We start from the raw sequence: 55583 nt of genomic DNA, 5'->3' as shown, positions 1-55583 counted from the left end.
TCGCCTTCATCGTCGAACAACCAGATCGCCGCGACCGTGGGCCTGCGCCACCGCTTCTAACCGGCGGCTTTCAACGCGGTTCGTTTGGGCTGGCAATGCGGCGCGATCCGCCGCACCGCCGGAGCGCTGCCATTCCCGATGAAGTTTCCATCGGGAAATCGAGAAAACGCTGGGGCGTCACGAGCGCCCCTGCGTTTTTTCTTTTTATCCGATGGGAAACGCGCGGGGAGCCACGGCCCTGTTGCATCTTTTTACGTCTCCAGGCGACGCGCGCGCTGACAGCGTGCGTATACTCGTCGGCACGTTTTTCTCTCGATGGTCTCGTTCCGCCGCTCATGAAAATGCTCTCGTCACGTCTTCTCGCCTTCGCTTCCCTCGCGCCGCTCGCACTCGTTGCCGCTTGCGGATCGTCGCCGCCTTCCGCATCGAATGGCGAGACGATGATTTACGCGTCGTCGGCACGCACGGCTTCGTCGGTGGCAAGCTGTCTCGAAGACCGGCTCTCGCGTGTGCGTACCGCGCGCGACGGCAACACGACGCGCATGAGCGTGGGTTCGAGTTCGAACGCGTCGTACTTCGTCACGCTCACGCCGAGCGGCAGCGGCTCGGTCATTCGCGTCGTGCACGGCACGGCCGAGTCGAGCGATCCGCCCGAAGAAGAAATGCGCTTCGCCGTGGCGCGTTGCACGACCTGATCGCGACGTGCCGTGGCGCGACGCAAGCGCTGTCACAGGCACGTCGCGCGAGCCGCACAGGTAGCACGCTCAGATAAACGCACATCGCCCCTGTCATAAAGGCGACACATCTGCGAAGATTGCGCCCCTTTGTCTTCGTCTTCGCATCACTCGCTTCATGGCTTCAGGCACCGCACATCACGCCACCGGCTGGGCGGCCGGCGTCATCGCCACGGCGATCGTCACGCATCAAGGCGCCGACGGCCCATGGCATGTCTACGCGGCGCTGGCCTTCGTGGCGGGCGTGGCCGGCGGCTCGGCGCCCGACTGGCTCGAAGTCGCATGGTGGCGCAAGAAGCGGCGCCTCTGGATCACGCATCGCACGCTCACGCATTGGGGTATCGGCTGGCTCGCACTGCTCTGGTGGTCGTATCACCAGCTCGGACATCTGCCCGTTGCCGCGCCCGCGTTCGGCTTCGCGTGCGGCGGCGTGATTCATCTGCTCGCCGACTGGCCGAATCCGCTCGGCGTGCCGTGGGTCTTGCAACGGCATTCGCTCAACTGGTGGCGCAGCGGACGTTGCGATCTGATCGTCGTGGCGGCGTCCTGGGCCGCGGCATGGTTTTTCGCCGTACATGGCGTGCCGCACGACTGGTCCTTCGGGTCGTTGTGCCGCTTCGTCTGAACGACAACGCGAGCGGCACGGCGTGGCGCCTCACGTCATCGAATTAATCAGGCATCCAAAGTAATTGCGTGAAAAGCAAACGATGGAATGTCGCGCTCGACACTCCATCGCCGTATAACCGGATGCGGATTGGGCGCGACCGGCGCGCATGGCCTCAGTGCACGCTGCTGTCGACCTGCCGACGCGGCACGCTATAGCCGCGACCGCCGTTGTCCGGCCGACCTTGCGCATTACCGCCGCCGCCACCACCGCCACCACCGTTACCGCCGCCGTGCCAGTTCGGATCGCGTGCGCCGTTGGCCGGCCCGGGCGGCTGCGCCGCCTGCGGGCGCCCGCCGTTGCCGCCATAGCCGCCCTGCGGCGGCGGACGACCGCGGCCGTCGTCGCGTTGCCAGCGACCGTCCGGGCGGCGGCCGGTCGCGCGACAGATCGCGGCGACCGCCACCCACGCCAATCCCGATGACGCCATAGGCGGGCGCGTAACCATACGCCGGCGGCGGCGCGCCGTAGGCACCGTACGCGGGCTGCACGGCGTAACCCGGCGCTTCGTAGCCCTGATCGTAATAGCCCTGGCTGTAGTAGCCGCCGCCGTAAGTCCCGCCTTGTCCCGGAGCGACCACGCATCCCGCGATCGAGCCGAGCGCGGCGATGGCCAGCAATCGTTTCAGCATATTGATTTCCCGTTTCCCACGCGTATCGCCGGACGAACCCGGCGAGCGGCGCCGCGCACTGAGGCGACACCGCGCCGGCATCTTACCGGCAGTGCCGGACCCCGTGGTGATGTTTCAGAACCTTGTGGCACTCGTGGTGCGTGCCGGCCTGGGCCGACGTCATGGCAGCAAAGACCACGCCCGGCGCGGCTGGCATAGCCAGACAATTTTTCATGGAAGACTCCCGGGAGGATTGATTGAAGGGAGCCGAATCCTCGCACTCTCGCCGGTTGCGCGCGAGCAATGCAAAATCGCCATTTAACGAAACCCGGCCGATTTGAAAATCGGACGAACTCGAAAAATAACCGATGTTTTAAATCGTGTTAATCCCCGCAAATAAAAAGGGCGGCTTCCATCGAAGTCGCCCTGATTGATCGGCGCGAGGGAATCACCAGTCGTGGGCGCACTCCGCGCGGCCCATTTGATGACCGACCTGCAGACCCGCGTCGTACGCCGACTCCAGCGCGCGGCCGACTTCGTCGGCGCTCACGAGGTGGAGATCGAGGGCCGCTTTGCCCGTCAAATCGAAACTCCCGATGTCGAGAGTGGTTCGAGAGATCGCCAACAACAACTCAAGTCGCTCGTCATGCATTTTGTTCTCCCAGCTTGATCCACATCATTCGAGAACAATGATAAATATCAAATGCCACTGCGCGGCGTGACGCACCGACGCATATCGAGGCTCTACTCAAATTTCATCCGCAAAGGGAAACTAAAACCAACAAAGCGGGATCACGATCGCAATTTAAATATCTTTAAATCTAATCGCTTGATTATCATCAAGCAAGCTGCCAGACGAAAAACGCACGTCCGATCGGGTTTCCTGTTGCCGACTACGTCTTTCGGCCAGGGTTTCGTAAGCGCAACGCTTTGATATGATCGGAAACAAAATTGGCGATGCAAGCTGCGTTCTTGCCTCGCCGTATTTCGCCTGGGGCCGCCGCCAGTTGCATGTCGCCGTTGCACGTCGCCGTTTCCCGCTATTGCCCGCCTTTGCCGCTTTCCTACGCTGCCCATGGACACCACGCTCTCCGCCTCCGCCAGCCCCGCGACCGCCGAACTCGGGCGCCGTGTCCGCGCCGCGCGCGTCGCGCAGGACCTGACGCTCGACACGGCCAGCCGCCTGTGCGGCGTGTCGCGTTCCACGCTCTCGAAGGTCGAAAACGGCTTGATGTCGCCCACCTTCGACGTGCTGCAGAAGATCGTGGGCGGTTTGCGCATCGATCTGGCGGAATTGTTCGGCACGCCGCCCAAGCTCAATGCGGGCGGCCGGCGCGCGCTCACGCGCAGCGGTTCGGGCCAGCGCCACGCGTATCGCGGCTACCAGATGGAACTGCTCGCCACCGACCTCGCGCACAAGGCCATGCTGCCGTTTCGCATCCGCATCACGGCGCATTCGCTCGACGCGTTCGACGACTGGGGGCGCCACGAAGGCGAGGAGTTCCTGTACGTGATCAGCGGCAGCGTGTGCCTGTATTCGGAGCTGTACGCGCCCACGCATCTCGAGCCTGGCGACAGCCTCTATTTCGACAGCCGCACGGGCCACGCGGCCATTTCCACGAGCGAAGCCGACGCTGAAGTGCTGTGGATGGCCACCGGCGGCAACGTGCTGCCCAATCACGGCGGCGCGGAAGTCCCCGCCGTGGCCAAACCGCCGCGCGGCGCGAAGCCGAAACTCCCGGCGGGATAAGCGCGGCGCGCTTCGAAGCGGCGCATCCCGCGCCGGGTTGTCAGCGAAAATTCCGGTCGGAAACTCCGGTCGACAGCTTTACGCCGACAACTTCAGGCCGCTCATTCAGGCCAGCGCATTCCGCTCGCCCGCCTGACTCAAGGTTTTTTCCCGGCGGCGGCAGTCGACTTCGCACCGCCCGCGCCCACGCCGCGCCCCCGCTTCGACCGCGAACCCGCCGCAGTTTCCGGCACGCTGTCGCGCTCGCGGGCCGCGCGCCGCAGCGCCTCGATCAACGCGCGTCCGGCGGGCGCGGGCTGCGTGTCGGTGCGCTGGATCAGGCCGACGGGCTCCTCGCCGCCCGCCGCCGGCAAGGGCAGGCGCACCAGCGTGCCGCGCCGCAGGTCGTACTCGACCGCGCCGGCGGGCACGAACCACACCGCGTCGTTTTCCAGCGCGAGCGCGCGTCCCACGGAAACCGACAGCAACTCGACGAACCCCGACAACGGCGGCGCGTCCCACGCGGCCAGCAGACTGTCGGCGGCCTGGCGGATCAGCGTGCCAAACGGCGGCAGCACGAGCGGATAGGTCGCGAGCTGCGCCGGCAAGCCCGCGCCGTGCGCGAGCGGATGCCCCGCACGCACGACCACGGCCAGCGGCTCGTTGTACAACTGCTCGAAACTCAGCCCCACCATGCGCTCAGGATCCGCGACCCGGCCCACGGCGAAACTGATCGCACCCGTCTTCAGGCGTTCGAGCAATTCCATATTGGCCGCCGTCGTGAGCCGCACGCTCACGCGCGGCCATTCCTGCGCGAAGTGGCGCAGCGCGGCGGGCAATAACGCGGTCGCGACCGTGGGCAGCACGCCCACGTCGAGCGTCGCGGTCACGGCGCCCTCGTCGCGCGCGAGCAAGGCCACGCCCTGGCGCAACGCGCTCACGCATGCGCTCGCGTGCGGCATGAACAACTGCCCTTCGCGCGTGGGCACGGCGCCGTGGCGGCCGCGCTCGAACAGCCGCACGCCCAGCACCTGTTCCAGCTCGGCGATGGTTTTCGACACGGCGGGCTGCGTCACCGCGAGACTGTCGGCGGCCTGCTGCACGCTGCCGAGTTGCGCGACGGCCAGAAAACACTGCAGATGGCGGAACTTGACGCGTCCGTCGGCGAGCCGGTTTTGCATAACGATTCGTTATACGAGATGCGAAAAAACATCATTTTGCATAACTTTTCGCATTGGATAAAGTGGATTCCGTCGGCTCGCGTCGGCTTCACGCTCCGCGCCGCGCCTTTCCCCCACAATCATCAGGAGACAACCCCCATGGACGAGTCCATCCTGTCGCCGCGCGACTTCGACTCGCATCCGGCGTACGTGCATCCGCCGTATCGGTCGTCGGTCAAACGCGGCCCCACGCTGCCGCTCATTCCGCTCAAGGAAAAGCTGCGCAACCAGCACGTGCCGGTCTACGGCACCGACGATCTCGGCAAGCTCGACAACGATCTCACGCGCAACGCGGCCGTCAACGGCGAACCGCTCGGCGAACGCATCATCGTGACGGGCCGCGTGCTCGACGAAGGCGGCAAGCCCGTGCGCAACACGCTCGTCGAAATCTGGCAGGCCAACGCCGCCGGCCGCTACGTCCACAAGGTGGACCAGCACGACGCGCCGCTCGACCCGAACTTCCTCGGCGCGGGCCGCACGATCACGGACGACGAAGGCCGCTATCGTTTCCTGACGATCAAGCCGGGCGCGTACCCATGGGGCAATCACCCGAACGCCTGGCGTCCGAATCACATCCACTTCTCGCTGTTCGGCGATTATTTCGGCTCGCGCCTCGTCACGCAGATGTACTTCCCCGGCGACCCGCTGCTCGCGTTCGACCCGATCTTCCAGGGCACGCCCGAGCACGCGCGCGACCGCATGATCTCGCGCTTCTCGCTCGACATCACCGAAGACAGCTACGCACTCGGATTCGAATTCGACATCGTGCTGCGCGGCCCGAACCAGACCCCCACGGAGCGTTGAGCCATGGCACTCAAGGAAACGCCCTCGCAAACCGTCGGCCCGTACTTCGCCTACGGTCTTTGCCCGCAGCAATACAACTTCGATTTCAAGAGCCTGTTCACGCCGGACGTGGTCGAGCCGGAAGCCGCGGGCGAGCACATCACGCTGATGGGCCGCGTGTTCGACGGCGACGGCAAGCCGGTGTTCGACGCGATGCTCGAGTTCTCGCAAGTCGACGCCAACGGCCGCTACCCGGCCTCGCGCGAGGAGATCGCCCAAAGCGGTTTTCGCGGTTTCGCGCGCGTGGGCACCGGCACGGACCCGCATGAGCGCTTCGTTGTGCGCACGGTCAAGCCGGGCCGCGAGAACGCCGGCGAGGCGCCGCACATCAACGTGATCGTGCTGATGCGCGGCCTGCTCACGCACACGTTCACGCGCATTTACTTCGACGACGAAGCCGCCGCGAACGCCGAAGATCCGGTGTTTTCCGCCGTGCCCGCCGAGCGCCGCGAGACGCTCGTCGCGCGCCGCAGCGAGAACAACGGCAACGTGATCTACACGTTCGACATCCACATGCAAGGCGCGCGCGAGACGGTGTTCTTCGACCTCTGACCCACCGGGAGCGCACCAGCACGCAAGCGCCGCGGCCAGAGCCGGTTCATTCCTCTGCAGTTTTCACGCAGCTTTCATGAACAGGCCCTAAGATCATGGCGCTGCGATCTGATCGCGGAACTCCGAGCTGTACCTTGTGAAGCCTGCCGTTGCGCAGGCTTTTTTTTCGCGCCGATTTGCGCGGATTCGAACCGGTTCGCGCCGCTTCAACCCAGCGGCCGCACGCCGATCAGCAGGCCGTGCAGCCAGAACGCGAACACGGCCCACGCCACCAGCCCGACCACGACGACGATCGCGTCGCGCGACGGCCGCCCCTGCGGATGAACGACGCCAGCCGCACGATCGCGCCGGTTCTCGCCGCGCAATTCCGCGAGCGCCCAGACCAGAAACACGAGGAACAGCACGACGGCGTTGAGCGTGCCGTTGGCGAGCAGATGCGCGAACGCCCAGAGCGCCACGCCGCTGACGAACGGCTGGCCGAGCGCGCGCTTGAAGTGATTGCCGGGCACGTAGGCGGCCACGATCAGGATGAAGGCGATGGCGGTGAGCAGCGCGGTGACGTGCGCCATCCAGAACGGCGGCGCCCAGAGCGGCACCGGATAGCGCCGCGACACGCCGTAACCGTAGACGATGAGCACGAAGCCAATGATCGACGAGAGCGCGAAGAAGCCGCGCCACGCCTGCGGCCCGAAGCGCTTGATCTGCGCCGCGCGCCATTGCGGCGCGGCGATCCGGATCGAATGGACGCCGATGAAAATCACGAGGCCCAGCACGAGCAAACCCATCGCAACCTCCTGCCGCAGCAAGCATTGGATGGGCGAGATTGTCGCCCAGCTTGTGCGCGAGGCCAACCGGTGAATTCAAAAAAGCCAGACTAATTCGCGTATTTATGCCGATGTGCAGCGGCGAATGCCCGCGCCATTAGCACGCAACTCGCACGCCAATCACACGATGCGATTCGGCGTCAAAAACGCTGCGAAAAGAGGGGAGTTATTTCCCGGCACCGAAGCGGTGCGCATTAAAGAAGCGCATTTAATACCGCTTTAACTTCGAAAGCCAATGTAAATCGATGCTGAAAAATCCGGCACACCGCGCAATGGCGAAGACGAATACGAAGTCGCGCGGCGAATGCCGCGGCACGGTCGAAGCACGACCGGGGAAACGCTCGAAACGCCCTGCTGGCGCGGCCAGACGGGGCTTGGCGCCGCACAACCTAGCAGCGAAAATGCTCGATATCCTGGCCTGCATGCTTATAACGCAGTAGCCAGGTGGGCATGTCGCCTTCGCCATTCCAGCTATTGCCGTATGCGTCGCGGTACTTCGGTAGTTTTTCGCTTTCGGCGATGAACGCTTCAAGCTCTTCGAGCGTAATGGCGTACTCTTCCATGCGGCGTTTAATCCACACGATGAGCCGTTCGCGCGCCTCTCCGTCGAGGTCGAACATCGGTTAATTCCTCTCGCTTCGTCAAGGGCAAGCCGCCGATGCTGCGTGTGGCATCGAATCGACTTTCCTGAAAAGACACCGGCTCCGCGGCCAGATTGGCGAAGCCTTGCTACTCTGATGAGGTGAAACCCGGGCGTGAAACGCTGGGCTGGATCGGAGGGGATGATGGTCCGCTGCTCCGCTCGCCAGACTCGGACGCTACGTGAGCGGTCCTTCGCTGCAAGCGGAGCCAATCTTACCTTGCGCCTGGCGGCGAGATCAAGCGGTTTCAAGGCGGCGCGGGGCTTGTGCGGGCCGTCGGCTGGCATCCATCCCACCGCCGGCGAACCCGCCAATCCCGCCGCCGCCTCAACCCGCGGCGCGGCGCCCCGAAGGTTTCCGTTCCGCCACGTCCGCCTCGACGGCGACGCCTTCGGGCGTGTCCTCGGCGTAGGGAGCCGGCACCGCCCCGGGCTGACGCGACAGCACCGGCGCGAGCGCCGCGCCCGTGTGGCTCGCGGCCACCTTCACGAGCGCTTCGGGTTCGGCCGCCGCGACGATCGTGCCGCCGCCCACGCCGCCTTCGGGACCGAGATCGATGATCCAGTCGGCTTCGGCGATCACGTCGAGATCGTGCTCGATCACAACCACGCTATGGCCGCCATCCGCGAGCCGGTGCAGCACGCGTATCAGCCGCGCGACGTCGGCCATGTGCAGACCGACCGTGGGCTCGTCGAGCACGTAGAGCGTGTGCGGCGCCTTCTGCCCGCGGCGCGTGATGTCGTCGCGCACCTTGGACAGCTCGGTGACGAGCTTGATGCGCTGCGCCTCGCCGCCCGAAAGCGTCGGCGAAGGCTGGCCGAGCGTCAGATAGCCGAGGCCCACGTCTTTCATCAGTTGCAGCGGATGCGAGATGCTCGTGAGCGAGGCGAAAAACTCCACTGCCTCGTCGATTTCCATCGTCAGCACTTCGCCGATATTGCGGCCGCGCCACGTCACCGCGAGCGTTTCCGGATTGAAGCGCTGCCCGTGGCAGACATCGCACGGCACCTTCACGTCCGGCAAAAAGCTCATGCCGATAGTGCGCACGCCCTGGCCTTCGCATGCGGGGCAGCGGCCGTCGCCCGTGTTGAACGAGAAACGCGACGCGCTATATCCGCGCGCGCGCGCTTCGAGCGTGTCGGCGAACAGGCGGCGGATCGAATCCCACACGCCGATATAGGTGGCGGGACACGAGCGCGGCGTCTTGCCGATCGGGGTCTGGTCGACCTCGAGCACGCGGTCGATGGTTTCCCAGCCGGTGATCGAATCGCAACCTTGCCACGTATGCGTGACGTCGAGCTTCGGCTTCGCGCTGCTGCGCGCGAGCACGCTCGAACGGCGTTCGGCCGCGCTCGGCGCGCTTTCCTTCGACGCCTTGCGCGCGCGCCGCACCGCGGGCGAGGACAGCACCGAGCGCCCCACCGCGTCGAGCAGATTCGAGAGCAGCACGTCGCGCGCGAGCGTCGACTTGCCCGACCCGCTCACGCCCGTGATCGCGACGAGACGGCCGAGCGGAATCTGCGCCGTGACGTTGCGCAGGTTGTGCAGCTTGCCGCCGTGCACCGTGAGCCATTGCGGCGGCACGGCTTCGCGGTTCGCGCGCGCCGGTTTCACCTCGCGGCGCGGTTGCAGCGGATGCACGATCGGATGCGCGAGATAGCGGCCCGTGAGCGAATCCGGCTGCGCCGCGAGATCGGCGACCTTGCCCTGCGCGACCACGCGGCCGCCGCGCTTGCCCGCGCTCGGCCCGATGTCGATGATGTGATCGGCGCGGCGGATGGTGTCTTCGTCGTGCTCCACGACCACGAGCGTATTGCCCTTGTCGTTGAGGCTGCGCAGCGCGTTCAGCAGGATCTGGTTGTCGCGCGGATGCAAACCGATGGTCGGTTCGTCGAGCACGTAACACACGCCCTGCAAGTTGCTGCCCAGTTGCGCCGCGAGACGAATGCGCTGCGCCTCGCCGCCCGACAAACTGGGCGCCGCGCGATCGAGACTCAAATAGCCGAGCCCGACTTCTTCGAGGAATTGCAAACGACTGCGAATTTCGCTCACCACGTCGCGGGCGATCTGCGCGTCGCGGCCGCTGAGTTCGAGCGCGTCGACCCAGCCGCGCGTCTCGGCAACCGTCCACTGCGCGACGTCGGTGATGGCCTGGGCGTCGAACGTGACCGCGCGCGCCACCGGATTCAGGCGCGTGCCGCCGCAGTCGTGGCACGGCTCGTCGACCATGCCTTCGGGTTCCTGCTCCTCGGAAGGCAGCGTCTGCTCGCGGCCGCGATTGTCGTCGGCGACCACGGTGTCGTCGTAGGCCGCACGCTGTTCGCGCGTGAGCGCGAGGCCCGTGCCCACGCAGCTCGTGCACCAGCCGTGCTTGCTGTTGTACGAGAACATGCGCGGGTCGAGTTCGGGATAGCTCGTGCCGCACACCGGGCAGGCGCGGCGCGTGGAAAGCACCTTCACTGCGCCGATACGCGAGGTCGACACGCCGTTGTCGATTGCATGGTCGAGCCCGTCGAGCGGCGCGAGCAGGTGCACGATGCCCTTGCCCGCTTCGAGTGTCGCGTCGAGCATCGTGCGCAATTGCGCCTCGTTTTCCGGCTCGATCACGAGATCGCCCACCGGCAGTTCGATGGTGTGCTCGCGGAAGCGATCGAGCTTCGGCCACGGCGCGACCGGCACGAATTCGCCATCGACGCGCAAATGCGTGTTGCCGCGCGCCTTCGCCCACTTCGCGAGATCCGTGTACACGCCCTTGCGATTGACGACGAGCGGCGCGAGCAGGCCCACGTGCTGGCCGCGGTGCTCGCGCAGCAACTGCGCGACGATCGCGTCGGCGCTTTGCGAGGTGACCGGCGTGCCGTCGTGCACGCAGTGTTGCAGGCCGAGCTTCACGTACAACAGGCGCAGGAAGTGCCACACCTCCGAGGTGGTCGCGACCGTGCTCTTGCGGCCGCCGCGCGACAGACGCTGCTCGATGGCAACCGTAGGCGGAATGCCGTACACGGCGTCCACTTCGGGGCGCCCCGCCGGTTGCACGATCGAGCGCGCGTACGCGTTGAGCGATTCGAGGTAACGGCGCTGGCCTTCATGGAACAGGATGTCGAACGCGAGCGTGGACTTGCCCGAGCCCGAGACGCCCGTGATGACGTTGAAGCGGCCGTGCGGAATGTCCACGTCGAGCGCCTTGAGGTTGTGCTCGCGCGCATTGACGATCCGCACCACGTCCTCGCCCTGCACCTCGCGGCGCGCCTGCGCCGCACGCAACGCGCTTTGCAGCGCGACGCCCTCGTCTTCGGCGATCAACTCCACGCCGCGGCCGAGCGCCGCTTCGTAGCGTTCGAGCGCGGCGCCCGTGTGCGAGCGCTCGCAGGCGATCACGTCGTCGGGCGTGCCCACGCACACCACTTCGCCGCCCGCGTCGCCGCCTTCGGGCCCGAGGTCGACGAGCCAGTCGGCCGCGCGGATCACGTCGAGATTGTGCTCGATCACGAGCAGCGAATTGCCGCCTGCCAGCAGCTTGCCGAACGCGCGCATGAGCTTGGCGATGTCGTCGAAATGCAGGCCCGTGGTGGGCTCGTCGAACATGAAGAGACGTCCGCCCACAGGCGCGTTCTTGCCGCGCGACTGCGCCGTTTCGGCGAGATAGCCCGCGAGCTTCAACCGCTGCGCCTCGCCGCCCGAAAGCGTGGGCACCGGCTGGCCGAGCTTCACGTATTCGAGGCCCACGTCGACGATCGGCTGCAGCACGCGCAATACTTCGGCATCCTCAGCGAAGCATTGCACCGCTTCGCTCACCGTGAGGTCGAGCACGTCCGCGACCGAGAGCGTACGGCCCGCGCGCTCGATTTTCACTTCGAGCACTTCGGGGCGATAGCGGCTGCCGTCGCAATCCGGGCAACGCAGGTACACGTCGCTCAGGAACTGCATTTCGATGTGTTCGAAACCCGAGCCGCCGCAAGTCGGACAACGGCCTTCGCCCGAGTTGAAGCTGAACATGCCCGCCGTGTAGCCGCGCTGCTTCGCGAGCGTGGCCTTGGCGAACAGCTTGCGGATTTCGTCGAACGCGCCCACGTAACTCGCGGGATTCGAGCGCGCCGTTTTGCCGATCGGCGATTGATCGACGAACACGGCGTCGCTGATCTGCTCAGCGCCCGTGAGCTTGCGGAACGTGCCGGGCGCTTCCGTGGCCTTGCCGAGATGGCGCGCGAGCGCCGGATAGAGCACGTCCTGCACGAGCGTCGATTTGCCCGAACCCGAAACGCCGGTGATGCACACGAGGCGTTGCAGCGGAAACTGCACGGTCACGTCGCGCAGGTTATGTTCGCTCGCGCCTTCGAGCAGGAGATGCGGCGTGGCCGCGTCAACCGGACGGCGCTCCCAGTGCGACGCATCGGCCACGGCGCGATGGCCGCCGAGATACTCGCCCGTGAGCGTGCCCGAGGAGCGGATGTCGTCGGGCGTGCCGTCATAGACGATCGTGCCGCCGCGCTCGCCCGGCCCCGGTCCCATGTCGATGAGACGATCCGCCGCCAGCATGACCGAGGGATCGTGCTCGACGACCACGAGCGTGTTGCCCGCGTCGCGCAAACGCTGCATCGCCTCGACGATGCGGTTCAAATCGCGCGGATGCAGCCCGATGCTCGGCTCGTCGAGCACGAACAGGGTCTTGGTGAGCGAGGTGCCGAGCGCGGTCGTGAGGTTGATCCGCTGTACTTCGCCGCCCGAGAGCGTGCGGCTCTGGCGGTCGAGCGTGAGATAACCGAGGCCCACGTCGCAGAGATATTTCAGGCGCGTGCGCACTTCGGCGAGCAGCAGTTTCAGCGCGTCGTCGAGCAAGGTGGAGGACAGCGAGAGATCGTCGAAGAAGCGCCGAATGCGCTCGATCGGCAGCAGCATCACGTCGTGCACGGTCAGGCCGGGCAGCGCTTCGAGCTGCGGGCGCGACCAGTCCACGCCGTGCGGCAGGAAGCGGCCGGCCGGTGCGAGCACGTCATCGGCGTTCTTCCGCGTGCCGAGACGCCACAGCAGCGACTCGGTCTTGAGGCGCGCGCCGCCGCAGGTTTCGCACGGCGTGTAGCTGCGGTATTTCGACAGCAGCACGCGAATGTGCATCTTGTACGCCTTCGACTCCAGATACTGGAAGAAGCGCTTCACGCCGTACCACTGCGACTGCCAGCTGCCTTCCTTCCAGTCCGGCGTGCCTTCGATCACCCACGTGCGCTGCGCCTCCGTGAGTTCGGACCACGGCGTGTCGCGCGGAATATCGGCCTTCGCGGCATAGCGCATCAGGTCGTCCTGACACTCTTTCCACGCGGGCGTTTGCAGCGGCTTGATCGCGCCGCCGCGCAGCGACTTGCGCTCGTCGGGAATCACGAGACCCCAGTCCACGCCGATCACGCGGCCGAAGCCGCGGCACGCGTTGCACGCGCCATACGCCGAGTTGAACGAGAACAGCGCCGGTTGCGGATCGGCATAACGCAGATCGCTGTCGGGGCAATGCAGGCCCGTGGAGAAACGCCAGATGTGCGGCTCCTGCGCTTCGTCTTCGGCGGCCGGCAGCACGTACACGTTCACGCGCCCCGCGCCGCGCTTGAGCGACGCTTCGATCGCCTCGACCGCGCGGCTCTTTTCGACGTTCGACATCCGGAACCGGTCGGCGACCACGTCGAGCAGCTTGCGCGTGCCCTCGGCCGTCTTCACTTCGCGCTGCGCCTGCACGCGCGTGTAGCCACTCGCGGAAAGCCATTGCGCGACTTCTTCTTCGGTCGTCGTGTCCGGCAACTCCACCGGAAACGTGACCACGAGCCGCGGATCGCCCGCTGCCGCGCGCGCCTGCAATTCGGCGTAGATCGTCTCGGGCGTGTCGTGCCGCACGGGCTGCCCCGTCACGCGGTCGAACAGATTCGCGGCGCGCGCGTAGAGCAGCTTCAGGTGGTCGTTCAGCTCGGTCATCGTGCCGACCGTGGAGCGCGAGCTGCGCACCGGATTGGTCTGGTCGATGGCGATGGCGGGCGGCACGCCGTCCACACGGTCGACCTGCGGGCGGTCCATGCGGTCGAGAAACTGGCGCGCGTAGGCGCTGAAGGTTTCGACGTAACGGCGCTGGCCTTCCGCGTAAAGGGTGTCGAACACGAGACTCGACTTGCCCGAGCCGGACGGCCCGGTCACGACCGTCATTTCACCGGTGTGCAGGTCGAGGTCGAGATTCTTGAGGTTGTGCTGACGGGCACCACGGATACGGATAGATCGGTTATCGCTCACTTGCGCTGGCATTCCGGCTGGATCACACGCGTGTGGGGCCGGGCGGCGCGCGAGTCGAATCGAGTCGATGCGCGCGGCCCGGAAGCTTGTAGCGCGAGGCACGCACCCGGTATTCCCGGCATGCCGCACTCGCTGGCAGCTTGAGATTTTACTGTATATTTATACAGCACGCTGGACGCCCGCCGGAGCACCGTCCGTGGGCGATTTCACGCGGGTTTCAGGTCCGTTCGGCGCGCGATGCCGCTGCGCTCCACATCGACGAAAACGCCGTTTCGACCGCCCGCGCGAAACGCGCGCCGTCCATCAGCGGAGAGACTTCCATGCGCGCGCGCAGGGTGGCGCGCAGCGCCGCGAGGCGCGGCAGATCCTGCGCGAGCGCGACGGCCGTCTCGACGAAGCTCTCGTCGGAAGCGGCGGCGAGTTCGCTCAGGCCGAGATTCGCGAGCTGGCTCAAGCCCGCGCGCCCCGCCACCGTCGCGCCCACGCGCGTCACCACGGGCACGCCCATCCAGAGCGCGTCGAGCGACGTGGTGTGGCCGTTGTACGGCAGCGTGTCGAGGCCGATATCGATCTCGTGATAGCTGCGCAAATACGCGTCGCGCGCGCGAAACGGCACGAACACCACCCGCGTGACGTCGATACCCGCGTGCGCCATGCGTTGCCCGATGCGGCGGCGCGCGTCGCCTTCGGGCGCCAGCAGCACGAGCCGCGCCGTGGGCAAGCGCTCGAACACGCGCGCCCACAGGCGGAACGTCGTGTCGGTGAGCTTGCACGGATTATTGAGGCTGCCGAAGGTGACGTGCCCCGCGCTTTCGGCCGGCAGCGCGTTCGGTTCGGGCTGCGCGGCGAGCGGGTCGTAGCACCAGAACGTGTCGGGCAAGCGCCACGTGCGTTCGGTGTAATGCGCGTCGTGCGCGAGTGGATCGAGATGCGGATCGGTGAGCCGCCAGTCGATCGCGCCGATGCCGGTCGTGCCCGGGTACGCGAGCCACGCCACCTGTAGCGGCGCGGGTTTGCGCGCGAACAGCAGCGGCCGGCCGTCGGCCATGTGCATGGTGAGATCGACGAGGATATCGATGCCGTCCGCGCGAATCCGTTGCGCGAGCGCGGCGTCGTCGAGCGTGCGCACGTCGTGCCAGACATCCACCCATTCGGCGAGACGCGCGGTGCGCGCATCGGGCCGCACGACGCTCGAATACGCGTGAATCTCGAAGCGCGTGCGATCGTGATGCGCGAGCAGCGGCGTCATGAACAGCGCCTGGCAATGCTCGCGAAAATCCGCCGACACATAACCGATACGCAAGCGCTTGCCCGCTGCCAGCGTTGGCGCGGGCGGCGTGACGGCCGGCTCGCGCCCGGCTCGCAACGGCGCTTCGTGCCGCGCCGACCAGCGTTGCGCTTCTTCCAGAATCTCGCCCGCGTCGCTGGCCTGAAACGAGAGCGCATAAAGCAGATTGCCGTGCGCGATGACGTTGCCGGGTTCGCTCGCGACCGCGCGCCGGAAGCACGCGATGCCTTCGTCGAGATCGCCGCTGTCCTTCAATACGTTGCCGAGATTGTTGAGCGTGGCCGAGCGCGCCGGATCGAGATCGAGCGCGCGGCGCAGCAGCGCGTGCGCGTCGTCGAGACGGCCGAGCGTGCGCATCAGGTTGGCTGCGTTGTTGTACGCATCGACGAAATCGGGACGCGCGCGCAACGCGGTTTCGTAGGCGTCCTGCGCGGCGCGATGCTCGCCGAGATCGCGCAACGCGTTGCCGAGATTGTTCGCGGCCTCGGCGTGCGCGGGATCGAGCGAAAGCGCCTGCCGATACTGCGCCGCGGCCTCGTCCAGGCGGCCCAGCGCTTGCAGCGTGACGCCGTAGTTGTACGCGGCGTGCGCGAGATGCGGCTCGATGGCCACAGCGCGCGCGAGCAACGGCGCGGCTTCGTGCGCCTGCTGCATGCGCGTGAGCAGCACGCCGAGATTGACCAGGGCGGAAGCGCTGTCCGGCGCCGCGAGGTGCGCCGCGCGCAACATGGCGAGCGCTTCGTCGTCGCGGCCTTGCGCCTGTAGCAGCGTGCCGAGATTGGTGAGCGCATTGGCGTCGCCGGGTTGCGCCTCGAGCGCGCGCGTGTAGGCGTCGCGCGAGGCATCGGCATGATCGAGCAAACGCAAACAGTTGCCGAGATTGTTCCAGGCGTCGGCGCGCTGCGCCTCGCGTTGCACGACGGCGCGCCACGCCTCGACGGCTTCGCTCAAGCGGCCTTGCGCCTGCAACGCCGTGGCGAGCGCGAACCATAGGTCGGCAGACGCCGCGTCCTCGGCCAGCAGCGCGTGATACAGCGTGGCGGCGGCACCGTGACGCCCCGCCATGGCGTGCGCCTGCGCGAGCGCCTCGCGGTAGCGACGATGCCCCGGCTCGATGGCGAGCGCGCGTTCGAGCCAGCCGGTCGCCTCGTCGGGCGCGCCTTCCTGCAAGCCGATCACGGCCAGCCGGAACATGGCGGCCGCGTGCGCGGCGTCGGTGTTCAGCAGTTCCAGATAGAGCTGCCGCGCGTGCGGCAGATCGCCGGCGAAATGGCGCTCGCTGGCGCGGTCGAACAGGGAAGCGTCGGGCATCGGGTCGAAGTCTCGGAATTTCCGCCGATGATAACGACTGATTCTTTCGAAACCTTTCGATCTTGCTTGCCCGCATGCCGATCTGCGGCAATGCGCGCCAAGGCGAGGCTTCCCGTGCCCGACGCGGCGCCCGGTGCGCGGCCCGCGCGACGGAGCGTCACGCTGCCTGCGCGCCCGCCGGGCGCCCCGCTACGCCAATCAGGCCTTGTAGCGTTCGAGCCAGTGCGCGTACGGCGCGGGCAGCGTCCACGCGGCGCGCTCGACGCCCAGCGCCTGCGCCGCGAAGTACGGCCAGTGCGGGTTCGCGAGGTGCGCGCGGCCGACCATCACGAGGTCGAGCTGTTCCGACGCCACCGAGCGCTCGGCCAGTTCCGGCGTGCCGATACCCCATGCCGACGACACCGGCAGGCCGCTCGCGCGACGCACCTTCTGCGCGATCGGCGCGAGGAACGCGGGCGCCCAGGGAATCTGCGCGGTCGGGGTCGAGAAACCCACGCTCACGCTCAGCATGTCCAGGCCTTCGCGCTTGAAGTGCTTCGTGAGTTCGATCGACTCGGCGAGCGTTTCCTCGTCGCGGCCGTCGAATTCGATCACGCCGAAGCGCGCCGTGAGCGGCAGATGTTCGGGCCAGACCTTGCGCACCGCGGCCAGCGTTTCCAGCAGGAAACGGCTGCGGTTTTCGAGGCTGCCGCCGTAAAGGTCGTCGCGCTGGTTGGCGTGCGGCGAGAAGAAGCTCTGCGCGAGATAGCCGTGCGCGAAGTGCAGTTCGAGCCATTCGAAACCGGCGTCGAGCGCGCGTTTCGCGGCGGCCACGAAGTCCTCGCGCACACGGGCGATGTCGTCGAGCGTCATCGCCTTCGGCACCTTCGGCAGGTTCGCGCCGAACGCGATCGCCGAGGGAGACAAGGTCTGCCAGCCGCGCGCATCGTCTTCGGCAATATGGTCGTCGCCTTCCCACGGACGGTTCGCGCTCGCCTTGCGGCCCGCATGCGCGATCTGGATGCCGGGCACCGCGCCCGCCGCCTTGATCGCCGCGACCGTGGGCTTGAACGCCTCGGCTTGCGCGTCGTTCCAGATACCCGTGCAGCCCGGCGTGATGCGGCCTTCCGGCGATACCGCCGTGGCCTCGACGATCACGAGACCCGCGCCGCCGCGCGCGATCTGCGCGTAGTGCACGTGATGCCAGTCGTTGGGCATGCCCTCGACGGCGCTGTACTGGCACATCGGCGGCACGGCAATGCGGTTGCGCAACTGGGTGCTCTTGAGCTTGAACGGTTCAAACAATGCGGACATCGACTACTCCTTTCTGGGCGCAGGTCGCGACAAATGCGGCGTCTGCGCCGATTGACCAAAATCGGGATTTCGTTTCGGCAACATGCGGCCCGTGCGCCGTGATTCGCGGCGCGCGCCGTGTTGCCTGAAGGAAAAAGAGACAGAGAAAACGGGACGGCGAGATGGCGGCTGGTGTAACCCGCGCGCCCGCCGCCCGGAGATTACGCGCGGCGCAGCGCCACGAGCAACGCTTCGGCCACCGGCTCGGAGGAAGCCGGGTTCTGGCCCGTGATCAACAGGCCGTCGGTGGCGACGTGCGCCTGCCAGTCGGCGGCCTTGCTGTAATTGCCGCCGTTCGTCTTGAGCATGTCTTCGACGAGGAAGGGCACGACGTCGGTGAGTTGCACGGCGGCTTCCTCGGCGTTCGAGAAGCCCGTGACCGACTTGCCGGCCACGACCGGCTTGCCGTCGGCGCCCTTCACGTGGCGCAGCACGCCGGGCGCGTGGCACACGGCGGCGACGGGCTTGCCCGCCGCGAGCGTCTTTTCGATCAAGGCGATCGACACGGGATCTTCGGCGAGGTCCCAGAGCGGGCCGTGACCGCCCGGATAGAACACGGCGTCGAACGCGCTCGCGTCGACATCGGCGAGACGTTGCGTTTTGGCCAGCGCGGCCTGCGCGGCGGGGTCGGCGTCGAAACGGCGCGTGGCTTCGGTTTGCGCCGAAGGATCGCTGCTCTTCGGGTCGAGCGGCGGCTGGCCGCCCTTCGGCGAAGCGAGCGTGAGTTCCGCGCCCGCGTCGAGCAGCGCGTAGTACGGTGCCGCGAATTCCTCGAGCCAGAAGCCCGTTTTCTTGCCGGTGTTGCCAAGGTCTTCGTGCGAGGTCAAAACGATCAGTACTTTCATCGGCGTTCCTTAATCGATGAGAAACGGCGCGCGAGCGCCGCGCTGGGACCGGTCTCGGACACACCGGAACGGCGTGCTATTAGACCGGTCGTCTAGTCTCCTTGCGTATTGTGCGGTCGATTGCGCGACAGAGATGTGTCGCAAAACGCCGCTTCGTTACGCCAGATTATTCGAACCGCAATGTGAATCGAAATGCGCCGGCGGTCAGCTCGCGGGCAGATTCAGCAGAACGCGTGTCGTGGCCATGGCCGCGTCGAGCGGCCGGCGGTCGCGATGGATTTTCTCCAGCAGCGTCGCGCCGAGCCACAGTTCGTAAAGCGTCGTGGCCGTGGTCGCGGCGTCCTGCACGCCCGCCAGCGAACCGTCCTCGCGCCCTTCCTCGATACACGCCGCAATGCGCGTGATGATCGTGCCGGTGCCGCGCCGCAGTACCGCGCGCATCGGCTCGGACAGATCGCTCACTTCCGCGCCCAGCTTGACCGCGAGGCACTTGCCCACCGGGTCGTCCGCGCACTGGATCGTGCGCCACTCTTCCCAGTAAGCGAGCAGCCGCTCGGCGGCCGTGCCCGGCGCGCGCACCAGCAGATCGACGAGGCGCTCGGCATATTCGTCGAAGTAGCAGGTCAGCAGCGCCTCGCCGAACGCTTCCTTCGAACCGAAATAGTGATAGAACGACCCTTTCGGCACGCCCGCGGCCGCGAGGATCTCATTGAGACCCACGGCCGAAAACCCCTTGCCCAGCAAGATGGGCAAGGCGGTATCGAGGATGTGTTGCCGGACTTCGACGGTCGCCGCTGCATTCATGGGTTGGCATGTTACCGGGCGATTAGACCAGTCGTCTAGTAATCTCCCATACTGAGTAGTGGCATTTTGCGCCCTCACCTCCAGGAGACACGCCCATGACGTCCCGCACCCTGCTCTGTTACGGCGATTCCAACACGCACGGCACCAAACCGCTCTCCCAGCCTGGCGTGCTGGAACGATTCGGTCCCGCGGACCGCTGGCCCGGCGTGCTGCGCGAGTCGCTCGGGCCGGGCTGGACGGTCGTCGAGGAAGGCCTGCCTGCGCGCACGACGGTGCACGACGACCCGATCGAGGGCCGCCACAAGAACGGCCTCGCGTATTGGCGGCCGTGCCTCGAAAGCCAGTTGCCGGTCGACGTCGTAGTGCTGATGCTCGGCACCAACGACCTCAAGACGCGCTTTTCCGTCACGCCCGCCGACATCGCCCATTCCATCGACGTACTGCTGGAAACGCTGGTCGCGTGCCGCGCCGGTCCGAACGGCACGACGCCGCACGTGCTGCTGATGGCGCCCGTGCCGATCGAAGAGATCGGCTTTCTCGGCGAGATCTTCGCGGGCGGCGCGGCCCGCTCGCGGCGGCTCGCGCCGCTCTACGAGCGCGTCGCGGTGAAATACGGCTCGGCGTTTCTCGACGCGGGCGAGATCGCGACCGTCAGCCCGACCGACGGCATTCACTACGAGGCGGAGCAGCATCACCGGCTCGGCAAAGCGGTCGCGGAACTAGTGAAGAAGCGCTTCGGCGCTTGAGTCTCGCGCACGACGCGGCGCCCGCGCGTGCGCCATCGGCACGACAACGCGCGCCCCAAAACAAAAACGCCGCCGGCCCGAAGGCACAGCGGCGTTTTCCGGCGCACCCGGCGCGAAGGCCGGACGCGACTCAGACGGCGCGTATCAACGCGACATCATGTTCATGCTGACGTTGTGCATGACCCACAGCGTTCCGCCGATCACGATCACCGCGGTCAACACGGTGAACGCGAACGCCGTGACGTTCCAGCGCTGGCCCGACGACGTGTTCATATGCAGGAAGAACACGAGGTGGACGAGGATCTGCACGACGGCCAGCACGGCCAGGCCGATCAGCGCCGTTTCGCGCGAGAAACCGCCGTGGAGCACGACCCAGAACGATGCTGCCGTGAGCACCACCGCCAGGATGAAACCGGCCAGATAGCTGCCGAAGCTGCCGTGGCTTTCTTCTTCGTGGATGGAATGAGCACTCATTTAGATCACGCTCGCAAGGTAAACAAAGGAGAACACGCAGATCCAGACGATGTCCAGAAAGTGCCAGAAAAGGCTGAGGCACGACAGGCGGCGGATTTCGCGCTCGCCCAGCACCGGCGCCTTCACGGCCTGAACCATCAGCACGATCATCCAGATCATGCCCATCGTCACGTGGATACCGTGGGTGGCGACCAGCGTGAAGAACGACGACAGGAACGCGCTGCGTTGCGGGCCGTTGCCCTCGGCGATCATGTTCGCGAACTCATGCAGTTCGAAGTACAGGAACGTTGCGCCGAGCAGGAAGGTGATCGCCAGCCAGAACAGCACTTGACCCTTGCGCTGCTTGTGCGCGCCGATCATCGCGAAGCCGTACGTGATGGACGACAGCAGCAGCACTGCCGTTTCCATCGCGACGCCGTTGATGTCGAACAGATCCTTGCCCGTGGGGCCGCCCGCGAACTGGTTCTGCATGACGGCGAACACTGCGAACAGCGAGCCGAACAAAATGCAGTCCGTCATCAGGTACAGCCAGAAGCCGAATACCGAGTGTGACGGCGGGTGATCGTGGTGATCGTGCTCCGCGTGAGCGGCCACGCTGTTATGCGTCGACATCAGTTGGCCTCCATTGCGGCTTCAACCTTGCCACGGCGTTGCTTGTCTTCGAACGCCTTGACCAGTGCGCGATTGCGCATTTCTTCATCTGCCCGGACCTTGGCGGCCGGGATGTAATAGCCTTCGTTCTTCTGGAAGCTGTAGGCGATCGCGGTGCCGAGAATGCCGATGAAACCGACGATCATGAGCCACCAGATGTGCCAGATGCCTGCAAAGCCGAGCACCAGGCTGAAGAAGCCGATGAACAGACCTGCGCTCGTGTTCGAGGGCATGTGGATGTCGGTGTAATGCGTGTTCGCGACGTCCGGCGTCTCACGGCCCGTGTCCTTCAGGTGCTGGAACTCGTCGAGTTCCGACACGTTCGGGATGACCGGGAAGTTATAGACCGGCGGCGGCGACGACATCGACCATTCCAGCGTACGGCCACCCCACGGATCGCCCGTCAGGTCGCGGTTTTCCGGCTTGTTGCGGTCGCGGATCGACACGTACAGCTGCAGCAGCTGATGCGCGATACCGATAGCCACGAGCACGGCGCCAACCCACGCGATGATCATCCACGGATGCCATGCCGGATTGTCATAGTGGTTCAGACGACGCGTGGCGCCCATGAAGCCGAGCACGTACAGCGGCGTGAAGGCGACGTAGAAGCCGACGAGCCAGAACCAGAACGCGCGCTTGCCGAGCTTTTCGTCGAGCTTGAAGCCGAATGCCTTCGGGAACCAGTAGTTGAAACCGGCCAGGTAGCCGAACAGCACGCCGCCGATGATCACGTTGTGGAAGTGAGCGATCAGGAACAGCGAGTTGTGCAGCACGAAGTCCGCGCCCGGGATCGCCATCATCACGCCGGTCATGCCGCCGATGGTGAAAGTGACCATGAAGCCGAGCGTCCACAGCACCGGCGAGGTGAACTCGAGGCGACCGCGGTAGATCGTGAACAGCCAGTTGAAGATCTTCACGCCCGTCGGGATCGCGATGATCATCGTCATGATGCCGAAGAACGCGTTGACGTCGGCGCCCGAACCCATCGTGAAGAAGTGGTGCAGCCACACGAGGAACGAGAGCACCATGATCGAGCAGGTCGCGTAGACCATGGTGGTGTAGCCGAACAGCGGCTTCTTCGCGTAGGTCGCGACGACTTCCGAGAAAATACCGAACGCCGGCAGGATCAGGATGTACACCTCGGGGTGACCCCAGGCCCAGATCAGGTTCAGGTACAGCATGGCGTTGCCGCCGCCGTCATTCGTGAAGAAGTGCGTGCCGATATAACGGTCGAGGCCGAGCAGCGCGAGCGTGACGGTCAGGATCGGGAACGCAGCCATGATCAGCACGTTCGTGCACAGCGCCGTCCACGTGAACACCGGCATCTTCATCAGCGTCATGCCGGGGGCGCGCATCTTGATGATGGTGACGAAGAAGTTCACGCCGGTCAGCAGCGTGCCGACACCGGAGATCTGCAGCGCCCACAGGTAGTAATCCACCCCGACGCCTGGACTGTACGCCAGCTCCGAAAGCGGCGGATACGCGAGCCAGCCGGTCATGGCGAATTCGCCGACGACGAGCGAGATCATCAGCAGGATCGCGCCAACAGCCGTCATCCAGAACGACAGCGAGTTCAGGAACGGGAACGCGACGTCGCGCGCGCCGATCTGCAGCGGCACCACGATGTTCATCAGGCCAACCATGAAAGCCATGGCCATGAAGAAGATCATGATGACGCCGTGCGCCGTGAAGATCTGGTCGTAGTGATGCGGCGGGAGGTAGCCCGGCGCGTTGTACGCGAGCGCGAGCTGGGTACGCATCATGATCGCGTCGGCGAAGCCGCGCAGCAGCATGATGAGGGCGAGCACGATGTACATCACGCCCAGACGCTTGTGGTCGACGCTCGTCAGCCACTCCGTCCACAGATACTTCCACTTACCGAGGTAAGTGATGCCACCGAGCACGAAGGCGCCGATGATCGCCATGCCGACCATCGTGCCGAGAATAATCGGCTCGTGATACGGAATGGCATCCAGTGTGAGTTTTCCGAACATTCCTGCTTACCCCTTGGTCACGCACGACGGGTCACTGAAATTCGTGACATGGCCGTTGTTGTACTTCGCGATGATATTCGTGAAGAGCTTCGGATCGACCGTCGAGAAGTACTCGACCGGCGCCTTCTCGCTCGGCTGCGCAACGGTCGAGTATTGATCCATCGACAGTTGCGACGACGAGGCCTTCACCTTCTGAACCCATGCGTCGAAGTCTTGCTGGCTCGTGGCGAGGGTGCGGAACTTCATGTCCGAGAAGCCCTTGCCGCTGAAGTTCGCCGAAAGGCCGGCGTAATCGCCAGCGTGGTCGGCGATCAGGTGCAGACGCGTCTGCATGCCAGCCATGGCGTAGACCTGGGTACCAAGCTGCGGGATGAAGAACGAGTTCATCACCGAATCCGACGTGATGCTGAAGTTCACCGGCGTGCCGACCGGCAGCGCCAGTTGGTTCACCGAAGCGATGCCCAGATCCGGGTAGATGAACAGCCACTTCCAGTCGAGCGCGACCACTTCGACGTTGATCGGCTTGACGTTCGATTCGAGCGGCTTGTAGGGATCGAGCTCGTGCGTGGTTTTCCACGTGAGCACGCCGAGGAACAGAATGATCAGCGTCGGAACGGTCCAGACGACGATTTCGATCGCCGTGGAGTGCGACCACTTGGGCGCGTAGGTGGCGCTGGTGTTCGATGCGCGATAGCGGTAGGCGAACCAGAGCGTCAGGATGATCACGGGGATCACCACGATCAGCATGGCCCAGGTGGAGGTCGCGATCAGCGACTTTTCCGCCATACCCACACTACCTTTGGGGTCGAGGACTTCCAAGTTGCAACCAGAAAGGCAAGAAACCAATCCGGCGCCCACGGGAAGCAATAACCTTTTCAAGGTTGTACTTTTCATCACGTTTGCCTGAATTTCATTCATTGAAATAGTTCCGGGCACATCCCCTCGACATCCGCCCAAAGGAAGCGCGCCCGCATCATACAGCCGCTTTGATCTTTCGCAATCAATGAATGTGGAAAATGATCTTTGTCAAAACGCGATTGAGACACTTTGTCGCATGTGTTTGCGAGGTTCGTCGCGCCTCAGAAACACACGCGCGGTGGGTCTCAACCGGCTCTCACGCCGATCTCCGCCGCGGCTTTTTCCGAACCTTGCCGGTTCGAAACCTTCTTACGCACCAGCGCGCCGCACCACCTCGCGGCGGCCGGCGCACTGGTTGCGTCGTCAATCTTCTTACAACGGATCCTGGTGCTTACGCCTGCGTGCTTACGTCGGCGAGTGCGGCGCACGAACGTCCGTGCCGGCGCGCACGGCTTCCGCCGGTACGCCTTCATCAGCCGTCGGTTGCTTGGTGCGACCGGCCTGGGCGACGAGGTTCGCCGCCGAAAGCTCGATCGCGTCGGTGAAGGGCTTCGGATAGAGGCCCACCGCCAGCACCAGCACCGCGAGCGAAGCGAAGATCAGCGTTTCGCGGCGACCGATGTCGGTCAGCTTCGCCACGCCCTTGTTCGCCACGGCGCCAAAGATCACGCGCTTGTACATCCACAGGGTGTACGCGGCGCTCAGAATGACGGTCGTCGCGGCAATCGCGCCGACCCAGAAGTTCGCGCGGATCGCGCCCATGATGACCATGAACTCGCCCACGAAGCCCGACGTGCCCGGCAGGCCGAGGTTGGCCATGGCGAACAGCATCATGAAGGTGGCGTAGCGCGGCATCACGTTGACGACGCCGCCGTAAGCCGAGATCGTGCGCGTCTTGGTGCGGTCGAACAGCACGCCGACGGAAAGCAGCAGCGCGCCCGAGACGAAACCGTACGAGATCATCTGGACGATCGCGCCTTCGGTGCCGATCTGGTTGAAGAGGAACAGGCCCAGCGTGACGAGACCCATGTGGGCGACCGTCGAGTACGCGAGCAGCTTGGTCATGTCGGTCTGCGCGAGCGCCAGCAGGCTCGAGTACACCACCGCCACCAGCGAGAGCGTGATGATCGCGGGCGCGAAGAAGTGCGCGGCGTCCGGCGTGATGGGCAGCGTGAAGCGCAGGAAACCGTAGCCGCCGAGCTTGAGCATGGCCATCAGCACGGTTGCGCCGGTGGGCGCTTCGAGGTGGACGTCGGGCAGCCACGTGTGGAACGGCCACATCGGCACCTTGACCGCGAAGGCCGCGAAGAAGCCGATGAACACGAGGATCTGCGGGATGAAGCCGAGCGTGTGCAGGTTGTGCCACGCGGCCATGTCGAACGTCTGCGACTGGCTGTAGAGGTACAGCATCGACACCAGCATCATCAGCGAGCCGGCGAACGAGAAGAAGAAGAACTTGACCGCGGCGTAGGAGCGGCGGGCGTGGCCCCACGTGCCGATCAGCAGGTACAGCGGAATCAGCGTCGCTTCGAAGAACACGAAGAACAACATGCCGTCCGTCGCGGCGAACGTGCCGACCATCAGGCCCGAGAGGATCAGGAACGCGCCGAAGTACTGGGCGACGCGCACGGTGATGGATTCCCACGAGGCGATCACGATCACGAGCGTCGTGAACGCCGTGAGCACGACCAGCCACAGCGAAATGCCGTCGATTCCGAGACGCCAGCCCACGCCGAACTCGGGCAGCCAGTCGCGGAATTCGACGAACTGCATGCCGACGACGTGATTGTCGAAGCCGGTGACGAGCGGGAGGGTCAGCAGCAGGCCGACGATCGAGCCGATCAGCGACAGCCAGCGCGCGCGCTGCGGATGGCGGTCCGACCCGAGGCGCAGCACAGCCACGCCGAACAGGATGGGAATCCAGATCGCCAGACTCAGGAATGGAACGGATTGCATTTCAACGAGACCTTAAAAATGCGGGCAAAAAGCGCCGAATCGCACACTCAGTGCGAAAGCAAACTGAAAGAGATACGCGGGGTGAAAATCGGACTACGCTGCCTGTAATGTATTTGTCAGCGACTGGGCGAAATGCAACACACGTTCAAGGGTTAACGAGGGTAAACGGAATACGGAAGTTTTGCAGCGCAACAACACGTGCCGGATCGAGGGTTGACGCAAATCATTGTTTTTATTCACTTTCATACCAAGACGAAAAACAACAAAAGCGCCCACACGGTCGAATTTTGGTCGCGATTTTTCTCAAATCGCCGCTGTCGCGCCAGGAAGGCGCGGCAGGCTGTCGCGCTGCGCGGCCAGTATCATACCTTACTTGTGTCTTTCGTTTCAATAACTTAGGTACTCTGGCCCTGTCAGAGCGGCTATCCAGATCGCCGGTTACCGGCCGTGGACGGGGCGTTGCGCGCCGCAAAAAAAAGCCCCAGCCGTGGCGAGGCTGGGGCAACTCTCACTACGCGTCAGGGATGTCGACACGCTGCGGCCCGAACTTTAGCGGGTTGCGTCCCCATCATTAAGCCGGACGCATGGAAAGGTCCTTTCTTGTCTGTGCGAGATCCATTTCCCGGCCGGTTTTTTCCCCATTTCGACCTCGCGCGCATCCTCACTTCGCCCGTCGTCCATGCAATTCGCAAATGAGAATTATTTGCATTTGGGAAATTTTTGGCCCAGAATACGCTTCATGCCGAACCCACGGCACCTCATCCGATTTGCCGCGCGGCCCGTCCGCGCCCCGACCCGTTCGCCACTTTGCAGGCGGCCGGAGTCGATGCCACCGCACTCACTCCGGGCCGACAGGAGGCTCCATGAACTACACCGCCCCTTTCGCGAGAAATGACACGCTGATCGACGACACCTTCGTCCAGCACCCCGACAGCGCCGAACAAACCATCCTGCGCGCCGTGCGCACCTGGCTGCGCCCGCACTGCGACGCCTACGGCAAAGCCGAGAACTGGCGTGGCGTGCTCGCCGACGCGGGCCTGGGCGCCGAGGGCATCGGCTATTTCGACCTGCTGATGCACACACTCTGCCATACCGCGTGCCGCCCGCTCGACACGCGTTGCCGCTGCGCCGCCGAACTCGCGAAGGACGAGGGCTCGCTGCTGCAGGTGATCGCCCTGCTCCAGTGCACGCGCAGCGAAGCCGCCGTGCAGCTGCTCAACGACTGGCTGCCGATGCAGAGCGTGAGCGGCATGCTCAAGACCTCGCGCTGGTTCGCGATCTCGCTGCTCGACGCAGGCCTGCAACTGAGCGACCGCTCGCGGCGCGTGACTTATATGCACTGATCGCCGCCGCGTTTGCGCGAGGCATTTTCGGGTGGCGAAACATCGCCATCGATCTGCATTCCTGATTAATTTCGGCGATGAAAAAGCGGTGCGAGATTCGCACCGCTTTTTTTGCTTCGTAACGCGGAATGGCGAAATCGCGGAATTGGACTAGTTGCGCGGCTTCATGCGCTCGCGCAGATAGCGGCGCAGCGCGCGCGCCATCTTCGGATACTGCTCGCCGGGCACCGCGAACAACACGAGCGCGCACAGCGCGAGCACACCGCAAAACAGGAACGTGCCGCGGTAGCCGAATGCCTGCACGAGCAGACCCGAAAGCACGCCGGACAGAATCGAGCCGAGCCGCGACGCGTTGAAGAACAGCGCCGTCGCGCGACCCGGCGACGACGGCATCAGATCCTGCACGAAGGTCATGCCCAGACACGACGTGACTGCGACCACGAACGCGTTCAGGATCTGCATGGGGATCAGCGAATGCACGCCGGGCGCGGCCGCCATCGACGCGAAATAGATCGCATGCACCACGGCGCAACCCGCGAGCCAGCGCGGTTTGTTGAGCGACGAGGCGCGCGCGCCGAGCGCGAGCATCATCGGAATTTCCATGAACGCGCCGAGCCCGAGCATGATCGACACGTCGAGGCGCGTGCCGTCCAGGCCGTGCACGATGTAGAGCGGCAGCACGATCATCGTGGCGTTCGCCGCCAGCCCGATGAGTGTGAGCGCAACGATCGCGCGCATGATGTCTTTCTGCGAGCTTGCCGGTGCGGGCGGCGGCCGCTTCGCGCTGGCGCCCGCCACCGCGCCGGGATCGCGCGGCGCGCCCGGCAGCACTTCGGCCTGCGTGAGCGGCTGCCCGTCGTATTGGGCGGCGCCCGCCTCCGCCAGCTCGCTCGCGACTTCGCTCGCGGTTGGCCGCGCGGTCATGTGCTGGGTCGCGTGTTCGTCCGCGCGCGGCTCGCGCATGCGCCACACGATCGCGCCACACGCCGCGAAGCTTGCCGCGGCGAACAGGAACAGGCCGTAGAAGCCGGTCGCCGCGAGCACCAGCGCGCCCACCGCCGGGCCGAACACCCACGCCGCCGAGAGGATCGTGCGCAAGGTCGCGCTCGCAAAGGTGCGTTCGGCGTCGTCGCGCGCGGGCAGCGCCGCGCGGCTGAACGAGAACACGAGCGACAGCGCGCAGCCGCCCGCGCCGATGAACGCGATGCCCACCGCCAGCAGCAGACGGAAGTCGCGCACGACGCACAGACACAGATAGCCGAGCGTGGCCGCGACCAGCGACGCGAGCAGCAGCGGCCGATGCTTGCCGGTGGCGTCGCCCCAACGGCCCGCCGCGGTGCTCGCGATCACGCCGCTCGCCGCGATGGCGGTCATGAAGATGCCGAGCCTTAACGGCGTCATGCCGGCACGTTCGACGCCGAATAGCGAAAGATACGGCGCGGTGAACGACATGGCGACGCCGAGCATGAGCGTCGCGCCAGCGAGCGGCAGAAAACCGGGAATGGCGAGAAGTCCGGCAAAGCGCGAGTTTTTGAGCACGGCGCGGCGGAGAGTGGGGGAAGTGTGTGGACAGCGATGGAACGACGAAACCGATTATCCGACTGAACTCGCACGCTCTGCAAGGTTGGTCACGTGATCGGTAACAACTGGATGCACTTCTCTTGCCGGGCCGAAGACTATGCACAGATTCTGTTGGCAGCCTTGTGGGCAAGCGCGGGATGATCGGCGTAACCCGTTGATGGCGCAGGGATAACCTGGACTGATGTCGCGGGCGTCAATGCGAGTGAGGTTTTCCACAGTTTTTGTTCACAAGGCTGGGGATAAGCACAGGACACATGGCATTCGGCCTTGTTTCGTAAGGCTTTGGCAGTGCGTGGGGAAATCTAGGTTCCCCAAGCCCCCCACAAACATCGTTCCCCCACGTTTCCCCATGCATCGCGCTGCGGGGAAACTTCCATTCCCCCACAGGAGAACGGCTTTACTTATTAAACATTTGCATCGTCTGAAAAACAAGCTAGCGACAAACACGCTGCCGTTTCAACAATTCACGTGTTTGAATTAGCTTGAACAGGGTGTCTGCAAATGCTGCGATGCCTGCATGTACGTGTGGGGAAGGTGTGTTCCCCACACGCCGCCCGTTCAATGCCGACTCGTTTCGCACAGCGCACGAAATTCACGCCAGGATGCCTCCCACTTCAGTTCGCCCTTCGGGAGGACCTGCCACTGCGCACTGCGTGCCTCGAGCGAAGATATCCAGTACAGATTTCGCTTACCCGCAACCCGGCTACGCACCTGAAACCGGATCGCGGCGTGGTTGAGCAGATACTGGACAGTCGAGACGCTGGCCGCTGCGCCTCGCAAACCTCCCGTGCCGAGTACCGCACATCTGGCTCCATTGACGCGAAGACCGCTGCGGCCATCTTCAGCGCTTCCCGCTCCGTGACGTTCATCGGTAGTCTCCTTCTAGTGCAGGGTGTCGTTTTCGGGCGCGGCACGCAGACGAGCTGGCTGAAAGTGCGGGTAAAGGTCGATTGACGCCAGCTCAGGGGCCGCGCCCCCCGCATTAGCCATCACCAGCATGTCGAACAGCCCATCAGTAGATGGTGGCATGCCTGGCTCAAATTTCACGCACAGCATTTCCGAGTACACGTCATGCGCCATCGCTGGCGGCACGAACACCACGGTCGGCCTGTAGCCGTGCTGCTGCACAAACGGCAGAATCATCTCCGAGATCTGCGCCGATAGTTCCCGTACCAGACGCATTTCGTTCATTGCTGCTCCCCTACTCTTCGCGCTGCATCGCGACGTAACTGGGGCACATAGTCCTCGGGGTTAAAGCACATCCCGTGGATCGTCTGACTCTGCGGGGAGTCCCCCAGCCAGCTCGTCCAGCCGAGCTTCTGCGTCTCGCCTAACAGCGTCGGGGTTGCAGCCTGATGCTTTAGCGTCAACTGCAGTTCCCAGCCATACTCGACGCCAACGAATGCGCGCACGAGGTCGCGCAACTTGAGCAGATCCGCTCCCTGCGGCATCAGGCGCTGGTACGGCTCGATGTCGAGCGGCCCGATCACAATGTGGAAATGGTTCATACGAATGGGCACCATCTGCCCGAGGCGTGCGCCCATGCCCATGCACGCCCCCTGACGTTCCTCACCCAGACGGCCCACGTTGTCCGGCTCGATGGGCGTCCATTGCAGAACGTTCCCCACAATCTCTACCGGTACACTGAAATAGTGCGCGATAGCGCTGCGCAGTCCATCGGGGTTGCGCCCCTGCCTGACCAGACGGGGAGTAAACGACAGGCGAGCGTGATCCGGCAGCGAGGATTGAGACGCCCTGTGCGGGTATCCCTGCAACGCAGCAATCCACGAAGAAAAATAGTCGTTGTCCGCCCGGTCGAGACTCACCGTAGGCTGCGACCACGCCCACGCCCGATAAAAGAGCGAAAACGCCCGGTGATGGAACAGGTCCAGGAAGTTTGACAGTGTGGGATCGTTGCGCAGTTCTTCGCGCTCACGCGCGGTCTCGGTCACCTGGCTCGGCAACGGGCCGTCCGGCCCCAGCATGCCCAGGCTATAGAGCCGGATGTGCAGTTTGCCGTTTTTGACCTGGGCCTGCGCAACTTCGCTGGGAGCAAAAATCAGGCTGGGCTTCTGTCCCAGGCGGAAATTTTCGGTACGCGCGAGCAACGCGCGGCCAACCGGATCAATGGCAACGTTCGCATTGATCCGGCGCACGAGCGCAAGGAATCCATGCTGCCAGGGCAAGGCCGTCACATCGTCAATCAGCGCCGGCGACAGCGGAAGTAAGGGCGTTAGGCGATCCATGAGTCTGTTTCCAGCGTGATTGAGCCACACGTTCCGTTTGTCATAAAAATCACACCCTATGATTTTCAATGCAGGCTGCGCTGACGCGCGGCGTTGTCCTTGTGAACCGCCAGTTGCGGAATCATCGTCGGCGTTGGACCGATGACGATTTTCATCCCGTGAAGCAGAACGGGAATCTCGCTCCCGTCAAAGAACGCTTGTGCAACAAGCGGACTAAAAATAAGCGTGTCCGGCCTGCAGCCGTAAAGCGCCTCGAACTTCGGACTGTTGGTTTCGATCATCCTGCGGAGTTCTTCAGATACATCAAGGTCCATTGCTCTGCACTCCTTTTTAATTTGGTTACAGACCGTCTGCACGGTCTGCTTGGGAGCTATCTGATACTCGAAATCAAACTGCAACCGCAGGTGGCGTGATGACCCTGACGGGCAACCGGGATGCCGTGGTCGGTGATGTCGTCATCGCCCTCAAGAATCACATTTGGATTGATCTCAGGGTGCAAAGGGCACTCGACCAGATCGCCCTTGCGGGCGACAGGACGACTCTCGTAGTCCATCGTTTTCGACGCGGTGACGACTGCACCGCCGTGGTCTGTGGTATCGCCAAGTCGGATGAAATCCATGTCATCACTCCTGCGGATGCGCCTTGAGATAGGCGGCGAAGGCTCTGATTTCCGCAGGCGTTGAGGGATAGTCGCGAGGGAACTCAATCATCTGATTGCTTGTGCTCATTTCCAGCGGCCCAGCAAAATCTGCTGGAGAGAAAACCTCGCTTACGACAATTGATGCACCGATCAAATACTTCCCTTTCAAGACTCTTTGCCGTGGGAACAGTCGAAATGTCGTTTCTCTTTCCTGCATACTCGGGACGCACAGACTCTCACCAGGGTATCTATGAGCGTTCGTCATTGCTGTGCCGCCAAAGAAATCCGTTCTGACGGATTCCTTTTGCGGACTGTCCATGCGTTGAGCGCTAACTACAATCCATGAATTTTCAGCGATAGGATTATATGTACCTTCCCAAGTTGCAGGATTCTTGAGACAAACTTCCTCACGCCCACTATTCTTGAAAACAACGGTAACTTGCAGAGCACCGTCTTTTGGCAACATACTCACTGCTGCATCAAGCCTCACAACAGGAATTCCACTTTTGTAGAAGGAAGTCACGAAGCTATCGATGAGAGGCGCAGGTACAAATGTGCCGTACTTCTTCGACTCTAGATAGACTTCGCCTAGTTTGCTTTGCTCAGCACTCGACAGGTCACCTTCAAGAAGCGCAGCACCTGGCATACGTGCATCCGCGCTATCGCCGCGCATGAGCAATTTATAGCTGCCGTTATTTACGTAGAGAGTAGTTAGGGCGTTGTCACCTTGAACATACCCCCTTGTACTCATGGAAAAAACACTCTCCGCAGCCATACATGCTCCCATACCCTTCTGCTGCCCGCGACAGGAGCTGCGTCCCCTTCGGCAGCGTGAGGCCGTCCGCACCCTGACCGGTCCTGTCTGCAGGATGAAACTGCACGACGGCCATCGATGGCAGGGGCGCAACGAAATTCGGGTGAATGCACTGCAACTGGCGCAGCGTAAAGGGGTCGGTCGCACGATCGATGAGCATCTGCACGTCCGCGTTGATGAACGCAGCCCCCTGCAGCAGCCGCTCGACGTGGGGATCGCCAACCTCACCGGAAGGAAGCCCGCCCAGACGGGCTGAGACTTTCTGGTGCTGCTGTACGAATTCGCCAAACAGAGACTTCATGTACTGCAGTTCGCGCGAGTAGTAGTCTGGAAGTTCCGGGTCCATTACTCGTTTTTCAAAATAACTTAGGCATGCGAATCGACTAACCCGAACTCTGTCTTTTACAAGGCAGTCATTATGTGGCGCAGCAAGTCATTTGCTGGCTGCAACCGTGGCGGGCATTGTGCTGGGTCAGAGAACGAATGTTTTGCAGACAGGCGTGTCTTGGGGTGAGTCACGCGCGTTGCGATTCATCTTCGCCAGGATCAGCGTCAACAAGACGTGACACCAGAACCTCGACAAGGCACTGATCCACGGGATTCAGCCTGTCGACCTTCCTGACCCGTTCGGCCGCACGTGGCGAGAAGCGCGCAAGGACGCCGTCACCCGACAGGCCGTAGCGAAGCCACAGCACATCCACTCCCAGCAGACAGGCCAGAGACCCAAACGTGTCTGATTTCGGAACGGTTCGGCCTGAGAGCCATTTGTGCGCGGTTTGCGGGCTAATCGGCATGCCGGCTGCATGACCATCGTTAAGCAGTCTCGCCAGCGCCGTCGCCCCGCGTAAGGGTTCCGGTCTGGACTGCATGGCGAGCCGCAGACGCTCGGCAAATGCTGCCTTTTGGGGTTGGATGTCCATCCGCCAACCATCCCCCATTCAGGCGAAAACTACCTTCGGACATCTCCGAAAAATCATGCCCCCATGATTTTTGTGATACTGTATATTTATACAGTATTTTTATTCTGATCATGCCTCGCCCGCCTACGCTCACTGCCCTCGAACTCGCTGCGATTCTCAGGGGCGGCCCGACGACGAACACGCTGCGGCTACTGCATGAGCTTGCGCGGCTTCAGGCACTCGCACGTCAGACGCATCAGATACGGCTGATGATCGGATCGCCCCTGGGGTCGGTAACGGAACCGGTGTGGACGGCCTTCGAAAACGAGCTGAACGCCATTCCCTGCCTGACCGACGCGCCCGAGGTACAGGAGTGGATCGTCACTCCAATCCCGCCCCCGGCCCCGCTGACCGCGACACAGCTCGCGGCGATCTATGACGCCAGACCGAATCACACCGCCCTGCGCCTTCTGCACGATATCCAGCAACTCCATGCGCTGATTTTTCGCGCACGGCAAATTCACGGGATGATAGGGCGACGTCAGGGCAAGGTGCCCCCGGATATGTGGGAAGCATTCGGCATTGCCGTGAACACTGAACCCTGCCTGACTGACCCGCCCACACAGCGGCAGCAGGCGCGCATCGACCGGATGACTGCGACAAGGAAGAACAAGTGACTTGAAAAGAAAAAGGCGACCGCGTGCTGGGAGCACGGGTCGCCTCAGATCGAGCGCGCTTGCGCTATCTCATTTGCAACTCAGCGCGAGCACGTGCTTCCGGCTGATGGCGTAGAAGCATGCACCTATGCGATCAGTGAGCCGAATATCCTGCGCGTCGCCATTCAGATATCGGCATCTAATCGTTACCTCCCGTCCCGCATCATAAACATATCCGACTTCCCAGCGCCCTGTGCGGTTGCTCGTTTGATCGGGAATAAGCGAAGCAAGCTCTTCAGGTGCTCCATCGAATACTGTCACGTACTGTAATGTTGTTCCGCGTTTGACCGGGCACACCCGCCCGGCAATGGCAGCGTCAAAACTACAGAAACCTAAGAAGACGCCGATAATTACGGATGCGAACCTATTCCACCACATAGAAATTATTCGCGTTATTCGAAATATAGGAGCCTCCATTCCAATAGATAGTCCGCAGTGAAACAGGCGAAGGCGTTGCGCCGCTGACAAACTGGTCATAAACTTCAATGCCGGCCGCCGTCTGACGCACGTAGATTGCGGCGTGACCACGATAGACCGGCGTTTTAGTTGTATCCTCTGGTGCATCGAAGGTCGCGATAACGGTCCCCGGCACGATAGCAGCATTCCCCTTCACGAGCGCACCACGTTTCCAATCTATCGTTCTAGCAGGCAGCGTCGGGCACACTTGTACAACATACGAAACGCATTGTCCACAGAAGTCCGGAGAATGGGAATGCTCAACAGGTGCAACCTCGTATGGACCAAGATGAGAAGTCCGGGTACATACCCAAGTTCCCAGCCGAGCATTCGGATTGCTGCTGTAATTCGAACTTACATATGGCATGTAGGATTCCTAATATTTTGAGGAGAAAATGAAGTGTTTGCAAAGCTCAATTTAGGAATGCGTTTTATCCTAACGCTCCGAGAACATACTGTTACTGTCCGGCGTCAATGCCAAGCACAAAAGACGGTACGATCCACTACGCGTCGTGACGCCCGCAGCGACTTGCTCTGTAAGTCTGAAATTTTCACACCAGCACTCAGACAGCAGCTTATGGTGTTAGCGTCCCGTCTCATACCACCGCACGCCACCGCCCTCGTCCTGCTCTTCAAGCGCGCGCCGCGCCTCGCTGCACTCGATGCCCCTGCCACGCTCGGCGTAGCGCTGGAGCGAGTGACGTACTTCCATCACCTGCAAGGCAGTCGCATGTCCTGCGCGCACGGCGGCGATGGCCGCGTTGCGCTTGGTGTCCGGTGGTGCCGTTAGCGTGATCCGTGCGAGCACGTCTGCCTGCTCACGTAGCGTCATCGTGTACATGACCCTGTTCCTCTCGAAGTCCCTGCCGCGACCGTGGCGCTGCACGGCGCGGCGATACGGATGGCCGTTAGCCATCGCGGTTGCTCTCATCCATTCGTTCCGCGATGCGCAGCGAGTCGATGAAATATTTCCAGCGCACGTCGTCCTGGCCTTCCATCACATGCCCCGCGCACAACACCCCCTTGAGCATGGCTAACTCGTTAGCGTTGCCCCTGAAGTAGTCGATCAGTTTCTGCGTGCGCATGCAGCGCTGCTCCAGTCGTATGCTCATACCGTCTCCACGTCCCGTTCATTCCAGTAGCGACGCTCGCCAGCTTCCTGCAACAAGCCCTGCGCCAGCCCTTCCGCCATCCCGTGTGCTGTCTCGCGCAGGTAGTCGTCGTCCTCCGACTCCATGCCCCAGAGTGAATCGCACACGTCATCCACCGGCTCGACCTCATCGTCCAGCAGTTCGACCACGAGGCCGACCCAATACCACTGATCGTTACACCAGCGGCGCAGGTGTTCGTAATCAAGGTGCACGCTTTCAGCCGTGATCTCGCCACGGGTCAGCGGCTTCCACGGCCGGCACTGTTCCTCCAGACGGTGCCTGCCATCCTCGCCGCGCACCGCGAATGTCGTCCGGCGTAACCGCGCCTGCAGCGTTGCCTTGTCCTCATCCCTCAGTCCCCACCCATCGCGATACGCAATCTTCATCGTCGCCCACGGCACGCCGCTGCTGGCGGTCTGCGACCCGTCGAATCCTCGTGATGCAAGAACCGGCCTCACACCCGTACAGCTCCTGCAGCGCTACCAGATCCGCGCCATCCCAGCATCGAGCAACCGCTTCGCGCTGCGCAAGGCGGCGGTGGCCCGGTTGCTCAACCGCCGTCACGGCTGCGTGATCGATCCGAAATGCACGATGCTGCTCGATGGACTCGGGCGCTCCTACGTCCACCGCAAGCTGCGCGTAACGGCCACAACCGGCCTGGAGTACGCGAACGAGCCGGTCAAGGGACCGACTTCGCACGTCTGCGAGGCGTTCCAGTACCTGTGCCTGCACGTTGCGCACATCGGCTCCGAAGAGGAAGTCGTGGAACGGTCGAGGGTGCAGGTGGCGAAGCGCAGGGTGGTATGAACATCACAGCTGCGGGCCATTCGCACTCGCGCATTACGCTCTCGCAGTTTCGGACATATCTTGTAGCAATCCCGCCTTGACCGGTCCTACGCTTGATTCGGGGACAGCGCGTGTGCGTCGTCTCAAATCCATAGATTAGGATAACCATGCAATTTTCAGGGATGAAAAGTCGGTACAACAAGTCACTTGCCGTTGCCTGCGTGGCAGCAGCCGGTGCAATCATGAGCAACGGCGTATCTGCCTATCCAGTGGGCTGGCCCTCGACAGCGACCATTCCGTATAACCTCGGTGGCTCGACCAGCGGAAAGTACACGGATCGCAACGGGAAGACGTTCGACGGAACGGGCTGGACCGTGGTCGATATCGATGGCGCTTTCCGCACCGACAACCCGGTATTCAAGACTACCGCGGGCAAATCGAAGGTCATAGCGGAAGCCTGTTTCGGGCAGAAAACCGGCACGACGTGGGGCAGCCTGTGTAAATCCCAGGCGTGGACAAGTCGCCCTTTGCCAGGCGATCCGTCAGCGGGCTACTGGTCCGCGTACACCAGCGGCATATCGCGCCCTTCGGACTCGCCCGACAACATCTGCCGGGATAGCAACAATCCCGATACACCGCAGTATTGCCACCATTACCACGGCACCGCGACGGCGGGCGTCATGGTGGGGCAACAGACCGGGCGTTTGGAAACCGATGGCACTCAATTGTTTTACACGGGCGTGGCACCTGGTGCCCAGGTATTCACACTCAAGGTCGGTGGCGGCACCGGCACCATCGCCAACGCCGGATGGCCTATCAATTCGGTGGTGGATGCGCTCAACTATGTATATTCAATGGCGACCGGGATGGACGGTTGGCCCCTATACATCGCAGCCGTCAACATTTCCGCAAACGGCAGTTCCATTGCGGGCGAGTTGCCATGCGGGACCGGCAGCGAAGGGGCGCGGATTGACGAGATCGCCGGGAAGCTGAAGGCCATGCACATCGCTGTCGTCATGGTTGCAGGCAATGACGCCATGAACGGGGGAACCGGGACATGGACATGCGGGAAAAACGTGATCGTTGTAGGCGCAACCTGCATCACCAATCCCACTGTGCCGACCGACTACACCAATATTTCGCAGAAAGTCGCCCTGTTCGCGCCAGTTGGCACGGCTAACCGGACGACCGGAGATTTTGTCCTGGCACCTTGGGCTGGGGCGGGATCGTTTTATGTAAGGGGAACGTCCTTCGCAGCTCCGCAGGTCGCGGCTGCTTTTGCAGTCCTCCGCCAGAAGTTCGGCCCCGACCCTAGCGTCGATGCTTTGGCCCAGCTCATGAAGGCGACGGGCAAGCCACTGACCGGCCAGCGCGCGGGACTGGCCGCACCGGGGGCATCCGTGCTGAACATCAAGGCTGCGCTCGATGGCCCGACACCAGCTGCCGATCCTGCGTGGGCAAACCGGCAATAACGTTCAGGGGTACAACGCCCGCCAGCTCCGCGTTGCATGGGCGACGCGGCATATCGCTAAACCAGCTCACGCACCTGCAACCCGCCTTTTGTACCTGCACTGACTGTCAGGTGCCCCTCCTTTGCGAGTTCCAGCCGTCGCGTCGCGGCACTGTACATCAGCGTGAAAATCCCAAGGTTTGACCCATTGGCGTGCAGCTCGCGCAGAGCTTCCTGGTAGAGCGGTTCTTTCCAGAAGTAGAAATCGTACCGAGCGTCGGTGGGACGGAAAACGCTGGCGAGTTCAAAAGCCAGCTCGTCGGTCGAATGACCGGGATACAGCTCTGTCTGCATGGCACGCTCCTTGAGTGATTGGTAGCGACACGATAGCAGCGCCAGTATCCCGAAATCAGGTGATGACGGTCGCCCCCGCCAGCTCCGCGTCGTCCAGACGGCGCGAGGTGTTCAAGTTTGCGGCTGGACAGAAGGCGAATACTTTAAGATTTTTCGTATAGTTTAATTTTCGGCGTCGCTTAAAAATATAGGAATTATTAATATATTTAGAGATCCTATATGAATCAACTATCCAAAAAAATCGCGACGGCGTGTATGGCAACGACGTCGGCTTTTTGCGCGACCGCACAAGCACTGGAACTGGATATGTGTGACCCGGGCTTATATCTTAATAACTACGTGGATACTGCTTGCGGCAACAGTGCCAGTGCGAGCGGTTTGTCCGCTGCCTTTGGGAACGGCGCAAACGCTACGCAAGGTTCAGTTGCTCTCGGTCCGGCTTCTAAGGCTTTCCAAACTAGTCTGGCCGCAGGCAACTATTCAACTGCTTCGTCGGCGTTCTCTGTCGCGCTAGGTGGATATTCTCTGGCATCTGGCATGCAAAGCACGGCAATAGGTGCACTTGCGTCAGCAACCGCCTCTAATTCCGTCGCTGTTGGTGGTTCTGCGTCGGCTAGAGGATCCTCATCCATTGCAATCGGCTTCAATGCAATTAGCAGCGGAATGAATTCTGTTGCCATCGGCACCGGCAGCGACGACGGAGGCCTTGCGTCTGTTGTATCGGTGGGCTCATCAGCGAACAAGTTGTCGCGTCGCATTACCAACGTCGCTGCTGGCGTCAATGACACCGATGCCGTAAATTTTGGCCAGATGATGGCGGCCGTGGCCAGTCCCTATACGGGTTATCTGGTCAACGCAACGCAGTATCAACCCGTCGCTGCGGCGCAGATCGTTGGCGCGGCTTCGTCTGATCCGATGTTCTCCGCGCAAGGAGACGCGATGACGGAAGCCTCAAGCGCGAGTGGCACGCATGCAGTGGCCGCAGGGGCGAGTGCATTGGCCTCTGGAAAGCAGTCCACCGCGCTAGGCGCAGAATCCAATGCGTCATCGGCGAACGCCGTGGCGTTAGGTGCTGGCTCTGTGGCAGACCGCGATAGCACCGTTTCGGTCGGTGCGGCAGGCAGCGAGCGTCAAATCACCAACGTGGCACCCGGCACTCAGGGCACCGATGCGGTGAACGTCAATCAGCTCAATGGCGCGGTGGCGAACAGCCTCCATCAGTCGGAGCGATATACGGATCGTGGTGTCGCAGCGGCGCTTGCCATTCCGTCTATTCCCGTGCTGAATCAGGGCGAGAAATGGGTCGGCGCTTCGATGGGGGGCTATGGTAGCGCGCAGGCATTGGGTGTCGCAGCGGCTTATCAGCCTACGACCAACCTCAATGTGGGAGCGGGGATCTCAACGGCGGTGAATAGTGGCGGATCAGTAGCATATCGCGTACAGGCTGGGTATCGCTGGTAGGTCTAGCCTTCTAAAGTGTGGTCGCCCCCGCCAGCTCCGCGTCGTCCAGACGGCGCGACCAGTAAGTGAGCGAGCGCACCAGCACGTTCGATGCAAACTGGTGGTTGCGTGCGCCACCGAGGCACAATTCAGCGGGCTTTACCGCCTGAGCACCGGCGACAGCAAGTGACTTGTTGCCGTTGGCTGAAGCGCTGGCCGACGCGCCCGCTCCGCTCCACGCGATGCCCGCCTTGAAGCGCTGACCGTCCGACACGATCAAACCCAGCGGTGTGCTGCCGCTACTGCCCGAGTATGCCGCGAGCGCGCCACTGCCGTTGATCTTGTAGATGCCGATGCCGTTGTTCGCATTGTCGTCCAGGCTGAATGCGAACATGCCCCCGTCCGCCACCGAGAAGAATGTACCGCCGAACACGAGCGTGCCGTTCTGCGGATCGAGCCACGACAAGTCACTTGTCGTCATGAAGTCGGCAGTGCGCGTACCTGCGGCGCCCGTTGTCTCGAAGTAGCTGGATGGGAAACTACCCGTTTCCAGTTGCGGATCGCAGAAGCCAGTCGATTCCACCCCGTTGTCGGCGTCGGGATAAAGGAGCAGCGCACACGTGGTGCTCAGGGCCGAGTTAAAGCTGAACGTCAGGCGGTAGCCGCCAGCGAATGAAGGGGTAATGGTGGCGGGTCCCTTAACGCCCGTGGTGTTCGATATGCTCGGGACAGAACCGGACCATGCAAGAAAGACTTCCGCGATCTTGGTCTGCACGGAGCCATCGTAGACACGCACGACCGAGCGTTCCGCGCTTCCCTTCTGCATCCATGTCGAAACGGCGTAGGTATTGTTCGCGCCGATCGCAATGATGGGCGTGTGTACAAAAGCGGTGGTTCCAGCCAGTTTGGCTGCGAGCACGGACGCAGTGATCGACGTATCGGGAGCTTCGAGGGCATTCAATGTCACGAGCGTACTGATGCTGCGCCACCCCGCGCCGCCCACGGCGGCCGAGTTCGGTATGAGATTGGCCATGGCGCTTTCCAGTCGCAACCCCAGCGCTGCGCCAGTGGCAGGATCGTGATCGAAGCGTGCGACATTCAGTGCCGCCGTCCGCATCACGCGCTGGGCGTCGAACCATGTCGCCGTCGATGCACGGCTGAAGGTCCAACCGGCAGGTACGACGGGATTGGCGATGAAGTCGAGTACGAGCGACGGGCCGCCGCCCGCGTTTTGCCAGAGAGGCCGCGACTGGACCCGGTACATGGTCAGTCCGCGATATAGACATCGCCTGTGGTGGCCGTCATGAGCCGCCGCACGCGCAAGGGGTGCCAGCTTGCATCGGGACCGAGCGGATAGCTCTGCACGTCCTGCGGTGCGCCATCCGGCCCGGTGAGTTCCGCCACTACCGTGCATGCCTTCGGGAGGTAGATCCAGCGTGAGTAGAACGGCTGGTCCTGTGTGTCGTCCGGCACCGCCTTGACCATGCGGATGAGACTTGCGTTTGGGTCGTGGTCAGTCGCGGGGTAGCGCTCGCGGGGCAGGTTCATGGCTGGTCATCCAGCCGGTGCAGTGGCAAGGCCACGCCCTGCTGGCGGGGCTGCGGAGCGAGTACGACGCCGCCATGCCCGCCCGTGTCGCTTACCATGTTGTCGTTGCCCTCGATGGTGACGAGCGTACAGCCGCCTGCAGATATGCCCCATAAAAGAAGAAGGATACGCATGGCTACCTCCGGCAGTATGGGCGTCACATACCACCGGGTCCCGGCCAAGTCAATCGTTTACGGTCCGTTAATTACCTTCCGCATTTCGCGTATAAGATTCTTGATCGTGCTATCTCTGGACAAACGATGGCGTTCAAGCCCGGCGATCAAATTCTCAAGAATCACGCGGTGCTGCACTTGCTCTGCAATCCCTCGAATGTCTTTATTCGTAGCATGTTGCAAGTCATAGCCGAACTTGTTTATATATGCTGCCAGTATTAGATGAAGTGCGACTAGCCTATCCCATCTGTAGCGATTCTCGCTCTTTTGTAAGCCATCGAAGAAATCAAGAATCGGCAGCGTCGAGACTGCTACGAACTGTTCAGCACGAAACTTGTCGTAGGTAACTACTTTGCCCTCCAACCAGCACGGCTTTGTGCAGACCCGAAGATCGTCTGAAAAAAAATGATCGCTTGATTTTGACGAATCGTATTGCAGGCCGTCGAACAAATTTACGTCGGTCATTACCCAACGCATTACCGTAAGGTACTTCAGGAAAGCGTAGTCAGTCTTTTGCGCGATATCCGTATCAAGCAAGATCGCTTCTGAATCTGCTTCGTGCAAGAGCGTGTACAGGCTAAGAAATCGATACACCGTACTCGTAAAATAGTATCCATCTCCGCCAACGGACGGCGTTTTTGACATCCACCCGTTTTTCCAATTCGAATACAGATTTCGTTGTCGGCCCGTCATCTGGACTGCTTCTCGAAGGATACGGCCTTTGTATCGAGCGATCAGTTCCCTGCTTGCCTTCTTTTGCTCATACTCGTAGTCCAACGCCGCTTTGTGTCGATTCTCTCGACGCTTAAAAAAATAATTTACCGTTGCTGTAACAAGCACAGAGACGGTCGCTGCGCCCAACAAATTCGTTGGAGATAGTAACAAATCTAAAAGCTCTTTTCGCATTCACTTCGCCCCGAATTGTGTTTGTGGTCCGAATCTTAGCGCGTTCCTGGAGCGCTGACACTTGACAACGCAGGCAGGCAATGCGAGAAGCCGCGCATGGACGCCACCTCGCAGTACGCGAATGATCAGCCTGCACCGCAGAGTTCGATCCTTGATCCGGTCGCCAGTCTGGTTCGTGACCGGTATCGCCGCGCACGTCACTGGCGAGCCGTTCAGCGCATTGGCTCCTCTCCGTTGAGCAGGCACTGCAGAACTCCTACCGCCAGTACCACTCGATTCTTGATCCCTGCGATGCGGAGCTGGTGCAGGCGTCCGGCATCGATCTGGACGTGTCGATTACCAAGCACAAGACCGATGTGCTGGTGACCTGGATGCGCGACCTGCTGCTTGACAGTGCAGATGCGCCGTTCATCATCAGTCCGACACCGATTCCCTAGCTGTCGCCAATGGGCAAGGCGCAGGTGGTGCAGCAGGTGAAAAAGCAGATGCTGTCGCAGGGTGCCATGCTCAATCCGCCTGGCCCCGATGGTGTCATTGACATGGTGCGCCAGCTCAAGGCCCAGCAGCTCGCCGCCGAACAGGACGTGGCGCAGCAGGCCGCGAAGGGCATGCAGAAGGTCATCGAGGATCAGCTCATCGAGGCGTCGTACCGCGACGAGCTGCTGCAGTTCCTGACCAATTTCGCGCTCTATCCCTACGCGGTCATGACCGGCCCGACGCCGGAAATACGCCCGACCTTCAAATGGTCTGGCATGAAGCCAAAGCAGGACTACGAGGCGATGCTGACGGTCCGTAATATCAGCCCGTTCGACTACTTCTGGTCTCCCGATTCGCCTGCTGCCGGAAAAGGCACGTTCGACCTGATCCGCGACCGCATGACGAAGTACCGGCTCATGATGAGCGCCACCCTCCCCGGCTACATCACGAAGAACGTCATGGCCGCGCTGGAGCATTTCGCGTTGCCGGAAACCAACCGGGACTGGCTTAACCCCGACCCCGACAAGCCGATGATCGGCAGCATCATGTGGGGACTGGACGAGTCGATCGATGTCATCCGTCACTTCGGGCTACTGTCGGGCCGCGAGCTGGCGCAGTACGGGATATCGGTCGATGATCGACTTCACCTGGTCATTCAGGCGGCTCCAGAGTCCTTTAGGGGTGCCTTCCGCCGCGTTCGCCGCCGTCACCGTATCGCCATCGTTCGTTTCGGCCAGCATGTCCTTGCGTAACGCTGTACGGCTTCGTGGAATCGTGTGGATGCGGAAGCAAAAACGGCGTGCGTCCTGTAACGGTGTGCAGCTCCCGTAACAGCTTCATCGAGAATGCGGACAGGTGAACAGTATGGCCTTTCTTGTTCTTTGCTCGCTCGGGCGGGATGAACCAGGTCGCTTTCGCAAAATTGATGTGCTCGCGCCAGCGTACCGCACAGATTTCGTTGATCCGCACCATGGTCGCAAGCGTGATCCACAGGGCGAGTTCCTCTTCGCGACGGATTGCGTGGCAAGTCCCCCGCGCGACCCATCGCGGAATTCGAAGGCATGCCGCAGAAGCTGGAAGCGGTTGCGCAGTTCAACAATTTCATCGTCAGCAAGGACACGGTCCGACCAGTCCTGATATCCATCTGGTAGCAGCCGGTCGAGACTGACAGACTCAACCGGGCTGATGTCGAACAGGAATCGCCAGGGGCGACGTTTTCCTGCTCACGAGAAAATCGCGCCTGCATAAATGTGCAGCGAAATCGCCGTCGATATCTTCCCTGCTGAAATGAGCGTGACCACCGCCTGCCGGATATGTTCCGGCTTCACATCACTGACCCGAAGCTGACCTGTCTGAGGCAAAAGGTGCAGTTCGAGCAAACGGCGCACGGCCCGTGCGTGGTCTGCTGTATTCTCCGCCATTGCTTCGGGAAGCCATTCATCGAACATGGCCTGGAGAGTCAGCGTCTGCTCTGCCTGCTGACGCTCATGTTCTGCCTGCTGCTGCTCCCGCCGAACGATCTCGGCCTGCTCCAGCACGAGCTTTTGAGAGACGATTTTTTTCTGACCCGCCGGATCGCCCCCGCGCTCGACGCGCAGCTTCGTTTCATCAAATCGCACCCGTATGGATTCAAGCGAGTCACGCGGCCACGCACCCAACGGCATTTCTCGCGACTTGCCGTCGAACCGGTAGCGATACCGGAAATGCACACTGATCCGCCCTTTCGCACCGGCATGTACCTTGCCCGAAAGGCCCGAGCCGTCACGCACCGTGCGGTCATTGTCAGCGATGGTCAGCTTCAGTAACTGCGACTCGCTGATGGTTTGAGAACGATTTTCCCCCACAATATTCCCCACAAAACGTCTGCGGCGTTTCGATTCTACGGAGAAGCGAAACCCTTGTGTCAGCAACTAACTTGTTGAAACTAAACAGAATCAATGTTTGTGGGCCTTGTGCGCTGCGTCGAATTATTGTCCACAGTTTTTGTTCACAGCCCTGTGAGCAACCTCTGAACATCACCCCCAACTGCCTGACGCCAAACGATAAAGTCCCCTCGCCTACCTCACCGCACGCCGCTTTCGCATTCCTTCGATAGCACCATGCCGAGCCTCTCAATACGATGTCGCGCATCCTGTCGTTCAAACCCTCAGTCTTATGCCTGTTGCTTTCGTCCTCAGAATCCTCCCGCCGATCGTCTTCGTTTGTGGCAGCATCGCGGTGCTGTTCATTCGCGGCGCCGACACGCGCGTCGCCTTTCGGCGGCGTTCGCAGCGCATCCGCTTCGGGCTCGAGATCAGCGCAATTGCCGTGGTGCTAGCTGCGGCGTACGCGATGTTCCACTAATCGGGATAGCGATAAGAGCGGCCGGCGCCGGCCGCTCGAACCTGCAAACCGCTTTGTCCACAGATTTTGGGCATAGCCCTGTGAGCAACCCGGGGACAGCGCAGCTAAGTCCTTGATAAGAAACATCAAGCACGCGCGCGCCACACAAAATGCACCCCTTTTGCGCAGAAAAGTTGTCCACAGTTTCGCTGGATAACTATGGGGATAACCGCCTGGAGATTGCGCCAAGTCCTTGATCGGACGGGGACTTGATCGCTCGGTTCGCGCTTGCAGCAATTTGCGCCGCCCGTGAGCACCGCCGCCCGCCGGTTTCGGCGGTCAATCATGAGAAGAATCGTGGCTTGGCCCGCGCGAGTCTCAACCGTCGCGCGGCATGCGCGGGACGTTCGCGGCGGCGCCAGGCAGCGACTGCGCAAGCGTCTGCGCGGGGCGCGGTTCCGACGGCTGACCGTCGTGCGCGGCACGCGGCGCGGTCGGCAACGCGGCGCGCTCGTGGCGCGGGACATTGCCCTCGTCGGTCCAGAGCGGGTCGGGAATCTCGCTGAACACCTGACGCAACCGTTCGCCCCAAGTCGAATGAATCATCTCGAAGTACGCGTTGGTTTCGTCGAGCGACGCATAGCGCGTCACGCGCAACGAATCCGCTTCGTATACGAGCAGATCGAGCGGTAGTCCCACCGAAAGATTCGAACGCAGTGTGGAATCCATCGAGATCAGTGCGCATTTCGCGGCCTCGTCGAGCGGCGTGCGCGGCGTCAGCACGCGGTCGATGATCGGCTTGCCGTATTTCGATTCGCCGATCTGGAAGTACGGGTTGACGCTCGACGTCTCGATGAAATTGCCTGCCGCGTAAATCTGGAACAGCCGCATCGGCAGCGCGCCGATCTGGCCGCCGAGAATGAAGCTGCAGTTGAAGTCGACGTTGAAACGCTTGAGCGCCTCCGCGTCGCGCCGATGCACTTCGCGCACCGCCTCGCCCACCACGCGCGCGGCTTCGACCATCGTCGGCGCGTTCCAGAGCGTGGTGCGGGCCGCGTCGTGGGGCTCGGTGAGCACTTGCAGCGTCGCTTGCGTGATCGCCAGATTGCCCGCGACCAGCAGCACGATCACGCGCTCGCCCGGCTCCTCGAACACGGCCATCTTGCGCGAAGTGCTGATGTGATCGACGCCCGCATTCGTGCGCGTATCGGAAAGAAACACGAGCCCTTGCTCGACTGCCATCGCCACACAATACGTCATGCGCTCCCCCTGCCCCTTCGGGCACCTTCGTGCCGCAGCGCGTTTCGCATGAGAAACACCGCGCGCGGTCTTCGTGATAACGAGAAAACTATTGTTGCGACTGCTGCGCGCTGACGCGCACGCTCACGTCGAGCGATTCGCTCACGCCACCCACGCGGCGACCGCGCACGGGCGCGGCGGCTTCGTAGTCGCGCCCCACGGCGAGCCGGCAATATTTTTCGCTGGCGAAACAGGCGTGCGTGACGTCGACAGTGACCCAGCCGTTGTCGAGCCACACGTCGACCCACGCGTGGCTTGCCATTTCCGGCGCCTCGCCGGGATCGAGGTAGCCGCTCACGTAGCGCGCCGGCACGCCCCGCGCGCGGCACACCGCCAGCATCACGTGCGCGTGGTCCTGGCATACGCCGCGGCCAAGCGCGAACGCCTCGGCGGCGCTCGAGGTGACGTCCGTCGCGCCCGCTTCATAGCGCACGCGCTCCGCCACGCGTGCCGCTGCATCGAGCACCGAAGCCGCGTCGTCGAGCGGCGCGAGGCCGTGCGCGAACTCGGCGAGCGCCGCGTCGGCCTCGGTCAGGCGCGTGGGCGACGTGAAATGCTGCATCGGCACCGGACCCTCGCCTTCGGGCAAACGGCCGTCGGGCAGCGGCACGGTTTCCACTTCGCCGCGCACGCGCAAGCGGACCTCCGTGTGCGGACGCGTGAGCACCAGCGTCATCAGCGTATTGCCGTAGGCGTCGCGGGTCGCGTCGAGTTTGCCCGGCGCATCCACATGCCATTGCGTGACGATCTGCGCGGGCGTCGTGAGCGGCGAAAGCCGTAACTGCTGGATCGAATAATGCACCGGCGCTTCGTAGCGGTACACGGTGTCGTGCCGGATCGCGAGTTGCATGACCACTAACCTCCATCAAGACGAAAACGATATCGATGCCGCGCGGTGCGCGTCAGCCCACCGGCAGCATCAGATACGTGCGCGCCACCTGATTGCCCAGCTCGTACACGCGCGCGAGGAATTGCGTGAGGAACGTGTGCACACCCATCGAGAAAATCTGCCGCAGGTCCGCGTAGAGCAACTCCGAGCGCAGCTTCCCCGCCGTGCGTTCGACTTCGCGCGACGAGTCGGTACGCAGCATCGCGAGGTTCGCGCACACGCCGTCGAGCGAGGCCAGCAGCGAACGCGGCATCTGCTGGTTGAGGATCAGCAGTTCCACCACGCGCGCGGGCGTGACCACGTCGCGGTAAACCTTGCGATAGATTTCGAGCGCCGATACCGAACTCAGAATCGAGGTCCAGTAATAAAAATCTTCGAGCTGGCGCGCGGCGGAACGCGAGTCGGTCTGATCGACTTCCGCGAAACGCACGTCGAGAATGCGCGCGGTGTTGTCGGCGCGTTCGAGGAACGTACCCAGTTGCGTGAAGAACAGCGCGTCGTCCTGCAAGGCCGTGCCAAGCCGCACGCCGCGCGAGAGATGCGAGCGGAACTTGACCCACTCGAACAAGGTGTCCGGGTGCGTTTCCAGTTCGCCGCTGCGCAGGCGTTCCGTGAATTGCAGCCACGTGTCGTTGATGGTTTCCCACCACTCCGTCGTGAGCGTGCCGCGCACCGCGCGCGCGTTTTCGCGCGTGGCGTGCAGACACGAATAGATGCTCGAGGGGTTGGTCGGATCCGCCACGAGAAAGTTGATGACGTTGCTGTTGGTCGTTTCCTCGAAGCGCTCGTCGAAAGCCGGTTCGAGTTCCGAAATGCGCAACATCGCGCGATGCGCGCGCGATTCGGCATCGACACTTCCCGGCAGCAGCAGCGCTTTCAGGTTGATGTCGAGCATACGCGCGGTATTCTCCGCGCGCTCCATGTAGCGGGCCATCCAGAACAAATGATCGGCGGTGCGACTCAGCATGATCGATCCTTTTCTTTGCTTATCTGGCGCGAGCCGTTAGAAAACGCGAGCTGGGAACCTGCCTGGCGTGAATGCCCGAAGCTCATTCGAGCACCCAGGTGTCCTTGGTGCCGCCGCCTTGCGACGAATTGACGACGAGCGAGCCTTCCTTCAGCGCGACGCGCGTGAGGCCGCCCGCCGCCATCTGGACCGTCTTGCCCGAGAGCACAAATGGGCGCAGGTCGATATGGCGCGGCGCAATGCCCGCTTCGACAAAGGTCGGGCACGCCGACAGCGAGAGCGTGGGTTGCGCGATGTAGTTCGCGGGCCGTGCCAGCAGCCGCGCGCGAAACGCCTCGATCTCCTCGCGGGTGGACGCGGGCCCGACGAGCATGCCGTAGCCGCCCGCGCCATGCACTTCCTTGACGACGAGATCGGGTAGATTCTCGAGCGTCCACGCAAGGTCTTCGGGACGGCGGCACTGCCACGTGGGCACGTTCTTCAGAATGGGCTTTTCGCCGAGATAAAACTCGATCATGTCGGGCACGTACGGATAGATCGATTTATCGTCGGCCACGCCGGTGCCCATGGCATTCGCGAGCACCACGCGCCCCGCGCGATACGCCGTGAGCAGGCCCGGCACACCGAGCGCGGAGTCGACGCGAAACGCGAGCGGGTCGAGAAAGTCGTCGTCCACGCGGCGATAAATCACGTCCACGCGGCGCGGGCCCTGGGTCGTGCGCATGAACACGTAGTTGTCGTCGACGAACAGGTCCTTGCCTTCCACGAGTTCGACGCCCATTTGCTGCGCGAGAAACGTGTGCTCGAAATACGCCGAGTTGTACATGCCCGGCGTGAGCAGCACGACCACGGGTTCGTCGACGCCTTCGGGCGCCGAAGCCCGCAGCGTTTCGAGCAGCAGGTCGGGATAGTGGGCGACGGGCGCCACCTTGTGCTGCACGAATAGCTCGGGAAAGAGCCGCATCATCATCTTGCGGTTTTCGAGCATGTACGAGACGCCGGACGGCACGCGCAGATTGTCTTCGAGCACGTAAAACGCGCCGTCACGACCGTCGCGCACGATGTCGATACCGGCGATATGCGCGTACACGCCCAGCGGCAAATCGATGCCCTGCATCTCGGGCCGGTACTGCGCGTTCGTGTAGACCTGCTCGGGCGGAATCACGCCGGCGCGCACGATGTTGCGGTCGTGATAGACGTCGTGCAGGAAAAGATTCAGCGCTTGCACGCGCTGGCGCAGGCCGCGTTCGAGCAGATCCCACTCGTGGGCGGGAATGATGCGGGGAATCAGGTCGAACGGGATGAGCCGTTCGGTGCCGGAGAGATCGCCGTTGACCGCGAACGTGATACCCACGCGGCGAAACAGCAGATCCGCCTCCGCGCGCTTGCGGGCCATCGTTTCGGCGGTTTGCCGATCGAGCCAGTTCTGGAAACGGTCGTAATGCGGGCGCACCGCGCCCTCGTCGCGCATCTCGTCATGGACTTGCATCGTTCGTTCTCGCGCGTGAATACAGCGGCGCCCGACGATTCGTCACAAGATTGCGACGTCACGCCTGCGCGCTGCGACGCTTGGAAAAAGCAATTGATATGCCATCGCGTCGGCGCGACAGCATGCGCTTCGTTGGTGCAATTCGTGTGACATCGTACGCTCTGAAAAGGCACCCGTCATGCCGATGTCATTCGCATGCTTCAATGCGGTGCACGAAAACGCCGGCCGCCAATGACAAATGGCATCGAGACGAATTTCGTCTTGATGCCATTCGCATGAGGAAGAAGAAAAGATCAGCGCGTGGGCGCGGTACTTTCGCGATTGCCCGCCGTGGCCAGGCCAGTGCGCTGCTGCACGCCCCACTTGCGGCGGCCGAGCAGGAAATGCAGCCAGCCGAGCGCCGCGCCGCTGTGGCGCATCAACTGGAACGAGAACGGTTCGAAGATCGCGGCGAGCAAAGCCATGCCGAAGCTCGAACTCGTGCGGTCGCCGCTCCAGCGCCGGTACAGATGCACGGAGAACAGGTGAAACGCGAGGTCGATGGCGATCTTGCCCACGATCACGGCCAGCACCGGCAGCACGATGGTGAAGCGGCCGTCGAACAGAAACCCCACCAGCAGCGCGAATGCGGTGAGCCCGTAAATGGGCTGCACCGTGTCGAAGGCCTTCACGGGCAGCATCATCAAGCCGAGCTTGCCGTAACGGCGATTCCCCGTCATGTCGCGATACCAATACTGCGTTTGCAGAAAGCCCGCGAACCAGCGGCGGCGCTGCCGCAGGAAGCTCGTGAGCGTGCCGGGCGCGTCGGTATGCGCGCGCGCGGTGCCGAGCACGCGCACGTCCCAGCCCAGATTCTCGTGCGCCGAATAGCGCCGCAAGCGATGAATCAGTTCGTAATCCTCTACGAGGCAATGCGGATCGAAGCCGCCCACTTTCATGACCGCCTCGCGACGGAATCCCGCGAATGCGCCCGAGACGAGCAGCAAACTGTCTGCACGCATCCACGCGAAACGCGAGATGAAATTGCGGATGTACTCGTAGGTTTGAAACCACTGGAAGAAGCGCCCGCTCAGCGACTTGCCGCACACCGGCGTGAGCAGCCCCGCGGCCGCGACGAGTTCCGGCTCGCTGCCGAACGCTTCGGTCATGGCGGCACAGGCGTCGGGTTCGAGCAGCGTGTCGGCGTCGACGGTCATGACCGTGTCGGTGGCAATTGCCAGCAGCGCCGCGTTGAGCGCACGCGCCTTGCCGCCGTGCGCGAGCTTCAGCCAGCGCAGCGTGGGATATCGCGGCGACGCCGCGCTCAACTGTCCTTCGCCCGGATCCACGAGGCCGTAATGCTGAGTGAGCAGCGCGGCGGTGCCGTCGGTCGAACCGTCGTCGGCGATCACGATCTGCTGCGGCGCGCGGGTCTGCGCGAACAACGCGTCGAGCGTGATCGGCAGCACGGCGGCCTCGTTATGCGCCGCGACGATCACGCCGAGCGTCGGCAGCGGGGTATCGGCCGCCACATTGACCGCTGCGCGCCGCGGCGCCAGCAGCACGCGCGCCTGCCACGCCACGAACACCAGCAGCACCGTGTCGTAGATCACGTAGGCAATGCCGGTCGACCACGCGACCACGCCCTGCAGAAAGAACGCACGCGCGAACAGCACGAACCACAGCACCATGACACCGAGATGAATCACGATGCTCGCGATGGGCGTGCGAGGCGGTACGAGGCGCGGCGACGTGCGCAGCAAGGCCTCTTCAAGCGTGTTTTTCAAAGCGTTCCTTTTCGATTGCTCACGGCATCATCCGGCGCAACACCGAATGACGATCGATCCATTGATGCTTGAGCGCCCCCGCGATATGCAACGCGAGCACGCCGTAAAGCGCATAGCTGCACGCCGTATGCAGCGCGCCGAACTGTTCGTGCAGACGGTTCTTGGTGACCGCGTCGAGATCCATGATGAAGCCGATGCGCGGCCACGGCACGACGCCGTAGAGATACATGGGATGCGAGGCGGCCGCGACCCACGCGGAGTCGTGCAGCCAGCCTGTAAGCGGCATGGCGAAGATCAGCACGTAGAGCGCGACATGCGCCGCGTGCGCGGCGGCGCGCTCCCACATCGGGAATTCGGCCGGCAGCGGCGGCGGACGATGCGAGACGCGCCACAGCACGCGCAGGATCGCCAGCCCGAGCACGGTGATGCCGATGGATTTGTGCGTGTCGATCACGAGCCGAATGGCGGTGTCGGAGAGCGCGCCGTCCGGCAATAGCGCGCCCATCAGGCCGAGCGCGACGTTCGTGAGAATCAGCAGCGCAATGAGCCAGTGCAGCAATACCGCGACGCGCGTGTATTTCTGCGAGGCGAGATCGGCATTCGCGAAAGCGGATTCAGCGGGCAAAGGAGTTTTCACGTGATCGGGCGGTAACGTTTCAGTAAGGGATAACGGAAGGCGTGGCGATTTTATTCCCTCTCCGTTGCAATTCCGATAAGCGCATTGCGCATGCCGCCATCGGGCCGCCACGACACGGCTCATTATGCGCCGCGCGCCACGGCGCTGCAGAAGGCGCAATCGTAATCGACGAGTAAAACGTTTGAAAAAAATAGCGCCGACAAACCGCGATTTACGCCAACGCGCTTTATACAGACGTAAGCGCGCCCGGGCACAATTCGCCGAACAACGACACCCAAAAAACACTGAGCGAGGCGCCGGATTTCCAGTCGAAAAAAAAGGAACATCCGCGGCTAATCCGGCGATACGAGCATCGACCATCGGCAAAACAAAAGGCCGGATCGCATTCGATCCGGCCTTCTCTCTCGCGCTACGCATTCAATGCGCGGCGTGGCGGCAATTTACTTCCCGCTGCCCGCCTTCTTTTCGATCTGCGCACCCACGTCGGCGTCGATCTTCTTCCAGTACTCGAACACGCGCTCGCGCACGGGGCTGCGCACGCCGCCGAGGCTCGCCACCACCTGCTCGACCAGCAACTCGCGCTGCCTGTCGTCGAACACGCGGCGCACGAGTTCACCGGGCTGGCCGAAGTCGTCGTCTTCCGCGTGCAGCGTGTAGGCGCTGCGCACCATCTCGCCGTCCGATTCCCAGCCGTCTTCGGCCTTGCCCGTGGTGTCGGCCCACGGACGTCCGAAGCTGTTGGGCACGTAGGTGGGCGCGTTGCCCGTGTGCTCGTACGCCATGTGGCCGTCGAACATATAGCTCTGCACCGGCACCTTGGGACGGTTCACCGGCAGTTGATGGAAGTTCGTGCCGATGCGCGCGCGCTGCGCGTCGTTGTATGCGAACGCGCGGCCGAGCAGCATGCGGTCCGGCGACAAACCGATGCCCGGCACCGTATTGCCCGGCGAGAACGCGGCCTGCTCGATCTGCGCGAAGAAGTTCTCCGGGTTGCGGTTGAGCGTCATCGTGCCGACCTTGATGAGCGGATAGTCCTTGTGCGACCACGTCTTCGTGAGGTCGAACGGATTGAAGCGATACTGCTTCGCCTCCGCGTACGGCATGACCTGCACGAACAGCGTCCACGCGGGAAATTCGCCTCGCTTGATGGCGTCGAACAGATCGCGGCGATGGAAATCCGCGTCGCGCCCCGCCATCGCCTCCGCTTCGGCGTTGCTGAAGAACGCCATGCCCTGATGCGTGTGGAAGTGGTACTTGACCCAGAACTTCTCGCCCTGCGCGTTCACCCACATATACGTGTGCGAACCGTAACCGTTCATCTCGCGCCAGGTTTTCGGCAGGCCGCGCTCGCCCATCAGATACGTGACCTGGTGCGCCGATTCCGGATTGTTGGTCCAGAAGTCCCACTGCATTTCGCCGTCGCGCAGGCCCGAATCGGGCAGACGCTTCTGGCTGCGGATGAAGTGCGGAAACTTCATCGGATCGCGCACGAAGAACACCGGCGTGTTATTGCCGACGAGATCGTAATTGCCTTCGGTCGTGTAGAACTTCAGCGAGAAACCGCGCACGTCGCGCCACGTATCGGGGCTGCCCATTTCGCCCGCGACCGTCGAAAAGCGCGCGAGCATCTCGGTCGTCGCGCCCGGCTGGAACAGCGCGGCCTTGGTGTAACGCGAAACGTCCTCGGTCGTCTTGAACTCGCCGAACGCCCCCGCGCCCTTCGCGTGCGGCTGGCGCTCCGGCACTTTCTCGCGGTTGAAGTGCGCCATCTGCTCGAGGAAGTGCACGTCGTGCAGCACGATCGGGCCGTCGGGTCCGATCGTCAACGAGTTGCGGTCGCTGACAGCCGGCGCGCCCGCGCCCGTGGTGGATTGGCCGAGAGACTTGTCGCTCGATGCACTCATGTCAATTTTCTCCAGAATGCGCGGCGACGCGCCTCGCTCGCGTCGGCATCAACGTCGCGTGTCGTCGCGACCGTCTCGTGCGCCGGTTCCGCTCGAAAACCGTCGCCGCTCGATTGGGGGACCCGCCCGGACGTCTCGATGCGCCAGGGGGACAGCCATTGTGCCCCCACTTGCGATGCGCTGCGCTTAAGCGGTTCGCGGGGCTTCCGGGCGCCCCGGCCGCATGAGCGAAAACCCGTAATGAATCAAGCGATTACCCAATTGTTGCGACGCACAAATTTCGCTTGACAGGAATATTGGATCGCGTAATATGAACTCGATTGCTGCATCGCACAAAACCCTTCCTGCGCGACCCGGTGATCGAAACGAAAGTTTTCTCATTTTCGCAACGGAAACCCACGCGTAGCGTCTCTCGCACAAGGAACGACATCATGAATCTGCCGACTCCCGAACAGTTCGCCGCCACCCAGAAGGCCGGTTTTGACGCCCTCTTCGGCCTGACGAGCAAGGCTTTCGAAGGCGCGATCAAGCTCGCCGAACTCAACATCCAGACGGCCCGCACGGCGTTCGCGGAAGGCCAGGAAAACGCCCAGCGCGCGTTCTCGGCCAAGGACCCGCAAGGTTTCTTCGCCGCGCAAGCCGGCCTCGCGCAACCCGCCGCCGAACAGGCGCTCGCCTACGGCCGCAGCGTGTACGACATCGTTTCGTCCACGCAAGCCGAGTTCGCCAGCGCCGCGCAAGCGCAGTACGAACAACAGCAACGCACGCTCGAAGCGCTGGTCGACAACGCCGCGAAGAACGCCCCGGCCGGCTCGGAAGCCGCCGTTGCCGCGATCAAGACGGCCATCAACGCCGCCAGCAGCGCCGTAGATTCCGTGAACAAGGCTGCGAAGCAAGCCGTGGAATTCGCTGAAACCAACCTCGACGCCGCCGGTAAGGCCGCCACGAAGGCG

General features: G+C 62.9%; 57 protein-coding genes (2 of these 57 cut by a window edge). 15 read left to right on the top strand and 42 right to left on the bottom strand.

All coding sequences use genetic code 11. The features are described from left to right. From FAZ98_RS22020 to FAZ98_RS22010, 3 genes are all read left to right on the top strand, one after another. Positions 1 to 60 carry the end of a porin gene (locus tag FAZ98_RS22020; protein ID WP_158953785.1) on the top strand. The gene continues 1104 nt to the left of window position 1, outside the view, so 60 of the gene's 1164 nt are visible here — the last part of the coding sequence; the start codon falls outside the window, past its left edge; it ends in the stop codon at positions 58 to 60. 380 nt (positions 61 to 440) lie between these two features. Further along, positions 441 to 695, top strand: a complete 255-nt coding sequence (locus FAZ98_RS22015) for a sugar ABC transporter ATPase (RefSeq protein ID WP_233272764.1) — start codon at positions 441 to 443, stop codon at positions 693 to 695. Between the two features lie 157 nt (positions 696 to 852). Next, positions 853 to 1359, top strand: a complete 507-nt coding sequence (locus FAZ98_RS22010) for a metal-dependent hydrolase (RefSeq protein ID WP_158953783.1) — start codon at positions 853 to 855, stop codon at positions 1357 to 1359. 260 nt (positions 1360 to 1619) lie between these two features. Here FAZ98_RS22010 and FAZ98_RS22005 read toward each other — a convergent pair whose 3' ends face one another. Together FAZ98_RS22005 and FAZ98_RS35975 are read right to left on the bottom strand one after the other, a co-directional pair. Beyond that, complete coding sequence (locus FAZ98_RS22005; protein ID WP_199272362.1) at positions 1620 to 2030, bottom strand: hypothetical protein; 411 nt, start codon at positions 2028 to 2030, stop codon at positions 1620 to 1622. 427 nt (positions 2031 to 2457) lie between these two features. Continuing rightward, on the bottom strand, positions 2458 to 2592 hold the full coding sequence (locus tag FAZ98_RS35975) for a hypothetical protein (RefSeq protein WP_267904851.1): 135 nt from the start codon (positions 2590 to 2592) through the stop codon (positions 2458 to 2460). Between the two features lie 492 nt (positions 2593 to 3084). On the opposite strand from FAZ98_RS35975, the gene FAZ98_RS21995 reads away from it, so the two are divergent. After that, positions 3085 to 3759, top strand: coding sequence for a helix-turn-helix domain-containing protein (locus FAZ98_RS21995; protein ID WP_158953779.1), 675 nt, complete (start codon positions 3085 to 3087; stop codon positions 3757 to 3759). A gap of 137 nt (positions 3760 to 3896) precedes the next feature. Here the strand turns inward: FAZ98_RS21995 and pcaQ are convergent, their stop codons facing one another. After that, the gene (gene pcaQ / locus FAZ98_RS21990) at positions 3897 to 4919 is read right to left on the bottom strand and encodes a pca operon transcription factor PcaQ (protein ID WP_158953777.1); all 1023 of its coding nucleotides are present in this window, start codon (positions 4917 to 4919) and stop codon (positions 3897 to 3899) included. 138 nt (positions 4920 to 5057) lie between these two features. Here pcaQ and pcaH point away from each other — a divergent pair, with 138 nt between their 5' ends. After that, the gene (pcaH, locus tag FAZ98_RS21985; RefSeq protein WP_158953775.1) at positions 5058 to 5762 is read left to right on the top strand and encodes a protocatechuate 3,4-dioxygenase subunit beta; all 705 of its coding nucleotides are present in this window, start codon (positions 5058 to 5060) and stop codon (positions 5760 to 5762) included. A 3-nt stretch (positions 5763 to 5765) separates the two neighbouring features. Then, positions 5766 to 6353: a protocatechuate 3,4-dioxygenase subunit alpha gene (gene pcaG, locus FAZ98_RS21980; protein WP_158953773.1), complete on the top strand. Its 588-nt coding sequence runs from the start codon at positions 5766 to 5768 to the stop codon at positions 6351 to 6353. A 206-nt stretch (positions 6354 to 6559) separates the two neighbouring features. On the opposite strand, the gene FAZ98_RS21975 is transcribed toward pcaG, so the two are convergent. The 7 genes from FAZ98_RS21975 to FAZ98_RS21945 all read right to left on the bottom strand — a co-directional run bounded on the left by FAZ98_RS21975 (position 6560) and on the right by FAZ98_RS21945 (position 19659). Then, entirely contained in the window at positions 6560 to 7138 is a 579-nt protein-coding gene (locus FAZ98_RS21975; protein ID WP_158953771.1) for an NnrU family protein, read from the bottom strand. 428 nt (positions 7139 to 7566) lie between these two features. After that, positions 7567 to 7797: an H-NS family nucleoid-associated regulatory protein gene (locus tag FAZ98_RS21970; protein ID WP_158953769.1), complete on the bottom strand. Its 231-nt coding sequence runs from the start codon at positions 7795 to 7797 to the stop codon at positions 7567 to 7569. 348 nt (positions 7798 to 8145) lie between these two features. Beyond that, complete coding sequence (gene uvrA / locus FAZ98_RS21965; protein WP_158953768.1) at positions 8146 to 14079, bottom strand: excinuclease ABC subunit UvrA; 5934 nt, start codon at positions 14077 to 14079, stop codon at positions 8146 to 8148. A 217-nt stretch (positions 14080 to 14296) separates the two neighbouring features. After that, positions 14297 to 16678, bottom strand: a complete 2382-nt coding sequence (locus FAZ98_RS21960) for a tetratricopeptide repeat protein (protein WP_158953766.1) — start codon at positions 16676 to 16678, stop codon at positions 14297 to 14299. Positions 16679 to 16876: 198 nt separating this feature from the next. Next, the gene (locus tag FAZ98_RS21955; protein ID WP_158953764.1) at positions 16877 to 17971 is read right to left on the bottom strand and encodes an NADH:flavin oxidoreductase/NADH oxidase; all 1095 of its coding nucleotides are present in this window, start codon (positions 17969 to 17971) and stop codon (positions 16877 to 16879) included. 200 nt (positions 17972 to 18171) lie between these two features. Continuing rightward, positions 18172 to 18855 (bottom strand): type 1 glutamine amidotransferase domain-containing protein, encoded by a 684-nt coding sequence (locus FAZ98_RS21950; RefSeq protein WP_158953762.1) that lies wholly within the window; start codon positions 18853 to 18855, stop codon positions 18172 to 18174. A 204-nt stretch (positions 18856 to 19059) separates the two neighbouring features. Next, complete coding sequence (locus FAZ98_RS21945; protein WP_158953760.1) at positions 19060 to 19659, bottom strand: TetR/AcrR family transcriptional regulator; 600 nt, start codon at positions 19657 to 19659, stop codon at positions 19060 to 19062. Positions 19660 to 19754: 95 nt separating this feature from the next. Between FAZ98_RS21945 and FAZ98_RS21940 the strand changes: the two genes are divergently transcribed. Then, on the top strand, positions 19755 to 20405 hold the full coding sequence (locus tag FAZ98_RS21940; RefSeq protein ID WP_158953758.1) for an SGNH/GDSL hydrolase family protein: 651 nt from the start codon (positions 19755 to 19757) through the stop codon (positions 20403 to 20405). 144 nt (positions 20406 to 20549) lie between these two features. On the opposite strand, the gene cyoD is transcribed toward FAZ98_RS21940, so the two are convergent. The 5 genes from cyoD to FAZ98_RS21915 all read right to left on the bottom strand — a co-directional run bounded on the left by cyoD (position 20550) and on the right by FAZ98_RS21915 (position 26338). Continuing rightward, positions 20550 to 20879: a cytochrome o ubiquinol oxidase subunit IV gene (cyoD, locus tag FAZ98_RS21935; protein ID WP_158953756.1), complete on the bottom strand. Its 330-nt coding sequence runs from the start codon at positions 20877 to 20879 to the stop codon at positions 20550 to 20552. Then, positions 20880 to 21491, bottom strand: coding sequence for a cytochrome o ubiquinol oxidase subunit III (gene cyoC / locus FAZ98_RS21930; protein WP_158953754.1), 612 nt, complete (start codon positions 21489 to 21491; stop codon positions 20880 to 20882). Then, a complete protein-coding gene (gene cyoB / locus FAZ98_RS21925) occupies positions 21491 to 23524 on the bottom strand; it encodes a cytochrome o ubiquinol oxidase subunit I (protein ID WP_158953752.1) in 2034 nt (677 codons plus the stop codon). The genes cyoC and cyoB overlap by 1 nt, the downstream gene beginning before the upstream one ends. Before the next feature lie 6 nt (positions 23525 to 23530). Beyond that, the gene (gene cyoA, locus FAZ98_RS21920) at positions 23531 to 24418 is read right to left on the bottom strand and encodes a ubiquinol oxidase subunit II (RefSeq protein ID WP_158954123.1); all 888 of its coding nucleotides are present in this window, start codon (positions 24416 to 24418) and stop codon (positions 23531 to 23533) included. Positions 24419 to 24787: 369 nt separating this feature from the next. Then, the gene (locus FAZ98_RS21915) at positions 24788 to 26338 is read right to left on the bottom strand and encodes a complex I subunit 4 family protein (RefSeq protein WP_158953750.1); all 1551 of its coding nucleotides are present in this window, start codon (positions 26336 to 26338) and stop codon (positions 24788 to 24790) included. Between the two features lie 863 nt (positions 26339 to 27201). On the opposite strand from FAZ98_RS21915, the gene FAZ98_RS21910 reads away from it, so the two are divergent. Further along, on the top strand, positions 27202 to 27681 hold the full coding sequence (locus FAZ98_RS21910; protein WP_158953748.1) for a hypothetical protein: 480 nt from the start codon (positions 27202 to 27204) through the stop codon (positions 27679 to 27681). 150 nt (positions 27682 to 27831) lie between these two features. Here FAZ98_RS21910 and FAZ98_RS21905 read toward each other — a convergent pair whose 3' ends face one another. From FAZ98_RS21905 to FAZ98_RS21870, 8 genes are all read right to left on the bottom strand, one after another. Then, positions 27832 to 29220, bottom strand: a complete 1389-nt coding sequence (locus tag FAZ98_RS21905; protein WP_158953746.1) for a sugar efflux transporter — start codon at positions 29218 to 29220, stop codon at positions 27832 to 27834. Positions 29221 to 30144: 924 nt separating this feature from the next. Further along, on the bottom strand, positions 30145 to 30453 hold the full coding sequence (locus tag FAZ98_RS21900) for a hypothetical protein (RefSeq protein ID WP_158953744.1): 309 nt from the start codon (positions 30451 to 30453) through the stop codon (positions 30145 to 30147). Then, positions 30450 to 31508: a type VI secretion system baseplate subunit TssG gene (tssG, locus tag FAZ98_RS21895; RefSeq protein WP_158953742.1), complete on the bottom strand. Its 1059-nt coding sequence runs from the start codon at positions 31506 to 31508 to the stop codon at positions 30450 to 30452. The genes FAZ98_RS21900 and tssG overlap by 4 nt, the downstream gene beginning before the upstream one ends. A gap of 65 nt (positions 31509 to 31573) precedes the next feature. Further along, the gene (locus FAZ98_RS21890) at positions 31574 to 31822 is read right to left on the bottom strand and encodes a hypothetical protein (RefSeq protein WP_158953740.1); all 249 of its coding nucleotides are present in this window, start codon (positions 31820 to 31822) and stop codon (positions 31574 to 31576) included. 56 nt (positions 31823 to 31878) lie between these two features. Next, positions 31879 to 32127 (bottom strand): PAAR domain-containing protein, encoded by a 249-nt coding sequence (locus tag FAZ98_RS21885; protein WP_158953738.1) that lies wholly within the window; start codon positions 32125 to 32127, stop codon positions 31879 to 31881. A gap of 4 nt (positions 32128 to 32131) precedes the next feature. Next, positions 32132 to 32923 (bottom strand): hypothetical protein, encoded by a 792-nt coding sequence (locus FAZ98_RS21880; RefSeq protein ID WP_158953736.1) that lies wholly within the window; start codon positions 32921 to 32923, stop codon positions 32132 to 32134. After that, positions 32871 to 33308, bottom strand: a complete 438-nt coding sequence (locus FAZ98_RS21875; protein WP_158953734.1) for a type VI secretion system baseplate subunit TssF — start codon at positions 33306 to 33308, stop codon at positions 32871 to 32873. The genes FAZ98_RS21880 and FAZ98_RS21875 overlap by 53 nt, the downstream gene beginning before the upstream one ends. 169 nt (positions 33309 to 33477) lie before the next feature. Beyond that, positions 33478 to 33882, bottom strand: coding sequence for a transcriptional regulator (locus FAZ98_RS21870; protein WP_158953732.1), 405 nt, complete (start codon positions 33880 to 33882; stop codon positions 33478 to 33480). A 248-nt stretch (positions 33883 to 34130) separates the two neighbouring features. Between FAZ98_RS21870 and FAZ98_RS21865 the strand changes: the two genes are divergently transcribed. Beyond that, positions 34131 to 34538, top strand: a complete 408-nt coding sequence (locus FAZ98_RS21865; RefSeq protein WP_158953730.1) for a hypothetical protein — start codon at positions 34131 to 34133, stop codon at positions 34536 to 34538. A 69-nt stretch (positions 34539 to 34607) separates the two neighbouring features. On the opposite strand, the gene FAZ98_RS36070 is transcribed toward FAZ98_RS21865, so the two are convergent. The 5 genes from FAZ98_RS36070 to FAZ98_RS21845 all read right to left on the bottom strand — a co-directional run bounded on the left by FAZ98_RS36070 (position 34608) and on the right by FAZ98_RS21845 (position 36570). Further along, a complete protein-coding gene (locus FAZ98_RS36070; protein ID WP_325072535.1) occupies positions 34608 to 34955 on the bottom strand; it encodes an STY0301 family protein in 348 nt (115 codons plus the stop codon). Beyond that, positions 34942 to 35400 (bottom strand): BPSL0067 family protein, encoded by a 459-nt coding sequence (locus FAZ98_RS21860; RefSeq protein WP_158953729.1) that lies wholly within the window; start codon positions 35398 to 35400, stop codon positions 34942 to 34944. The genes FAZ98_RS36070 and FAZ98_RS21860 overlap by 14 nt, the downstream gene beginning before the upstream one ends. Before the next feature lie 216 nt (positions 35401 to 35616). Next, a complete protein-coding gene (locus FAZ98_RS21855) occupies positions 35617 to 35874 on the bottom strand; it encodes a hypothetical protein (protein ID WP_158953727.1) in 258 nt (85 codons plus the stop codon). Positions 35875 to 35941: 67 nt separating this feature from the next. Next, on the bottom strand, positions 35942 to 36145 hold the full coding sequence (locus tag FAZ98_RS21850) for a hypothetical protein (RefSeq protein WP_158953725.1): 204 nt from the start codon (positions 36143 to 36145) through the stop codon (positions 35942 to 35944). Beyond that, on the bottom strand, positions 36142 to 36570 hold the full coding sequence (locus FAZ98_RS21845) for a hypothetical protein (RefSeq protein WP_158953723.1): 429 nt from the start codon (positions 36568 to 36570) through the stop codon (positions 36142 to 36144). Before FAZ98_RS21845 ends, FAZ98_RS21850 begins: the two co-directional genes overlap by 4 nt. On the opposite strand from FAZ98_RS21845, the gene FAZ98_RS21840 reads away from it, so the two are divergent. Beyond that, positions 36524 to 36991, top strand: coding sequence for a hypothetical protein (locus FAZ98_RS21840; RefSeq protein ID WP_158953721.1), 468 nt, complete (start codon positions 36524 to 36526; stop codon positions 36989 to 36991). The genes FAZ98_RS21845 and FAZ98_RS21840 overlap by 47 nt on opposite strands. A gap of 146 nt (positions 36992 to 37137) precedes the next feature. Next, a complete protein-coding gene (locus tag FAZ98_RS21835; RefSeq protein WP_158953719.1) occupies positions 37138 to 38442 on the top strand; it encodes a S8 family serine peptidase in 1305 nt (434 codons plus the stop codon). A 56-nt stretch (positions 38443 to 38498) separates the two neighbouring features. Here the strand turns inward: FAZ98_RS21835 and FAZ98_RS21830 are convergent, their stop codons facing one another. Beyond that, positions 38499 to 38774 (bottom strand): hypothetical protein, encoded by a 276-nt coding sequence (locus tag FAZ98_RS21830; protein ID WP_158953717.1) that lies wholly within the window; start codon positions 38772 to 38774, stop codon positions 38499 to 38501. 219 nt (positions 38775 to 38993) lie between these two features. On the opposite strand from FAZ98_RS21830, the gene FAZ98_RS21825 reads away from it, so the two are divergent. Further along, entirely contained in the window at positions 38994 to 40235 is a 1242-nt protein-coding gene (locus tag FAZ98_RS21825) for a YadA family autotransporter adhesin (RefSeq protein ID WP_158953715.1), read from the top strand. 10 nt (positions 40236 to 40245) lie between these two features. Here the strand turns inward: FAZ98_RS21825 and FAZ98_RS21820 are convergent, their stop codons facing one another. From FAZ98_RS21820 to FAZ98_RS21805, 4 genes are read right to left on the bottom strand one after another with little or no spacing between them, the layout of a single operon-like run. Further along, entirely contained in the window at positions 40246 to 41478 is a 1233-nt protein-coding gene (locus FAZ98_RS21820) for a phage head spike fiber domain-containing protein (RefSeq protein ID WP_158953713.1), read from the bottom strand. Positions 41479 to 41480: 2 nt separating this feature from the next. After that, positions 41481 to 41762, bottom strand: a complete 282-nt coding sequence (locus tag FAZ98_RS21815; protein WP_158953711.1) for a hypothetical protein — start codon at positions 41760 to 41762, stop codon at positions 41481 to 41483. Then, on the bottom strand, positions 41759 to 41935 hold the full coding sequence (locus tag FAZ98_RS21810; RefSeq protein ID WP_158953709.1) for a hypothetical protein: 177 nt from the start codon (positions 41933 to 41935) through the stop codon (positions 41759 to 41761). The genes FAZ98_RS21815 and FAZ98_RS21810 overlap by 4 nt, the downstream gene beginning before the upstream one ends. A gap of 57 nt (positions 41936 to 41992) precedes the next feature. Beyond that, positions 41993 to 42880: a hypothetical protein gene (locus FAZ98_RS21805; protein WP_158953707.1), complete on the bottom strand. Its 888-nt coding sequence runs from the start codon at positions 42878 to 42880 to the stop codon at positions 41993 to 41995. Positions 42881 to 43326: 446 nt separating this feature from the next. On the opposite strand from FAZ98_RS21805, the gene FAZ98_RS21800 reads away from it, so the two are divergent. Continuing rightward, on the top strand, positions 43327 to 44109 hold the full coding sequence (locus FAZ98_RS21800) for a hypothetical protein (protein ID WP_158953705.1): 783 nt from the start codon (positions 43327 to 43329) through the stop codon (positions 44107 to 44109). On the opposite strand, the gene FAZ98_RS36190 is transcribed toward FAZ98_RS21800, so the two are convergent. Together FAZ98_RS36190 and FAZ98_RS21790 are read right to left on the bottom strand one after the other, a co-directional pair. Beyond that, on the bottom strand, positions 44033 to 44329 hold the full coding sequence (locus FAZ98_RS36190) for a tyrosine-type recombinase/integrase (protein ID WP_158953703.1): 297 nt from the start codon (positions 44327 to 44329) through the stop codon (positions 44033 to 44035). The two genes, FAZ98_RS21800 and FAZ98_RS36190, sit on opposite strands and share 77 nt — an antisense overlap. 251 nt (positions 44330 to 44580) lie before the next feature. Further along, positions 44581 to 45267: a DUF4102 domain-containing protein gene (locus FAZ98_RS21790; RefSeq protein ID WP_158953701.1), complete on the bottom strand. Its 687-nt coding sequence runs from the start codon at positions 45265 to 45267 to the stop codon at positions 44581 to 44583. Positions 45268 to 45511: 244 nt separating this feature from the next. Here FAZ98_RS21790 and FAZ98_RS21785 point away from each other — a divergent pair, with 244 nt between their 5' ends. Further along, on the top strand, positions 45512 to 45700 hold the full coding sequence (locus tag FAZ98_RS21785; protein ID WP_158953699.1) for a hypothetical protein: 189 nt from the start codon (positions 45512 to 45514) through the stop codon (positions 45698 to 45700). A 357-nt stretch (positions 45701 to 46057) separates the two neighbouring features. Here FAZ98_RS21785 and FAZ98_RS21780 read toward each other — a convergent pair whose 3' ends face one another. The 7 genes from FAZ98_RS21780 to FAZ98_RS21750 all read right to left on the bottom strand — a co-directional run bounded on the left by FAZ98_RS21780 (position 46058) and on the right by FAZ98_RS21750 (position 54630). After that, on the bottom strand, positions 46058 to 46939 hold the full coding sequence (locus tag FAZ98_RS21780) for a proteasome-type protease (protein ID WP_158953698.1): 882 nt from the start codon (positions 46937 to 46939) through the stop codon (positions 46058 to 46060). 88 nt (positions 46940 to 47027) lie between these two features. Further along, entirely contained in the window at positions 47028 to 47828 is an 801-nt protein-coding gene (locus tag FAZ98_RS21775) for a transglutaminase family protein (protein ID WP_158953696.1), read from the bottom strand. Positions 47829 to 47880: 52 nt separating this feature from the next. Then, positions 47881 to 48834 carry an alpha-E domain-containing protein gene (locus FAZ98_RS21770; protein ID WP_158953694.1) on the bottom strand — a complete coding sequence of 318 codons (954 nt, stop codon included), beginning with the start codon at positions 48832 to 48834 and terminating at the stop codon, positions 47881 to 47883. Between the two features lie 82 nt (positions 48835 to 48916). Continuing rightward, positions 48917 to 50323, bottom strand: a complete 1407-nt coding sequence (locus tag FAZ98_RS21765) for a circularly permuted type 2 ATP-grasp protein (RefSeq protein ID WP_158953692.1) — start codon at positions 50321 to 50323, stop codon at positions 48917 to 48919. A gap of 293 nt (positions 50324 to 50616) precedes the next feature. Further along, entirely contained in the window at positions 50617 to 52089 is a 1473-nt protein-coding gene (locus FAZ98_RS21760; RefSeq protein ID WP_158953690.1) for a glycosyltransferase family 2 protein, read from the bottom strand. A 19-nt stretch (positions 52090 to 52108) separates the two neighbouring features. Then, positions 52109 to 52726: a cytochrome b gene (locus FAZ98_RS21755; RefSeq protein WP_233272763.1), complete on the bottom strand. Its 618-nt coding sequence runs from the start codon at positions 52724 to 52726 to the stop codon at positions 52109 to 52111. Between the two features lie 440 nt (positions 52727 to 53166). Beyond that, complete coding sequence (locus FAZ98_RS21750; protein ID WP_158953686.1) at positions 53167 to 54630, bottom strand: catalase; 1464 nt, start codon at positions 54628 to 54630, stop codon at positions 53167 to 53169. Between the two features lie 431 nt (positions 54631 to 55061). Between FAZ98_RS21750 and phaP the strand changes: the two genes are divergently transcribed. Further along, positions 55062 to 55583: the 5' portion of a phasin family protein gene (gene phaP / locus FAZ98_RS21745; protein ID WP_158953684.1), read on the top strand. The gene runs 45 nt beyond the window's last position; the window shows 522 of its 567 coding nt (coding positions 1-522); it begins with the start codon at positions 55062 to 55064; the stop codon falls past the right edge of the window.

Origin of the sequence: Paraburkholderia acidisoli (genome assembly GCF_009789675.1) — a bacterium.
GTDB classification, from domain to species: Bacteria; Pseudomonadota; Gammaproteobacteria; order Burkholderiales; family Burkholderiaceae; genus Paraburkholderia; species Paraburkholderia acidisoli.
Note: the sequence above shows the minus strand (reverse complement) of the source record. Positions and strands in the feature narration are given on the sequence as shown.

Excerpts from the sequence above, each read along its gene's own strand:
- FAZ98_RS22015 (WP_233272764.1), top strand. The coding sequence starts at position 441 with ATGATTTACGCGTCGTCGGCACGCACGGCTTCGTCGGTGGCAAGCTGT.
- FAZ98_RS22010 (WP_158953783.1), top strand. The coding sequence starts at position 853 with ATGGCTTCAGGCACCGCACATCACGCCACCGGCTGGGCGGCCGGCGTC.
- FAZ98_RS22005 (WP_199272362.1), bottom strand. The coding sequence starts at position 2,030 with ATGCTGAAACGATTGCTGGCCATCGCCGCGCTCGGCTCGATCGCGGGA.
- FAZ98_RS21995 (WP_158953779.1), top strand. The coding sequence starts at position 3,085 with ATGGACACCACGCTCTCCGCCTCCGCCAGCCCCGCGACCGCCGAACTC.
- pcaQ (WP_158953777.1), bottom strand. The coding sequence starts at position 4,919 with ATGCAAAACCGGCTCGCCGACGGACGCGTCAAGTTCCGCCATCTGCAG.
- pcaH (WP_158953775.1), top strand. The coding sequence starts at position 5,058 with ATGGACGAGTCCATCCTGTCGCCGCGCGACTTCGACTCGCATCCGGCG.
- pcaG (WP_158953773.1), top strand. The coding sequence starts at position 5,766 with ATGGCACTCAAGGAAACGCCCTCGCAAACCGTCGGCCCGTACTTCGCC.
- FAZ98_RS21975 (WP_158953771.1), bottom strand. The coding sequence starts at position 7,138 with ATGGGTTTGCTCGTGCTGGGCCTCGTGATTTTCATCGGCGTCCATTCG.
- FAZ98_RS21970 (WP_158953769.1), bottom strand. The coding sequence starts at position 7,797 with ATGTTCGACCTCGACGGAGAGGCGCGCGAACGGCTCATCGTGTGGATT.
- FAZ98_RS21960 (WP_158953766.1), bottom strand. The coding sequence starts at position 16,678 with ATGCCCGACGCTTCCCTGTTCGACCGCGCCAGCGAGCGCCATTTCGCC.
- FAZ98_RS21955 (WP_158953764.1), bottom strand. The coding sequence starts at position 17,971 with ATGTCCGCATTGTTTGAACCGTTCAAGCTCAAGAGCACCCAGTTGCGC.
- FAZ98_RS21950 (WP_158953762.1), bottom strand. The coding sequence starts at position 18,855 with ATGAAAGTACTGATCGTTTTGACCTCGCACGAAGACCTTGGCAACACC.
- FAZ98_RS21945 (WP_158953760.1), bottom strand. The coding sequence starts at position 19,659 with ATGAATGCAGCGGCGACCGTCGAAGTCCGGCAACACATCCTCGATACC.
- FAZ98_RS21940 (WP_158953758.1), top strand. The coding sequence starts at position 19,755 with ATGACGTCCCGCACCCTGCTCTGTTACGGCGATTCCAACACGCACGGC.
- cyoD (WP_158953756.1), bottom strand. The coding sequence starts at position 20,879 with ATGAGTGCTCATTCCATCCACGAAGAAGAAAGCCACGGCAGCTTCGGC.
- cyoC (WP_158953754.1), bottom strand. The coding sequence starts at position 21,491 with ATGTCGACGCATAACAGCGTGGCCGCTCACGCGGAGCACGATCACCAC.
- cyoB (WP_158953752.1), bottom strand. The coding sequence starts at position 23,524 with ATGTTCGGAAAACTCACACTGGATGCCATTCCGTATCACGAGCCGATT.
- cyoA (WP_158954123.1), bottom strand. The coding sequence starts at position 24,418 with ATGAAAAGTACAACCTTGAAAAGGTTATTGCTTCCCGTGGGCGCCGGA.
- FAZ98_RS21915 (WP_158953750.1), bottom strand. The coding sequence starts at position 26,338 with ATGCAATCCGTTCCATTCCTGAGTCTGGCGATCTGGATTCCCATCCTG.
- FAZ98_RS21910 (WP_158953748.1), top strand. The coding sequence starts at position 27,202 with ATGAACTACACCGCCCCTTTCGCGAGAAATGACACGCTGATCGACGAC.
- FAZ98_RS21900 (WP_158953744.1), bottom strand. The coding sequence starts at position 30,453 with ATGAACGAAATGCGTCTGGTACGGGAACTATCGGCGCAGATCTCGGAG.
- tssG (WP_158953742.1), bottom strand. The coding sequence starts at position 31,508 with ATGGATCGCCTAACGCCCTTACTTCCGCTGTCGCCGGCGCTGATTGAC.
- FAZ98_RS21890 (WP_158953740.1), bottom strand. The coding sequence starts at position 31,822 with ATGGACCTTGATGTATCTGAAGAACTCCGCAGGATGATCGAAACCAAC.
- FAZ98_RS21885 (WP_158953738.1), bottom strand. The coding sequence starts at position 32,127 with ATGGATTTCATCCGACTTGGCGATACCACAGACCACGGCGGTGCAGTC.
- FAZ98_RS21880 (WP_158953736.1), bottom strand. The coding sequence starts at position 32,923 with ATGGCTGCGGAGAGTGTTTTTTCCATGAGTACAAGGGGGTATGTTCAA.
- FAZ98_RS21875 (WP_158953734.1), bottom strand. The coding sequence starts at position 33,308 with ATGGACCCGGAACTTCCAGACTACTACTCGCGCGAACTGCAGTACATG.
- FAZ98_RS21870 (WP_158953732.1), bottom strand. The coding sequence starts at position 33,882 with ATGGACATCCAACCCCAAAAGGCAGCATTTGCCGAGCGTCTGCGGCTC.
- FAZ98_RS21865 (WP_158953730.1), top strand. The coding sequence starts at position 34,131 with ATGATCGGATCGCCCCTGGGGTCGGTAACGGAACCGGTGTGGACGGCC.
- FAZ98_RS36070 (WP_325072535.1), bottom strand. The coding sequence starts at position 34,955 with ATGTGGTGGAATAGGTTCGCATCCGTAATTATCGGCGTCTTCTTAGGT.
- FAZ98_RS21860 (WP_158953729.1), bottom strand. The coding sequence starts at position 35,400 with ATGCCATATGTAAGTTCGAATTACAGCAGCAATCCGAATGCTCGGCTG.
- FAZ98_RS21855 (WP_158953727.1), bottom strand. The coding sequence starts at position 35,874 with ATGTACACGATGACGCTACGTGAGCAGGCAGACGTGCTCGCACGGATC.
- FAZ98_RS21850 (WP_158953725.1), bottom strand. The coding sequence starts at position 36,145 with ATGAGCATACGACTGGAGCAGCGCTGCATGCGCACGCAGAAACTGATC.
- FAZ98_RS21845 (WP_158953723.1), bottom strand. The coding sequence starts at position 36,570 with ATGAAGATTGCGTATCGCGATGGGTGGGGACTGAGGGATGAGGACAAG.
- FAZ98_RS21835 (WP_158953719.1), top strand. The coding sequence starts at position 37,138 with ATGCAATTTTCAGGGATGAAAAGTCGGTACAACAAGTCACTTGCCGTT.
- FAZ98_RS21830 (WP_158953717.1), bottom strand. The coding sequence starts at position 38,774 with ATGCAGACAGAGCTGTATCCCGGTCATTCGACCGACGAGCTGGCTTTT.
- FAZ98_RS21825 (WP_158953715.1), top strand. The coding sequence starts at position 38,994 with ATGAATCAACTATCCAAAAAAATCGCGACGGCGTGTATGGCAACGACG.
- FAZ98_RS21820 (WP_158953713.1), bottom strand. The coding sequence starts at position 41,478 with ATGTACCGGGTCCAGTCGCGGCCTCTCTGGCAAAACGCGGGCGGCGGC.
- FAZ98_RS21815 (WP_158953711.1), bottom strand. The coding sequence starts at position 41,762 with ATGAACCTGCCCCGCGAGCGCTACCCCGCGACTGACCACGACCCAAAC.
- FAZ98_RS21810 (WP_158953709.1), bottom strand. The coding sequence starts at position 41,935 with ATGCGTATCCTTCTTCTTTTATGGGGCATATCTGCAGGCGGCTGTACG.
- FAZ98_RS21805 (WP_158953707.1), bottom strand. The coding sequence starts at position 42,880 with ATGCGAAAAGAGCTTTTAGATTTGTTACTATCTCCAACGAATTTGTTG.
- FAZ98_RS21800 (WP_158953705.1), top strand. The coding sequence starts at position 43,327 with ATGGGCAAGGCGCAGGTGGTGCAGCAGGTGAAAAAGCAGATGCTGTCG.
- FAZ98_RS36190 (WP_158953703.1), bottom strand. The coding sequence starts at position 44,329 with ATGGTGCGGATCAACGAAATCTGTGCGGTACGCTGGCGCGAGCACATC.
- FAZ98_RS21785 (WP_158953699.1), top strand. The coding sequence starts at position 45,512 with ATGCCTGTTGCTTTCGTCCTCAGAATCCTCCCGCCGATCGTCTTCGTT.
- FAZ98_RS21780 (WP_158953698.1), bottom strand. The coding sequence starts at position 46,939 with ATGACGTATTGTGTGGCGATGGCAGTCGAGCAAGGGCTCGTGTTTCTT.
- FAZ98_RS21775 (WP_158953696.1), bottom strand. The coding sequence starts at position 47,828 with ATGCAACTCGCGATCCGGCACGACACCGTGTACCGCTACGAAGCGCCG.
- FAZ98_RS21770 (WP_158953694.1), bottom strand. The coding sequence starts at position 48,834 with ATGCTGAGTCGCACCGCCGATCATTTGTTCTGGATGGCCCGCTACATG.
- FAZ98_RS21765 (WP_158953692.1), bottom strand. The coding sequence starts at position 50,323 with ATGCAAGTCCATGACGAGATGCGCGACGAGGGCGCGGTGCGCCCGCAT.
- FAZ98_RS21750 (WP_158953686.1), bottom strand. The coding sequence starts at position 54,630 with ATGAGTGCATCGAGCGACAAGTCTCTCGGCCAATCCACCACGGGCGCG.